The organism is Alteromonas sp. CH_MED4-4, from assembly GCF_037029575.1.
Taxonomy (GTDB): domain Bacteria; phylum Pseudomonadota; class Gammaproteobacteria; order Enterobacterales; family Alteromonadaceae; genus Alteromonas; species Alteromonas macleodii.
The window spans coordinates 57,672-115,342 of record NZ_JAYMEU010000007.1 but is presented as its reverse complement, the minus strand read 5'-3'; the positions used below and the strand labels follow the sequence as shown (position 1 = coordinate 115,342).

The 57,671-nt window shown below is 45.5% G+C and carries 53 protein-coding genes (2 of these 53 cut by a window edge); 35 read left to right on the top strand and 18 right to left on the bottom strand.

Going from position 1 to position 57,671, the window contains the following annotated elements; all coding sequences use genetic code 11:
- The 5 genes from glmS to WA381_RS07025 all read left to right on the top strand — a co-directional run.
- Positions 1-374, top strand: partial view of a glutamine--fructose-6-phosphate transaminase (isomerizing) gene (gene glmS / locus WA381_RS07045; protein WP_014951234.1) — the 3' end only. Its footprint begins 1,459 nt before the window's first position; the window shows 374 of its 1,833 coding nt (coding positions 1,460-1,833); the start codon falls outside the window, past its left edge; the stop codon is at positions 372-374.
- Positions 375-648: 274 nt separating this feature from the next.
- Positions 649-1,635 carry an LLM class flavin-dependent oxidoreductase gene (locus tag WA381_RS07040; RefSeq protein WP_156078991.1) on the top strand — a complete coding sequence of 329 codons (987 nt, stop codon included), beginning with the start codon at positions 649-651 and terminating at the stop codon, positions 1,633-1,635.
- Positions 1,636-1,759: 124 nt separating this feature from the next.
- Positions 1,760-2,782 (top strand): ABC transporter substrate-binding protein, encoded by a 1,023-nt coding sequence (locus WA381_RS07035; RefSeq protein ID WP_156078990.1) that lies wholly within the window; start codon positions 1,760-1,762, stop codon positions 2,780-2,782.
- 19 nt (positions 2,783-2,801) lie between these two features.
- The gene (locus tag WA381_RS07030) at positions 2,802-4,727 is read left to right on the top strand and encodes an ATP-binding protein (RefSeq protein ID WP_156078989.1); all 1,926 of its coding nucleotides are present in this window, start codon (positions 2,802-2,804) and stop codon (positions 4,725-4,727) included.
- 104 nt (positions 4,728-4,831) lie between these two features.
- A complete protein-coding gene (locus WA381_RS07025; RefSeq protein WP_156078988.1) occupies positions 4,832-5,908 on the top strand; it encodes a GGDEF domain-containing protein in 1,077 nt (358 codons plus the stop codon).
- Positions 5,909-5,934: 26 nt separating this feature from the next.
- On the opposite strand, the gene WA381_RS07020 is transcribed toward WA381_RS07025, so the two are convergent.
- Positions 5,935-6,933, bottom strand: coding sequence for an NADP-dependent oxidoreductase (locus tag WA381_RS07020; RefSeq protein WP_061096130.1), 999 nt, complete (start codon positions 6,931-6,933; stop codon positions 5,935-5,937).
- A 387-nt stretch (positions 6,934-7,320) separates the two neighbouring features.
- Here WA381_RS07020 and WA381_RS07015 point away from each other — a divergent pair, with 387 nt between their 5' ends.
- Positions 7,321-8,679, top strand: a complete 1,359-nt coding sequence (locus WA381_RS07015; RefSeq protein WP_014951198.1) for an OmpP1/FadL family transporter — start codon at positions 7,321-7,323, stop codon at positions 8,677-8,679.
- 127 nt (positions 8,680-8,806) lie between these two features.
- On the opposite strand, the gene WA381_RS07010 is transcribed toward WA381_RS07015, so the two are convergent.
- Positions 8,807-9,691, bottom strand: a complete 885-nt coding sequence (locus WA381_RS07010) for a LysR family transcriptional regulator (protein ID WP_156087186.1) — start codon at positions 9,689-9,691, stop codon at positions 8,807-8,809.
- A gap of 314 nt (positions 9,692-10,005) precedes the next feature.
- Here WA381_RS07010 and WA381_RS07005 point away from each other — a divergent pair, with 314 nt between their 5' ends.
- Positions 10,006-11,016, top strand: coding sequence for a 5'-methylthioadenosine/S-adenosylhomocysteine nucleosidase family protein (locus WA381_RS07005; RefSeq protein WP_156087184.1), 1,011 nt, complete (start codon positions 10,006-10,008; stop codon positions 11,014-11,016).
- 194 nt (positions 11,017-11,210) lie between these two features.
- On the opposite strand, the gene WA381_RS07000 is transcribed toward WA381_RS07005, so the two are convergent.
- A complete protein-coding gene (locus tag WA381_RS07000; RefSeq protein ID WP_014951195.1) occupies positions 11,211-11,654 on the bottom strand; it encodes a DUF2721 domain-containing protein in 444 nt (147 codons plus the stop codon).
- Positions 11,655-11,971: 317 nt separating this feature from the next.
- Here WA381_RS07000 and WA381_RS06995 point away from each other — a divergent pair, with 317 nt between their 5' ends.
- Together WA381_RS06995 and WA381_RS06990 are read left to right on the top strand one after the other, a co-directional pair.
- On the top strand, positions 11,972-14,041 hold the full coding sequence (locus WA381_RS06995) for a TonB-dependent receptor (RefSeq protein WP_156087181.1): 2,070 nt from the start codon (positions 11,972-11,974) through the stop codon (positions 14,039-14,041).
- Between the two features lie 185 nt (positions 14,042-14,226).
- Positions 14,227-15,519, top strand: a complete 1,293-nt coding sequence (locus tag WA381_RS06990; RefSeq protein WP_014951193.1) for an NAD(P)/FAD-dependent oxidoreductase — start codon at positions 14,227-14,229, stop codon at positions 15,517-15,519.
- A 75-nt stretch (positions 15,520-15,594) separates the two neighbouring features.
- Here WA381_RS06990 and WA381_RS06985 read toward each other — a convergent pair whose 3' ends face one another.
- Both WA381_RS06985 and WA381_RS06980 read right to left on the bottom strand, forming a co-directional pair.
- Positions 15,595-16,161 carry a YceI family protein gene (locus WA381_RS06985; protein WP_014951192.1) on the bottom strand — a complete coding sequence of 189 codons (567 nt, stop codon included), beginning with the start codon at positions 16,159-16,161 and terminating at the stop codon, positions 15,595-15,597.
- 22 nt (positions 16,162-16,183) lie between these two features.
- Entirely contained in the window at positions 16,184-16,711 is a 528-nt protein-coding gene (locus WA381_RS06980) for a cytochrome b (RefSeq protein WP_156087179.1), read from the bottom strand.
- 460 nt (positions 16,712-17,171) lie between these two features.
- Between WA381_RS06980 and WA381_RS06975 the strand changes: the two genes are divergently transcribed.
- The 4 genes from WA381_RS06975 (at position 17,172) to WA381_RS06960 (ending at position 19,097) form a co-directional block, all read left to right on the top strand.
- Positions 17,172-17,405, top strand: a complete 234-nt coding sequence (locus WA381_RS06975) for a hypothetical protein (RefSeq protein ID WP_039221646.1) — start codon at positions 17,172-17,174, stop codon at positions 17,403-17,405.
- Between the two features lie 43 nt (positions 17,406-17,448).
- Positions 17,449-18,012: a CBS domain-containing protein gene (locus WA381_RS06970; RefSeq protein WP_156087177.1), complete on the top strand. Its 564-nt coding sequence runs from the start codon at positions 17,449-17,451 to the stop codon at positions 18,010-18,012.
- Between the two features lie 130 nt (positions 18,013-18,142).
- Positions 18,143-18,589, top strand: coding sequence for a hypothetical protein (locus tag WA381_RS06965; protein ID WP_014951188.1), 447 nt, complete (start codon positions 18,143-18,145; stop codon positions 18,587-18,589).
- 73 nt (positions 18,590-18,662) lie between these two features.
- The gene (locus WA381_RS06960; RefSeq protein ID WP_061096125.1) at positions 18,663-19,097 is read left to right on the top strand and encodes a hypothetical protein; all 435 of its coding nucleotides are present in this window, start codon (positions 18,663-18,665) and stop codon (positions 19,095-19,097) included.
- 9 nt (positions 19,098-19,106) lie between these two features.
- Here the strand turns inward: WA381_RS06960 and WA381_RS06955 are convergent, their stop codons facing one another.
- On the bottom strand, positions 19,107-20,036 hold the full coding sequence (locus WA381_RS06955; RefSeq protein WP_061096124.1) for an alpha/beta fold hydrolase: 930 nt from the start codon (positions 20,034-20,036) through the stop codon (positions 19,107-19,109).
- 146 nt (positions 20,037-20,182) lie between these two features.
- Between WA381_RS06955 and arfB the strand changes: the two genes are divergently transcribed.
- The 4 genes from arfB (at position 20,183) to WA381_RS06935 (ending at position 23,839) form a co-directional block, all read left to right on the top strand.
- A complete protein-coding gene (arfB, locus tag WA381_RS06950; RefSeq protein ID WP_014951185.1) occupies positions 20,183-20,599 on the top strand; it encodes an alternative ribosome rescue aminoacyl-tRNA hydrolase ArfB in 417 nt (138 codons plus the stop codon).
- A gap of 126 nt (positions 20,600-20,725) precedes the next feature.
- Positions 20,726-21,403, top strand: a complete 678-nt coding sequence (locus tag WA381_RS06945) for a hypothetical protein (protein WP_039229119.1) — start codon at positions 20,726-20,728, stop codon at positions 21,401-21,403.
- Positions 21,404-21,526: 123 nt separating this feature from the next.
- The gene (locus WA381_RS06940; RefSeq protein WP_156087175.1) at positions 21,527-22,570 is read left to right on the top strand and encodes a hypothetical protein; all 1,044 of its coding nucleotides are present in this window, start codon (positions 21,527-21,529) and stop codon (positions 22,568-22,570) included.
- Between the two features lie 249 nt (positions 22,571-22,819).
- Positions 22,820-23,839, top strand: a complete 1,020-nt coding sequence (locus tag WA381_RS06935; RefSeq protein ID WP_156087173.1) for an outer membrane beta-barrel protein — start codon at positions 22,820-22,822, stop codon at positions 23,837-23,839.
- A gap of 41 nt (positions 23,840-23,880) precedes the next feature.
- On the opposite strand, the gene WA381_RS06930 is transcribed toward WA381_RS06935, so the two are convergent.
- Positions 23,881-25,257, bottom strand: coding sequence for a S8 family serine peptidase (locus WA381_RS06930; RefSeq protein ID WP_156087171.1), 1,377 nt, complete (start codon positions 25,255-25,257; stop codon positions 23,881-23,883).
- Between the two features lie 351 nt (positions 25,258-25,608).
- On the opposite strand from WA381_RS06930, the gene WA381_RS06925 reads away from it, so the two are divergent.
- From WA381_RS06925 to WA381_RS06915, 3 genes are read left to right on the top strand one after another with little or no spacing between them, the layout of a single operon-like run.
- On the top strand, positions 25,609-26,106 hold the full coding sequence (locus WA381_RS06925) for an RNA polymerase sigma factor (RefSeq protein WP_156087169.1): 498 nt from the start codon (positions 25,609-25,611) through the stop codon (positions 26,104-26,106).
- Complete coding sequence (locus tag WA381_RS06920; protein WP_156087167.1) at positions 26,103-26,957, top strand: DVU3141 family protein; 855 nt, start codon at positions 26,103-26,105, stop codon at positions 26,955-26,957. Before WA381_RS06925 ends, WA381_RS06920 begins: the two co-directional genes overlap by 4 nt.
- Complete coding sequence (locus WA381_RS06915; RefSeq protein ID WP_156087165.1) at positions 26,947-27,468, top strand: CC0125/CC1285 family lipoprotein; 522 nt, start codon at positions 26,947-26,949, stop codon at positions 27,466-27,468. The genes WA381_RS06920 and WA381_RS06915 overlap by 11 nt, the downstream gene beginning before the upstream one ends.
- 157 nt (positions 27,469-27,625) lie before the next feature.
- Here the strand turns inward: WA381_RS06915 and WA381_RS06910 are convergent, their stop codons facing one another.
- From WA381_RS06910 to WA381_RS06900, 3 genes are all read right to left on the bottom strand, one after another.
- Positions 27,626-27,817 (bottom strand): CsbD family protein, encoded by a 192-nt coding sequence (locus tag WA381_RS06910; protein ID WP_014951177.1) that lies wholly within the window; start codon positions 27,815-27,817, stop codon positions 27,626-27,628.
- Between the two features lie 201 nt (positions 27,818-28,018).
- On the bottom strand, positions 28,019-28,792 hold the full coding sequence (locus WA381_RS06905; RefSeq protein ID WP_156087163.1) for a siderophore-interacting protein: 774 nt from the start codon (positions 28,790-28,792) through the stop codon (positions 28,019-28,021).
- 489 nt (positions 28,793-29,281) lie between these two features.
- Positions 29,282-30,445, bottom strand: coding sequence for an MFS transporter (locus WA381_RS06900; RefSeq protein WP_377956570.1), 1,164 nt, complete (start codon positions 30,443-30,445; stop codon positions 29,282-29,284).
- Between the two features lie 1,089 nt (positions 30,446-31,534).
- Here WA381_RS06900 and WA381_RS06895 point away from each other — a divergent pair.
- From WA381_RS06895 to WA381_RS06865, 7 genes are all read left to right on the top strand, one after another.
- On the top strand, positions 31,535-34,138 hold the full coding sequence (locus tag WA381_RS06895) for an efflux RND transporter permease subunit (RefSeq protein WP_156087160.1): 2,604 nt from the start codon (positions 31,535-31,537) through the stop codon (positions 34,136-34,138).
- A gap of 1 nt (position 34,139) precedes the next feature.
- Positions 34,140-35,030: an outer membrane lipoprotein-sorting protein gene (locus tag WA381_RS06890; RefSeq protein WP_156087157.1), complete on the top strand. Its 891-nt coding sequence runs from the start codon at positions 34,140-34,142 to the stop codon at positions 35,028-35,030.
- Between the two features lie 28 nt (positions 35,031-35,058).
- On the top strand, positions 35,059-36,672 hold the full coding sequence (locus WA381_RS06885) for a hypothetical protein (RefSeq protein WP_156087155.1): 1,614 nt from the start codon (positions 35,059-35,061) through the stop codon (positions 36,670-36,672).
- Positions 36,673-36,699: 27 nt separating this feature from the next.
- A complete protein-coding gene (locus tag WA381_RS06880; RefSeq protein WP_110288880.1) occupies positions 36,700-36,906 on the top strand; it encodes a YgaP family membrane protein in 207 nt (68 codons plus the stop codon).
- A gap of 150 nt (positions 36,907-37,056) precedes the next feature.
- Positions 37,057-37,638 (top strand): DUF3299 domain-containing protein, encoded by a 582-nt coding sequence (locus WA381_RS06875; RefSeq protein WP_014951170.1) that lies wholly within the window; start codon positions 37,057-37,059, stop codon positions 37,636-37,638.
- A gap of 5 nt (positions 37,639-37,643) precedes the next feature.
- Positions 37,644-38,090, top strand: coding sequence for a hypothetical protein (locus WA381_RS06870; RefSeq protein ID WP_014951169.1), 447 nt, complete (start codon positions 37,644-37,646; stop codon positions 38,088-38,090).
- 15 nt (positions 38,091-38,105) lie between these two features.
- Positions 38,106-38,834, top strand: a complete 729-nt coding sequence (locus WA381_RS06865) for a DUF3299 domain-containing protein (RefSeq protein ID WP_156087153.1) — start codon at positions 38,106-38,108, stop codon at positions 38,832-38,834.
- An 18-nt stretch (positions 38,835-38,852) separates the two neighbouring features.
- Here the strand turns inward: WA381_RS06865 and WA381_RS06860 are convergent, their stop codons facing one another.
- From WA381_RS06860 to WA381_RS06845, 4 genes are all read right to left on the bottom strand, one after another.
- A complete protein-coding gene (locus WA381_RS06860) occupies positions 38,853-39,650 on the bottom strand; it encodes a 5'-nucleotidase, lipoprotein e(P4) family (protein WP_014977704.1) in 798 nt (265 codons plus the stop codon).
- Between the two features lie 62 nt (positions 39,651-39,712).
- Positions 39,713-40,639, bottom strand: coding sequence for a GTP cyclohydrolase FolE2 (gene folE2, locus WA381_RS06855; RefSeq protein WP_156087151.1), 927 nt, complete (start codon positions 40,637-40,639; stop codon positions 39,713-39,715).
- 95 nt (positions 40,640-40,734) lie between these two features.
- A complete protein-coding gene (locus tag WA381_RS06850) occupies positions 40,735-41,211 on the bottom strand; it encodes a MerC domain-containing protein (protein WP_262385693.1) in 477 nt (158 codons plus the stop codon).
- A gap of 71 nt (positions 41,212-41,282) precedes the next feature.
- The gene (locus tag WA381_RS06845; RefSeq protein ID WP_231506586.1) at positions 41,283-41,945 is read right to left on the bottom strand and encodes a ZrgA family zinc uptake protein; all 663 of its coding nucleotides are present in this window, start codon (positions 41,943-41,945) and stop codon (positions 41,283-41,285) included.
- A gap of 90 nt (positions 41,946-42,035) precedes the next feature.
- On the opposite strand from WA381_RS06845, the gene WA381_RS06840 reads away from it, so the two are divergent.
- Positions 42,036-44,438: a TonB-dependent receptor gene (locus WA381_RS06840; protein ID WP_231506585.1), complete on the top strand. Its 2,403-nt coding sequence runs from the start codon at positions 42,036-42,038 to the stop codon at positions 44,436-44,438.
- A gap of 40 nt (positions 44,439-44,478) precedes the next feature.
- Positions 44,479-45,876: a 5-methyltetrahydrofolate--homocysteine methyltransferase gene (locus WA381_RS06835; protein WP_156087147.1), complete on the top strand. Its 1,398-nt coding sequence runs from the start codon at positions 44,479-44,481 to the stop codon at positions 45,874-45,876.
- Positions 45,877-46,022: 146 nt separating this feature from the next.
- On the opposite strand, the gene WA381_RS06830 is transcribed toward WA381_RS06835, so the two are convergent.
- Positions 46,023-46,445: a YybH family protein gene (locus tag WA381_RS06830; protein WP_156087145.1), complete on the bottom strand. Its 423-nt coding sequence runs from the start codon at positions 46,443-46,445 to the stop codon at positions 46,023-46,025.
- A 626-nt stretch (positions 46,446-47,071) separates the two neighbouring features.
- Between WA381_RS06830 and WA381_RS06825 the strand changes: the two genes are divergently transcribed.
- Positions 47,072-47,854: a sulfite exporter TauE/SafE family protein gene (locus WA381_RS06825; protein ID WP_049585629.1), complete on the top strand. Its 783-nt coding sequence runs from the start codon at positions 47,072-47,074 to the stop codon at positions 47,852-47,854.
- A gap of 155 nt (positions 47,855-48,009) precedes the next feature.
- Here WA381_RS06825 and WA381_RS06820 read toward each other — a convergent pair whose 3' ends face one another.
- From WA381_RS06820 to WA381_RS06810, 3 genes are all read right to left on the bottom strand, one after another.
- Positions 48,010-50,127, bottom strand: coding sequence for a TonB-dependent receptor plug domain-containing protein (locus tag WA381_RS06820; RefSeq protein WP_156087143.1), 2,118 nt, complete (start codon positions 50,125-50,127; stop codon positions 48,010-48,012).
- A 71-nt stretch (positions 50,128-50,198) separates the two neighbouring features.
- Positions 50,199-50,609: a hypothetical protein gene (locus WA381_RS06815; protein WP_014951154.1), complete on the bottom strand. Its 411-nt coding sequence runs from the start codon at positions 50,607-50,609 to the stop codon at positions 50,199-50,201.
- Positions 50,610-50,676: 67 nt separating this feature from the next.
- Positions 50,677-51,957 carry a sigma-54 interaction domain-containing protein gene (locus WA381_RS06810; RefSeq protein ID WP_039233678.1) on the bottom strand — a complete coding sequence of 427 codons (1,281 nt, stop codon included), beginning with the start codon at positions 51,955-51,957 and terminating at the stop codon, positions 50,677-50,679.
- A 155-nt stretch (positions 51,958-52,112) separates the two neighbouring features.
- Between WA381_RS06810 and WA381_RS06805 the strand changes: the two genes are divergently transcribed.
- The 5 genes from WA381_RS06805 to WA381_RS06785 all read left to right on the top strand — a co-directional run.
- Complete coding sequence (locus WA381_RS06805; protein ID WP_101566263.1) at positions 52,113-52,718, top strand: Tll0287-like domain-containing protein; 606 nt, start codon at positions 52,113-52,115, stop codon at positions 52,716-52,718.
- A 327-nt stretch (positions 52,719-53,045) separates the two neighbouring features.
- A complete protein-coding gene (locus WA381_RS06800) occupies positions 53,046-54,626 on the top strand; it encodes a cytochrome ubiquinol oxidase subunit I (protein WP_156087141.1) in 1,581 nt (526 codons plus the stop codon).
- Positions 54,623-55,759 carry a cytochrome d ubiquinol oxidase subunit II gene (gene cydB / locus WA381_RS06795; protein WP_156087138.1) on the top strand — a complete coding sequence of 379 codons (1,137 nt, stop codon included), beginning with the start codon at positions 54,623-54,625 and terminating at the stop codon, positions 55,757-55,759. Before WA381_RS06800 ends, cydB begins: the two co-directional genes overlap by 4 nt.
- Before the next feature lie 10 nt (positions 55,760-55,769).
- Positions 55,770-55,877: a cytochrome bd-I oxidase subunit CydX gene (gene cydX / locus WA381_RS06790; RefSeq protein ID WP_061096111.1), complete on the top strand. Its 108-nt coding sequence runs from the start codon at positions 55,770-55,772 to the stop codon at positions 55,875-55,877.
- Between the two features lie 231 nt (positions 55,878-56,108).
- Positions 56,109-57,671, top strand: the 5' portion of a protein-coding gene (locus WA381_RS06785; protein ID WP_156087137.1) for an ATP-binding cassette domain-containing protein. It continues 327 nt past the right edge of the window; the window shows 1,563 of its 1,890 coding nt (coding positions 1-1,563); it begins with the start codon at positions 56,109-56,111; its stop codon lies beyond the right edge, outside the window.

The window sequence follows — 57,671 nt, the reverse complement described above, 5'->3', positions numbered from 1 at the left end:
AGCTTAAAGAGATTTCTTATATTCATGCGGAAGCGTATGCGTCTGGTGAATTGAAACACGGCCCACTTGCGCTTATTGATGACGAAATGCCCGTTATTGTGGTTGCACCGAACAACGAACTCCTCGAGAAGCTAAAGTCGAACGTTGAAGAAGTACGTGCCCGTGGCGGCATCATGTATGTATTTGCGGATAAAGATGCGGCGTTTGAAGGTGATGAAACCATGCGCGTTATCAACGTACCGCACTGCGACGAACCAATCGCACCTATCATTTATACCTTGCCACTACAGCTTTTGAGCTACTACGTAGCGCTAATTAAGGGCACCGACGTTGACCAGCCGCGTAACTTGGCGAAGTCGGTTACGGTGGAATAAAGCACACTGCTGAAGCACTTATTCGTGCTCACAAACAAAGCCTGCGGCTGACAAAAGCGCAGGCTTTTTTGTTTTCAATAGGCGATTATTGGCTGCTAATTAAGTGGCTTTCCTGCAAGCCCATGACTCACTATTATTTCACTTCTCTTTCCACCACTCTCACTTTATCGATAAACCTTCTCCATCCGTCTTACTTTGTCAGGTAAGGCAGTTGTAAAACGAGGAGTAAGGTCATACCTATAAGTCATACCAAGTTTCAACATTGCGAGGCAACATGGCTATCCCATACTCACTGCTAGATTTAGCGCCAATATCTGAAGGGTTTGGCGTAAAAGACGCGTTAAACAATTCAAAGTTAATGGCTGTGGAAGCTGAGCGCTGCGGCTATGAACGTGTGTGGTTAGCCGAGCATCACGGCATGCATGGTGTTGCCAGTTCTGCCACCTCAGTAGTGTTAACGCACATTGCTAACGCCACCGCTACCATTAAAGTTGGTGCGGGCGGTATTATGCTGCCTAACCATGCACCTTTGGTCATTGCTGAACAGTTTGGCACCTTGGCTGAATTATTTCCCAATCGCATAGAGCTTGGACTTGGCCGTGCACCAGGCACTGATATGGCAACCGCACGCGCGCTTCGTCGTAATTTGCAAAGCGATGTGGACAGTTACCCAGAAGATATTCAAGAACTTCAGCACTACTTGGGTACACCGCAAGACGGGCAGCCGATTGTTGCAGTACCTGGGGCAAATACACATGTCCCCCTGTGGTTGCTTGGCTCTAGCTTATACAGTGCCCAAGTGGCGGCAAAAATGGGGCTGCCATATTCGTTCGCCTCGCATTTTGCGCCCGATGCGCTATTCGATGCGCTTCATGTGTACCGCAATATGTTTAAACCGTCGCCTCAGTTATCAGCGCCGAAAGCGATGGCTGGTGTAATGGTGGTGATTGCTGAAACCGATGAAGAGGCTGAACTCCTATTCACGTCAGTGAAGCAGCAATTTATGAACATGCGACGCGGTCTTAATAGGCCTTTCGCTAAGCCTATGCCTAACTTTGAAGAATATTGTACGGCGACTGACGAAGCAATGTTATCGAATGTATTGAGGTATGCGTTGGTAGGGTCGAAAGAAACGGTGCAAAACAAGCTAGCTCAGTTTGTTGAAGCGACGGGGGTTGATGAAATTATCGTGTCGATGCCGATTTACGATATAGAAGCGCGCTTGTTTAGCGTTAACGCATTTGCGGAAATCGCATCTTAGTTTTTAGACAGCTATTCCCAGTATTGAATATTTGGTTATAACTTCCACTATGAATGACCTTCGAATAACTTTATGATACGTCTATATGTGCGTATTTTCAGTTAGTTGTGTTAGGTTCACAGTCATGACAAAGGTCTGGTTTTCCCTTCTTTTAGCTTTATCATCTTTGATGTGGGGCGCTAGTGCTGCTTTTGCGAAAGAAACCCTGGACCTAATTGTTCTTGAAACACTGCCTGTTCCCATTGTCGCTGATTCGCGGGCCGAGTTCGAAAAGGAACTTGCGCGGATTATGCCCGATCACGAGATTAACGTAACATCGTATAACGCCGAAGGCTCTGAAGTTCGTGCTAAGGAGATACTTACCGAGCTTGCACAAAACCCAGCGCCTGACCTTATTGTATCGGTGGCGACCCTTGCCACCAGAGCGCTGAATGCGTCTGAAGAGTTTGTTGATGTACCTAAGCTGTTTATGGCGGTCTCAGCACCGGTTGAAGAAGGAATAGTTTCTGCTATTGGTGCGGTTAGTGAACGCAACATGACGGGCGAGTCACACGTGCTAGACGCAAAGGTAAAGCTAGATATGTTAGAGGGCGTGCTCAGAGCGTCTAAGCCCTCATCGCTTTTTACCATCGGTCTAGTCCATTCTACATACCCATCGTCAAGCAACTTGGTTAATCAACTTCTGGCACTGAATGATGACTACGAGAACATAAATCTTGTTGCTGTTAGTACACCGTATATAGAAGGCGATGATGGACTGGTTGAAATGACTGACAGCATCATCAACAGCTTGCAGCAAAAAACAAACGAGCTGGATGGTTACTGGCTTTCATCTGGGCCGCTCGCGGAATCGAATGGCTTAGTAACAAAGGTAAAAGAAGCTACGGGACTGCTTCCTTTATTTGCAGAAAGCATTTCCTCTGTGAAAGAAGGTGCGCTTCTTGGCGTAGTATCTGAGCCAGCGAGTATTGGCAAATCAGCTGCAAGAAAAGCCAAGCTAATTCTTGAGAAAAAATCGGCGAGGGACATTCCCGTTGATAAAATGGATACGTACACTGTAGCGGTAAATGTGTCTACAGCAATCAAACTGCAGTTACCCATTCCTTCAAATTACTTGAAGCTGTCGAAAAAACATGTGTATCAATAAGGCCTAATTAGAAGTAAGTATGCGGATTAAATCGAAACTGCTGGTTATCTACATTCCAATTTTATTAATTGGTATGGCACTTACAGGGTATTGGGCTTATTTGACGGCGTACGATTCAGTACGCGAAAGAGAATATCAGCTCCTCACTCAGACGCTTACATTAAACGTTTTAGAGATCATTGACGAAAGACGTGAACTGCTTATTGAGTCGGGCCTAGAGAATGTGCCTGTGTTTCGCGAGGCCTATCAAAAGGAAGTGTTTGAAGAGCTAAAGTCGTTGCAGCAAGCCACCGACCGCCACTTTGCGATCAGTGACAAGAGTGCCGATACTGTGGTGTTTAGTACGATGGAGCACACTGTGGTTCCTAATGTCGAAGATGCGACAATCGCAACCATTGCCAGTCGTAAGGTCGCCTTTGGTGAGTCGAATATTAACGATGCTGACGTGTTATTTGCGTGTGCGGAATTTGCGCCATGGAATTGGAAAGTTACCGTATTACAGCCTGCTGACGCACTGCAATCTTTCCTATCTACTATTGCGTGGCTAACGTCATTAGTGACGCTATTTGCTGTCGTTATTGTCAGTTTGCTTATGGGAAGAGTCACACAGGTGTTTGTTGTTTCTCCTATCGAAAAAATAAAATCAGCAGCAAGTCGCATTGCGGTTGACCATAAGAAGGTCAGTATAGACTTACAGCAAAACGACGAGTTAGGTAGTTTAGCGCGAGACGTTGAGGCAATGTCTGGTGAAATAGAGCAATACGTTGCTCAAGCTCAGCAAGCAAACCGCGCAAAAACGGATTTTCTTGCAGTAATGAGTCATGAAATTCGCACCCCACTGAACGGTATTCAGGGATTAGCAACGCTACTTCTTGATACGCAACTGTCGGATAAACAGCATCAGTATGCCAGCGATTTGAAATCATCGGCGTCTATTCTAGCGACCGTTATCAACGATGTTCTGGATCTCTCAAAAATTGAATCAGGTATGTCAGAAGTTGACGTTACAGAGTTCGATCTTGACGCAATGCTGAATGATCTTATTACGCTACTGGGTACCAATGCTAGCGCCAATAGTACGCGTTTGGTTTACAAAAGTAAGAACATGGAATCGGTGGCAGTAACCAGTGATATTACGAAGTTACGCCAGATAATCATTAACTTGGTGAGTAACGCAATTAAGTTTACTCATAAGGGCACGGTGACTATTTCCGCCAAACTCAAACAGCCTTCACAGGATACCGTGAGCGAGAACCATTTGGTAATTGCGGTTAAAGATACCGGTATTGGTATTGAGCCAGACAGACTCGAGCATATTTTTGATAAGTTTACGCAGTCCGATTCATCAATTACGCGTAAATACGGTGGCACTGGGCTAGGTCTTGCTATTGCAAAGCAGCTTGCACAAATATTAGGTGGTGATATTAAGGTGGTGAGCAAAGTCGGTGAAGGTTCATGTTTCACCGTTACCGCCAAGGTGCAGAGTCGTCGCGTGGTGGAGTCGTCGGCCGATTCGGATTCCGTGCGACAAGCAGAGCGCGCTAGCTTACCAGAAGGTATTAAAGTTCTGTTGGCTGAAGATAATGCCATTAATGCTGTGGTAGCACAGGCACTCTTAGAACAGCTGAAATGTGATGTTGAGCACGTTGATAATGGACTGAAAGCCGCTGCACGAGTAGAAGAGGGCGGTATTGATGTTGTTTTCATGGATGTGCACATGCCAGTGATGGACGGCATTGAAGCGACAAAACGCATTCGAAAGCTTGATGGAGAGCTTAGCAAAACCCCAGTTATAGGACTTACCGCCGAAGCATTCAAAGAGCGGCACGTGTCATTTAAAGAAGCAGGGATGGACGACATCGTTACCAAACCTGTCACCGTTGAGGCACTGCAAGAAAGTTTGTCAAAACTGGCGCTTAATCAAGAAGTCACTGATAATAGTTAAAGTGATGCAGCCTCAGTAATTTGAAGTTGTAAGAGCCCGTGGGTGATTTCACCATGGGCTAATATATAAATGCTTTAACAGTAACTTATTGCTTAAGGTGGCGTGTGCAAATCAATAAACCCCGCGAGCTACTTCGGCTGAGAATTGCGCTGATCATTGGTGCTGTACTTGTGCTTGCCTTTATGGCTGCTGACTTGATGCTACTACCAAGCAGCATGTACGAGCTGTACATATTCGATCGCTTACTTCTTCAATTCCCTATTATACTCGTCGTTGTTGTACTCTCCTTCTGGCGCAGGTTCATTCAGCATCGAGCCTACATTTTCGCAGGGTTACTTATTGCGCTTTCTTACAGCAACTACTGGTTAATATGGGTTTGCTGGGAAGAGCACAGCTTCATTTTCCCCTACGAGGGCACAATTTTATATGCTTTCTTCTGTGTGTTTGCGCTGGGTATTGCCTTTAAATTAGCGCTAGCAGCCAACGTCATCAACATTCTGGGTTTTTTGGGGTTAATGTGGGTTGCGCCGGTTTATGGTGACAGAGTTCCAATTTCAATGGCATTTGTATCTGGGTCTTTGTTTATTTGTGTCTATGCCCGTTATCGGTTAGATCGCAGCGTACGCATGTTAAAAGAAACCAATGACAGGCTACTTAAACTTAGCAAATTTGACCCCTTATCTGATTTATTGAATCGGCGTGCGTTACGAGAGCAGAGTGAAAAACTGTTGGCGTTGAGTAAGCGTCATAAAGTGTCGATGGCTGTGATGATGCTCGACTTAGATGATTTTAAAAAATATAACGACTGTTTTGGTCATCAGCAGGGTGATGAAGCCATAAAAATACAAGCCCGCATTATGAAGCAGGTCTTTAAGCGAGAGACAGACATATTAGGTCGGTACGGTGGCGAAGAGTTTATTGTTGTATTGAGCGACATTCAGAAAGAACAAGTTGAGAAGCACTGTGATGCACTCTTGAATAAGTGGACAGAAGTCGCATTAGAACATGCTCAAGATGCAAAGCATCCTTTAATGAGTTGTTCCATTGGTGTGGTGTTTGCCAAGTCGGCCGAGAACATGTCAATCGATTGCCTTATTGACGAAGCAGATAAAGCACTTTACGAAGCAAAAGAAAAAGGCAAAGCCCAGTTTGTATTAAATCAGGCGCAGTGCTTAGCCTAACACTGCGCTTTTTTTTCACGATTGGCTTACAGCTTCACAATCATCTTGCCGGTGTTCTTGCCTTCAAATAACATATTTAGGCCTTTCTCGGCGTTCTCTAAGCCTTCCACAGTGTGTGCACGGTACTTGATTTTACCTTGTTGAACATAAGGCGAAAGCTTTTGCAGTAGTTGTGGGATTTCACCCCAGTGATCAGGCATAGCAAAACCGCGAATGTTAATTCGCTTTTTAATCAGCGGGATCCAGTTCGGGCCCGGTGACGGCTTTTCAGACTGGTAATCGGCAATCATTCCACATACCACAATTCGGCCATGGGCATTCATTCTGTTAAAAATGTGCTGCTGAATAGGACCGCCCGTATTTTCAAAGAAGACGTCTATTTTATTTGGTGTTAGTTCGGCTAACTTTTCTTCTAAATTGTCGGTTTTGTAGTTTATAGCGCCATCAAACCCAAGCTCGTTAACAATCCAATCGGCTTTGTCTTCGCTTCCTACTACGCCAATTACACGCAGCCCGTCTGCTTTAGCAAGCTGACCTACAATTGAGCCTACAGAACCTGCTGCACCCGTAACAATAAGTGTCTCACCTTCTTTGGGCTGGCCAAAATTATATAAACCTGTTGTGGCCGTTAGGCCTGGTAGTGCAAAAACACAAAGGGCCATTTCCTCAGTAATGCCAGGCTGAAGTTTGTTAAAACCAGAACCGTCACTGAGCACATATTCACTCCAGCCAGTCATTCCCATAACTTTGTCGCCTACCGAAAAATTAGGGTTGTTAGACTCAACCACTTCGCCCACACCGCTTGAGCGCATTACATCGCCAAGCTCCACAGGTGGAATATAACTCTCTCTGTCTTCACTCATCCAACCTAACATCGCAGGGTCTAAAGACATGTGAGTTTGCTTTATCAAAATTTGACCGTCTTTAGGCGTGGGAATTTCGAGCTCTTTGCTTTCAAATAAATGTGGCCCAATTTTTCTGTCATGGGGGCGATTAACGAGTGTAATTGCTTTGTATGTTGACATGGTGTCCTCCTGTTACAAGCACAAATGGTCGACGTCTTATCGAATGTAAAAGCGCATCGCTAAACACGGTTACATCTGCGCTGTTTAAAATAGGGTGGGGGTTATAGACATAAACACAACCTATAACACAGCTTGTTTATAAATTTGAGTGAAACCTTTTTGCATTTCCAATAGGTGTTAGTGATAGTTAATTAAAATGGCGTTAACAAGATTGAGATCTTTTGTTAACTTCGTTTTATCAAAGTTGTTTATAAATGCGTCGAAGTTGTAGCTATAATTGTAAAAAATGCGATAAAAGTGCGTAAATGGCGTTTACTTGCATTGAACAAAAGTACTCAGATCCGTAGAATGCCCGATGCAATTTTCCCCTTTTACAATGAGTATCTTATGAAGCAACAGTTTTCTTTACGTGCCTCAGTTTGCTTAGCGCTTGCTACCTTAGCCTCTTCTTCTGCGCTGGCAGCTGGTTTCCAAGTTAATGAACACAGTGCAAACGGTCTAGGCCGTGCCATGGCTGGTCAAGCAGCTAAGCCAGAGAATGCCTCCATTTTAGCAACTAACCCTGCAGCGATTGGTGTATTTAAAGAAGCTGAGTTCAGTGCATCAGTAAGCTTTATCGATCCGAACGTAGATATCGATGGTGATGTTAGCTATGCGTTAGGCGAAGCCCCAGTTGGCCAACCTATGCCAGCAGCAGAAGACAACATTGCAGATACTGCTTTTGTTCCAGGATTCTTTTATGTAAGCCCAATTAATGAAAAGCTATCTGCTGGTGTAGGTGTATTCACAACCTACGGTCTTCGTTCAGATTACTCTGATGATTTTGGTGCGCTGCATTTTGCTGACACAGCTGAAGTAAAAACGGTAACCCTAAACCCTGCTGTATCTTATAAAGTAAATAAGCAGCTTATGGTAGGTTTTGGTTTAAACATCACTTACGCTGAAGCTGAAATTGGTTCTGGTGTATCAAACACGCTAGCGGGCACTGTTGCAGGCCTAGCACCAACAGCAGAAGCATTAGGTATTACATTGCCTACGCTTACTCCTGGCAATTCACTGTTTAGCATGGAAGGTGACGATTGGGGCTATGGTTGGAACGCCGGTATTTTCTGGCAACCAACTGATATGACTAATGTTGCGCTTTCATACCGTGCAGAAACGAAACTAGAACTAGAAGGCGCGGTATCTTCAGAGACGCCAGTGTTTCCTATCAACTTAAACCAGCCTGGTAGTCTAGATTTGAACCTTGCTGCGATTACAGAGCTAGCGATTGATCAAAAAATTGACAATCAGTGGTCTGTACAAGCAAGTGTTACTTTCACTGACTGGAGTACGTTTGAGAAGCTTGAAGCTAACCTAGAAGACGGCATCGATTTCCTAATTAAAGAAGAGAATTTCGACGACTCATGGCGTGCAGCGCTTGGTGTAACTTACATCCTAAACGATGAAATTACCCTTCGTGCTGGCTATGCTTATGATGATGGTGTGGTATCGGTAGAAAATCGCTCACTAAGTATCCCAGATACAGACCGTCATTGGTTCTCTGGTGGTATGACTTACACGGTTAGCGAAGATACATCAATAGACGTGGCTTACGTATTCATTGATGGCCGTGAAGCGAATATCGACAAAGATAGAACGATTCTAAGCAATGTTCTTCCTGGTACTGACTTTACCACTAACTTCTCTGGTACACAGTCAGCTACTGCGCACATTCTAAGTGTTCAAATGAACACTCGCTTCTAATTTCAAAGAAGCCAAGTCAAATAAGAAAGGCAGCGTATTTACGCTGCCTTTTTGGTAATGACCTTTGCACACTGGTATAACGTCGCATTTTTTATGTGCGATGGGGTTCTTGTGCGCTGTTTAACGACTAAATTTGCGCAAATAAATCTTGAAGACATGTAATTGCTGCGCCGATTTTTGCAGGCATTAGCTCCCTTTTCGGTGTAACCGCATAAACCGTATAATCTGGTAACTCCCAGTCAGTGAAGAGCTGCTTCATTTCACCAGACTTTAATAGATGTCTCACTTCTGGTTCGGGAAGAACCGCATAGCCAACACTATCTTGAGTAAGTTTAATCAATGTCTGCATTGAGTTGACATCAATGCGTTGTGTATCCAATTCATACTCGCCTTCGCTTTCGTGCTTCATGACGTATTCTTCAATATGTCTGTGAGCAATGTATGTATGCGCGTTAAGCGCTTCAGGCGAAGTCAGAGTTTCGTTTGCAAGTGGATGGTCTGCAGAGACACATAAAATGCGCTTCCAGGTCGCGAGTACCAAACTGCTGAAATTTGTATCTGAGACTGGGGCGAAGCAAAGAACAAGATCGGCACTGGAAGCGATAATGTCTTTAGGCTCGTCAGTTACGGTTAAAGAAATAGTTATTTTAGGAAATTCTTCACAAAGCTTTTTCAGTGGCTCGCTTAACAGTCCTCCGCCAAAACCCTCCGGCGCGATGATGTTTATTTTACCTGTGGGATCATCCTGCAGACTTTCAATTTTTTGCTGGGCAAGTTCTGCGGTTTGCAGCATTTGCTTACTGGTTTCGTAATAGACGCGCCCTGCTTCCGTTAGGCTCAAGCTTCGGGTATTTCGGTTAAAAAGGCTAAGGCCGATATCGTGTTCTAGCTTTCTTAACTGCTGACTAATAGCAGAGACAGTCATGTGCAGCTCTCTAGCAGCTACACTCATGCTACCGCTATCTGTTACTGCAACAAAAACCTGAAGAGAGCGAAGTAATTTAGTATTCATGGCGCTTAGTTAATCCTTTTTATTGGCCGCAGTATCTTGACTGTTCATTTGTAGCAAATTAACGACGGAAATAGTCGAATTCTACCGTATTTTAACGTTGATGAACGCTTTTGAAGCAGGTCTTTACGCAATGCTTACATTGGAAAGTTATGCATTCTCTTCGCATTTGTAGCCAAAAGTAATTTTGGAGCTCACCTTGTTTTAAAGATGTTTTCTTTATGTTTTTAAATGGTAAATTATTGAAATCCAGCGTTTCTTTGCCCGATTAAAGTGCTAGTTTAACTATTCACTAACTATGCAGCTGAGAATCGCGAATGAAACAGTTTACTTTGATGATTATTGTTCTGCTCTCCACCTCGTGGATGGGCGGTTGTACTTCTACTAAAACGTCCGATGGCGCTTCATACGGGCCCGCCGCGTTCTCACAGCCTGCGTTTACTGCTGTTACCGTAGCCTACGCACCCGAAATGCAGGGTATCCTTAATCGTATTGAGCAAGATCCCAATGCATCCATTCACACAACCACAACCATCAAAGGCGTTACGTATCGCATAGGTACCTATCACGACGAGCCAATATTAATATTCGCTACGGGAATGAGCATTGCAAACGCTGCTATGACTATGCAGATGGCGTTGGATTACTTTCCGGTTAAGCAAGTGGTTTACATGGGGATTGCGGGAGCGGTTAACCCAAAATGGCAACCGGGTGACGTCATTGTTCCGGCGCGTTGGTACTACCATGATGAGAGTGTGTACACCAATGAAGATCCGAATGCTCCGGGGGAATACATACTGCCTGAATATTATGCAAGGTTCATTGAAGAGCAAGATGAACGCCGCGCTAAAGATCCTCACACACCAAAATATAAGCCCTTTCACTTCATTCATCCTGACGAAGTGCTTATTGTGAAAGAGGGGATGGATAAACCACAAGATACCGCCTATTTCAGCGCGACACCGCGTCTTTTAACTGCGGCGAAACAAGCTATGAGCACTATGCCAACGCAGCGCGTGCTTGGTGAGCGGGATGCCGAGCTCTTTGTAGGCGGAAATGGTATTACCGGGTCTGTCTTTATGGATAACCGCGAGTATCGAAAGTGGACAAGAGACGTGTTCAATGCCGAAGTAACTGAGATGGAGTCAGCCGCAATAGGTCAAGTATGTACCGTTAACGACGTTGACTGGATTATTGTTCGAGCTATTAGTGATTTGGCTGGCGGTCAAGAAGGCGTTAACGTAGAGAACAAGTACGACCAAGAAGTGTCGCGAATTGGCGCTAACGTTCTGTTTTCTGTATTAGATACACTCGCTGAGGACGAGTAGTCGATAGTATGGCAAACATTGAGGCAACGTTGCTTCTTTGCATATGAATGTTAGTTTCAAAACTAAGCCAATCGCGACACCCTAAAAATAAGTAGGCGGATAGAGAAGGTAAACATTACGCTCTATCCGCCTTTTTGGTGTGTCGCTGATGGGATCAATTGAACGCCAGCGAGCAAGCCGTTGTCGATACGTGGTTAGCGGATGGTTCTGACCATATTTATGGTATTTGTCGCAAGTTTTACTTCAACCAGAAAAACAATGAGCGCACTGATTAGAAACATCATAGCCAGTATGAATAGTACGATGACTGGTGTTTTTAAATCGACAACCCATAGAGACCCAGAAAACAGCGCCATAATGACGGTACACACCATCAGTCCAGCGGCGACACACAGCCCTATCGCCCAGTTAATCACTTTTACTCTGCGCCATAGCACCTTAATTTCTTTTTTTGAGCGATCGACAATATGCGGGTCTGATAGAGTATGAATCTGTCTTTCCGCCACCCTCACCCTGTCTGATATTCGGCCCAGCCGAGACGACATAACATTGAGGAAGCCCGCAATACCGGTAAGTAAAAATACGGGGGCAACAGCGAATTCGATAAGCTGTGAAAGACTAGGAATAAGTGTGTCCAATGGTTCCTCCAGCGAACAAAGTTTGGTGTTCTTACTTCAGGCAAAGAGTGATTAACCCATTGCTGCAATCTACTAACGTACTGCCAGTCTATATGCGTTAGATACACGTAAATTAGTATTAATGTATAAAACTAAGACTTGTGTTGTGACAGTTAAGTCTGCGAACTGCAAAGTCTACGCCAACGCTTAACTCAGAGATATGACGTAATTGTCAAAATGCCGCAACAGTTTAGCGAGTTTTAACCCATTTTTGCCTAAATTAACGATACACTAGCATCAGTTGCTAAAAAAACATTTTGTCATCATAAGGATAGATAATGCGCTTTGCCCCAAGCTTTCCTCTATCGTTGTTAGCTGTGTCTCTGCTATCGCATTCAGCCATCGCTCAACAAACCAATGAAATAGAAAGAATTGAAACCACGTCTTCTCGTATACAGGGAAATATGAATGCTTCCGGTTATGCAGTGTCGTCTATTTCAGAAGAAACGCTTTCGCTGCTTTCATTTCAACATATCCAAGAGTCGCTGAATTACATTGCGGGTGCAGGCGTACAGCGGGGCAATGGGCAAGAGTATTTACCAGCCCTTCGTTCGCCAGTGTTAACCGGCGCTGGCGCGTGCGGCGGAATTTTAGCAGCAGAAGACGGTATTGCGTTGCGCGCAGCAGGTTTTTGCAATATTAACGAGCTGTTTGAAGCACACGGTGAAATTGCACAGCGTATTGACGTGATAAAAGGCCCTGCGTCAGCGCTTTATGGCTCTAATGCGATACATGGTGTGATTAATGTGATTACCCCTGACACAACCCAAGGCGACGGAGAGGTTAGCGTTGATTACGGGTCTTATGGGTTTCATCGCGTAAAGCTTAAAGAAGGGAAATACTTTGGTCGCAGCGGCGTGGGTATTGCTGCCAGTGTTACCAGAGATACAGGATATCGAAATGAAGAGGGCGTTGACCAAGAGAAAGTCTCGCTTCGCCACAGGCTAGAGTGGGATAACTCGGTTATCACGAGCGGCCTTACCTATACCCATCTGGACCAAGAAACTGCCGGCTACATCGAAGGGTTTGAAAGCTACAAAAATACACAAATAGCCAAAAGCAACCCAAACCCCGAAGCGTTTCGAAAAGCAGAAAGTTTTAGGCTATGGAGCAAGTTCGATACAAGCTTTAGCGGTGGTCATGCACTGTCGATTACACCTTACGTACGCAACCAGAACATGCGTTTTAGAATGCATTTTCTTCCAGGCAAACCCCTTGAAACGAATGCCCAAAAAGGCGTGGGTGTGCTTTCTCAGTTCCATTACGTCATTAATGACAGCCTAAGTGCAGATATAGGATTAGACGTAGAATACACAGAAGGTGAATTAACCCAGTCACAAGACAGCGCCACAGAAGGGTCAGCCTTTTTGGTTGAAACCATTCCTGCAGGTAAACACTATGATTATGATGTAGATGCCACGCTATTTGCGCCTTTCTTTACCTTTAATTGGCAAGCTGAGCGTTGGGCTATTTCTGTCGGCGGGCGCTTTGAGTCTATGCAATACGACTACACCAACAATATGAATGTTGGTCGTGTACGCGAAGATGGCACACAGTGCGGTTTTGGCGGCTGCAGATATTCCAGACCAGCAGACAGCGAAAATGATTTTGATAACTTTAGTCCGAAGCTTTCACTTCGTTATCAACTTAATCCTCAAACACAGTTATTTGGCGGCATCGCAAGAGGCTATCGCGCGCCTCAGGCAACAGAGCTGTATCGTTTGCAGCGTGCACAGACTGTTACTGATCTTGACTCGGTAACGGCCGATAATATCGAGATGGGCGTTACAGGTACACTATTTGACGGCAGCTATACGCTTAGCCTTTACAGCCTACAAAAAGATAATGTGATTTACCGCGACAGCGACTTTTTCAACGTAAGCAACGGCGAAACGTGGCATAGAGGCGTAGAGCTTACTTTTGACCAACCGTTAAGCGATATACTGCGCTTAGATTTTGCTGGTACATACGCAAGGCATACCTACGAGCACAGTCAGCTCTCAGGTGAACAAGACATTAAAGGTAATGATATTGATACTGCGCCAAAGCTTCAGTTTAACGCTCGTTTAAGCTTTGAGATGTCGAGCAAGGTACAAACGCAGCTAGAGTGGCAGCATGTTTCGAGCTATTTCACCGACGCTGAAAATCTCAACGAGTACGAGGGGCATGACTTGGTACATGCGCGTGTACGCTACAGCGTGAACGAAGACGTTACATTGTATGTGCGGGTTAACAACGTATTTGATACGGAATACGCTGAACGCGCCGATTTTACTAGCTTCACAGGCCCTCGATATTTTCCTGGGCGGCCTCGAAACTTCATGATAACGGCATCGTTCACGTTATAGATTCAAATAAGCAACCGTAATAGATAATTATTAATCTTGAAAATACAGACTATTGCCGTGATTTGCTTGTACCCCAGCGGCATCAGGCGTAGTCTGTAGGCATCAGCATGGGTCTCAGTCACGCCATGTATAGCGCTTGGAAAGGTCAGGCGACATACGTGGAATGATTGTTAATAGGTATACCCATGCAAAAAATAGTAATTGTTGGTGGCGGTGCTGGTGGTCTTGAATTAGCCAGTCGCTTAAGCCGCACCCTCGGGAGAAAGAAACAAGCCGAAATTACCCTCGTCGACCGCAGTCGAACCCATATCTGGAAGCCGCTATTACACGAAGTGGCCGCCGGTGTAATTGATAAGCATTCAGACGGTGTGGACTACGCCATCCACGCTGCAGCTCACCACTACCGCTTTCAATTAGGTGAAATGTGCTCGCTTAACGCGCAAGCGCAAACCATAACTTTGTCGCCTTTAATTGACGAAGAAGGGACTCAGGTTTTGCCTGAACGCGAGATTCATTATGACCAGTTAGTGCTGGCGGTTGGCAGCGTGAGTAACGACTTTGGCACACCTGGCGTTGCTGAGCATTGCTACTTTCTTGACTCGTTAAAGCAAGCTGAACGTTTTCACAGAGCGCTTCTTAATCAACTAATCCGCATCAATCAGCAAGAAGATAAAGACGCCAGAATTGATGTCGCTATTGTCGGGGCAGGAGCAACAGGTACTGAGCTAGCCGCTCAACTTCACCATGTGGCGAATTTGTCCAAGGCGTACGGAATGCCAGACATGTCAGCTTCTCGTCTTAAGATTACGATCGTAGAAGCGGGAGAGCGTATATTGCCTGCGCTACCTGAGCGTATAGCAAACTCTGCAAGAAAAGCGCTGCATAAGTTGGGCGTAGATATTAAAGAGCAAACCATGGTGGCAGAAGCCGACGCGAAAGGGCTGATCACAAAAGACGGTGGTCGGATTGACGCTGATTTAATGGTGTGGGCTGCGGGGGTGAAAGCACCGGACTTCATAACAAAGCTTGCGCTTTTTGAAACGAACAGAGCCAATCAAATTCTTGTTGATAAGCAGCTTCGCAGTTCATCTCATAAGAATATTTGGGTGCTAGGCGATTGCTGCGGTTTCCAGCAGGAAAATGGGAAGTGGGTGCCGCCTCGAGCGCAGTCTGCCCACCAAATGGCGGATATTGTTGCGCATAATATAACGTCGTTATTTAATCAAAAAGACACGAAAGATTTTACTTACAAGGACTATGGATCCTTGGTTCACTTAAGTAAATACAGCACTGTTGGAAGCTTAATGGGCTCACTGTCAAACAGCAGTATGTTCATTGAAGGGCGTCTAGCTAAGTTGGTTTACGTTTCTTTGTATAATATGCACCAGTTTGCAGTACACGGAAAAATTAAAGGTGCTCTAAAGCTCCTTGTGAAGAAGTTAAGTCAGGCCATCAGCCCTAAGCTGAAGCTTCACTAACCACATGTAAAAAAGCCCCATGTTTGGGGCTTTCTTAAATCATAAATTTAGTTCGCTGGGACTAAATGTAAATAGCTATTGTTTCACGCCTTCAACGTGAAGCTCTAATTCTACCGTTTGCGACGCTGGGCCTAAATCATAGTCGATGCCATAATCTTTAAGTGCAATCGTCGTTGTGCCCATAAAGCCTGCACGATAGCCGCCCCATGGGTCTTTGCCTTCGCCAATCTTTTTGGCTTCAATTGTAATAGGCTTTGTTACACCATGAAGCGTGAAGTCACCCATTACATCCATCATGCCATTGCCTTTATCGACAATTTTTGTGCTGACAAACTTCGCCTCTGGAAAGTCGTCAACGTTTAAGAAATCGTCGCTCTTAAGGTGCTTGTCACGCTCTGCGTGGTTTGAGTCGATACTGTCGGTATCGATAGTCACCATAATTTTTGCTGCACTAGGTGCTGCGTCGTCGTAACTAAAAGTACCTTTAAAATCGTTGAAGCGACCAGTAAGCCACGAGTAGCCCAAGTGTTGAATTTTAAAGTTGATAGACGCGTGGGCGCCTTTGCTATCAATCACATAATCTGCGGCGTTAGCGGTGCTTAAAGACAGCGCAGCGGCCAAGGCAAGTGTTAACTTCTTCATCATTTCTCCTTTTTCCTCAATATCATCGAAGCCGTAACATCTGCTTCAGTGTGTCATCGTTACTAATAAAGTGGTGTTTCAGCGCAGCCAGCGCGTGAATGATCGCCAATACAATCACTGACCACGCAATATAAAAATGGGCCTCTCCTGCAATGTCTTCTTGATTTTCAAAGAATTCGCCCATTGCAGGTACAGAAAACCAATTAAATACGTCGATGCTTCTTCCATCGGCCGTTGAAATTAAATAGCCGCTCGCGAATAGCATGATAATCAAGGTGTACAGAAGCCCATGACCTATGCGACTTAACCTTTTTTCTAACGGGGTGCCATGTGACGGCGGCCGTGAAGTAACAACGCGCGTGACTAAGCGAATAACAGTGATGGCAAGCAAAATTAATCCAACACTCTTGTACCAATGCGGTGCCGTCTTATACCAGTCGCTGTAATATGTGAGGTCGACCATCCACAGCCCTGAAGCAAACATGCCGACAATGGCAATGGCAGATATCCAATGCAAAATAACTATAGGTCTGGACCATCTTGATTTCATATCACTTCCGTTATTACTTACTTGCAATCAGGTTGTTTAGACCTTCAGTTAATGCGTTATCTCAAACGCTAAATGACCGCTGAAAAAACACCTCATGCATCAATTGAATCTAGTGTATTTCTAATTACGTTGGCTAAACATCACATTTAATGGGAGTGTTCGTTCTTGTTTTTAGAACGAATGTACAGCAAACAACCCACCAAACCTGAGTCGCGACACGATTAGTTTTCGAAGACGCGTCGTTTAATGGTCGATAAAATGCGCTAAACACCTCTATTAAACGCGCTAAATACTCTTATAGTTTAAATAGGCAGTAACAAAAGTGGCTGCTTTGCTTCAATGTTGTTTAGTTCAGTAGAGGTTGTACGCTTTGCGCGTTTCGTACGTTTTGTTGGCCGTTATTCTGCCAGCGTTATTTTCATCACTAGTATCCGTCTCCGCATTGGGAGAGGGAAGAAGTGTGCAAAATATTGCGGGGCAGTCGAACAGTGCAAATACGCTCTCACCCCTCATTAGCGACTGGGAAAGCTCCGCTTTTGAAGTGTCTGACGACGACATTGATGATGGCATTTCGCTTGTCGACATCACCAGCGGCTTGGAAAAATACCGGTTTTCGGCTGGTAAAACGATTGATGCAAAAGCCTTTACTAGGCAGCGCGATAATATCATTCGAGGACCACCTTCTTTCACTTAATCATTAAAAAACTGAATTTTTTATTTTTGATTAGGAGAAAGGTATGCACGCCTTAAATCTATATAAAACCGAAGCTATCGATACTTTGGCATGGCCGGTTGTTGAAAATACCATTACTGTAAATTCATCTGCTATGGCGGTTTTCACTGACTTCAAGCAGCACTTACCACACGTTATTGATGCGCGAACGCCGGCTACGAAAGTAGAGTCGATTATGCGTCAGTCTCATGTTCGTATGATGCTGGTGGTAAACAGTGAGAACCGTTTTATTGGTATTGTGACCAGTCACGATGTCGGTGAACAGCAAATCATTCAGCGTGTGAGCGAGCTTAAGATTAAGCGAGAAGAGCTCACTGTTCATGATTTCATGCGTCCTAAAACCTCGCTCATGTCGTTTGATTTCAGTGAGCTAATACGTTCATCAGTGGGCGACGTGATAGAAACACTCAAAGACTACGGGCAGCACCATTGCCTTGTCATGGACAGAGACAGCCATGAAATTCGTGGCGTAATCAGCGTGAGTGACATTGCTAGAGAGCTGCGTTTGCCGCTTGATATACAGGGCCGCCCTACGTTTGCTGAGCTGATCAACATTCTTGCCGCTTAATTTTCAATTTTCTCAATACTGAACCATACTTTGACTACGTGTTGTTTCAAAACAACTCGTAGTCAAAGGCATATATCGCCTTAACGGTATTTGCTAGCTTAATATTTTATCGAAGTAGTTAGGTGGTTATATGCAGTATGCTCATGGTGAATTTATTATTACACGCTGTGGTGATGCGGTGCTAACGCAAGCTTATGGGCCGTGGAACAGAGAGTGTGTAAATAGCTTTGCCAGTGAGTATCGCACGCTTTCCGAGTGCTTACATGGGAAAGCTTGGTGCGATATTGTTAGTGTTGTTGGCGAATCACTACTCATTCCTGATGCTGAAGCGCTGCTTCACGAACGTGTGGCTTCGGTAAATCCCATAGGGCTCACTCATGTGGCATTAGTGATGGGAGAGTCAAGCGTTCGAGCAACCACGCAGGCGCAACTTAAACGCGTGTATCGCGATACCAATATTGATTATATTTTTGTGGATTCCATAGAAGATGCTGTTGATTGGTTGTCTTCAAAAGGATTTTCCGTCGATAAAGATGGCATCGATTTGCATCGTGAGAAAGTAGCAATGAAGCTGTAGATAAAACTTGGTACGCATTTCGCAACGTTTCATAACATCTGTATAACATTGTTCGATGAAACGAGGCGATATTATGAATAGATCACTATTTCCTACCAGCGTTGTTACGAAAGCCTTCACTTGGGCATACCAGGAACTCGGTTTAAATATCAAGCAAGCTTCTGAAATATTGGGTATTTCTCCATCTTCTTTGGCGCAGACTACGCTACTTGGGTTTGAGAGTGGCACATCAGAGTACAGAAAGCAGCTCGCTTTTATTCGTATGTATCATTTACTCATTTCATTGTCAGATGGGGACAGTGAGCAAATGAAGGCGTGGTTTAGCAGTTACAATATAACGCTGGGCGCGACCCCTTTTGAAATGTGCAAAGCGTATGACGGCATTGAGAGAGTCGCCGATCAGCTTCGCAAACTGAAGCAGTCGACTTGTGGTCGAGAGCGCACACTCGCCGTTGTTGAGTTTTCTCATAAAGAGCACGTTGAAAAGACAGGTGCAAGGCTTCACTAAGCCACTTACTTAAGCGCTTTCGTCAATCGATATTATAAAGTCTGCGCACGCTTGCACCTGAGTAACGGGGATCATGTGGCCAGCGCCAGAAATAATTTTGTGTACCGCACTTCCTATTGCCTTTGTTACCGCGGTGATGTGCTCGTCGGGCCTCAAGATAGTATCTTTTTCACCATACAATACCCCAACAGGGCATTGAATATCTTCATAACGAGTTTGCTGACGGTGCAGACTGCCCTGCGCAGATACTGTATCTCTGCTACCTTCATAAAAGCTTCGAGAGTGAAGCGCTAATAAACCACCGCCTTCAGTTGAAAAGGACGGGGGGACAGGTTCGGGGTGAAAAATTTGTGCGACTTGTTTTCGACCTAACTTTGCACGCAGTGGACTGGCAATGGTTTTTGCAACACTGCTGCGTACCCATTCATTGGGTATGTAAAGCACCGAAAGAGGCCCGGCACCACCTTTTAGTGGTGTAGTTAACGGGCATAGAAGCGAAACCGATTTTATTTTGTCAGGTGCATCGATTGCCATCCTCAGTGCAATTCCTCCTCCCATTGAATGCCCAGCGATGCTCGCACTACCTATTCCCTCTTTTTGCATCCACTCGAGTATCATTTTACTTTGCTGTTCGAAGCTGGCGGATGTGCTTTTATAGCGGCTCGAAAATCCGCTGCCTGGACGATCAATGGTATAGACCGTGTAGCGGGAAGCGAGGGTTTTTGCTAATTCGCTAAAATTGTTACTATTGCCAAGTAAACCATGAATCAGCACAAGCGCCGGACCGTTTCCTTGCTTTTGCCAGTGAATAATTCCACCATCAACAGGCGTAAGTTTTCCTGATGGTGTGAATGAAGCTTCGATATTGCTGTCCATTTTGGCGGTAAACCAAATAAGCGCTACAACGATACAAATAATGATGAGCAATGCGATGATCATGTTTTATGTCCAAAATAAGGATAAAAAACAACCTATCGGTTAACGCAAAAATGGTCAAGTAAGCAGTAGTGATAGTGACCTATAGATGTAGAGCCGCTAGTGCTGCAACGTTAACGTGGTTACGCCATGACGTATTAGGATTTGAGATGGAATTAATAATAACCCCTTCTATCGCGATAGATGAAAGCGAAGCTGAATTGCAAGCTATTCGAGCACAAGGTAGCGGTGGGCAGAATGTGAACAAAGTAAGTAGCGCCATACATTTACGCTTCGACATAAATGGATCATCGCTGCCTGAAAAGCTGAAAGAAAAGCTACTTCAGCTTAAAGATAGTCGCGTAACCAACGACGGTGTTTTTGTGCTTAAAGCGCAAAATTATCGAACGCAAGAACAAAACAGAGAAGATGCGCTAGCGCGACTTGTTGCGTGGATAAAGGCTGCGACAATTGAACAAAAACCGCGCATAAAAACAAAGGTGAGCCGTGCGGCAAAAGCACGTCGTGTAGATGTAAAAAAACAACAAGGTGCTAAAAAATCTATGCGTAAGAAAGTGGAATTTTAAACAAAACTAATCTAAAGTATAAAGCCTTATAGATGTCATTTCGCAAGACAACGGAAAATTCTTACAATAATAAATGAATGTGTCTTGTGCTTATGCTAATTATTGGAACTTAGGGAAGCATACAAAGTGACGCGTTCGAACGTTATTCCTATGGTGTTATTTGCAGCCATAGTGGTTTCGCTTGGGATTAATACACCGCAAGCCGCAAACGAGATTATTGCTCGTTTGTTCAACAAATCTATTTCTAATACTGAACTACAGCCTTCACAGGCTGATGTTGACCGTTTTCAGTCTATTTTAACTGACAAGTCTGAGAAAGAAGTACGAGCTATTTTAGCTCAGCGTGCACTTGGTAATAAAATTACCGAGTCTGTTCTTTCAGATTTTGCCGATAAAAATGCGATAGAGCCAAATGAAAGCGAAATTCAATCTGCGTATTCTGTAATAAAATTATGGACCGTTGATTTGGACAGCGATGGCGCCTATCAAGATGAAGAGCTAGAGCGTTATCGTTTGGCAATGGCGGAAGGCATGGCAAAAAGCTGGAAAGTATCGAAAGCCCTTTACGAAGCGTACGGCGGAGATGTGGTTTTTCAACAGGATAACCCGTTAACACCAGTAGGAGCTTATCAAAAACTGTTTGAACAGTATCGCGAAAAGGGTGAGTTTGTTATTTACGACCCTGCTTTCAAAGCTGCGTTTTGGAGTTCAGTTAAAATGAAATATGCCAAAACTTACGACCCAGATAATATAGATTTTTCACTTCCCTGGTGGGAAAAGAGCATGACTGCTTCAGAAAAATAGTTCGAAAAGCCCTGTTTTTACAGGGCTTTTTTAATTCTTTTAAAAAAATCAAACTCAGTGCGGAATAAAAACTTTTCTTCAATCGTTATCTCAGTGTCCTTTATGAAAAACGGAGATAAACGGATGAAAAAGTTAAATACTGCAATTGCACTGGCTTTAGGTATCGCGTCAACGTCTGTGTTGGCTCAAGAAACCACGTTCTCTGCTAACACATCAGCTAATGCGTCGACTTCTACATCACTTTCACTAACAAGCGGTGCAACTACACAGTCTGCAAATCAGGTTAATACGCAGACTTCTGCCGAAGGCGAAGCATCTACGCAGAGCCAAATGTCCACCGAGAGCTCAGCCGATACCGGTTTACAATTATCCGCAAACCAAACAAGCAACGATCTATCTGCCGATCAGGGAGTGAGTCAAGTTTCTGCAACATCAGATATGGCGAACTCGATAACTTCGCCAGTGGCAGGCGCACTGACAAGTAGTGTATCTGGGTCATTATCTGTACTGTCATCAGCGTCTGGAAATGCAGAACAAGTCGATGGAGCAGAAAGTGAAGCAGAAAGTACAGCGCAGACAGCGCCAAGCTTGGCATTGAACCAAATCGGTTCACTAGCAAACAATGGCGCGGAAAATACCGCAGGAGGTTCGCTAGCTGGCAGTGTAAGTGGTGCACTAAACAATACTGCAGAAACAGCAGCAGGTAGTACCTTATCGAACACGGCTGCAGGCACCATCGAAAGTGCGGTAAACGGCGGCGTAGCCAATACAGCAGCCAGCACCGTAGCAAGCTCAGTGACCAGTTCTGTAACCGGAATGGTTGGCACCGCTGTCGAAGGAACAATTATTGACACGGTAGGAAATACGGTAGAAGGCACGGTAGAAAGCACGGTAGCAAGTACGGTGGATAGCTCTGTAGAAGGCGCAGTTTCAAATACAGTCGAGCAAACTGTGTCAGCAACAGTCGCAAATACGGTAGGAAATACGGTAGGAAATACGGTAGGAAATACGGTAGAAGGTACGGTAGAAGGCACGGTAGCAAATACGGTGGATAGCACCGTAGCAAGCACCGTAAATAATACCGTGGCGAGTTCGGTTGAAAGCGCCGTAACAAGCACTGTAAACGACAACGTAGCTTCAAGTATTTCAGGTGCGCTTGGCCTTTAATATAAAGGCCTAAACCATTAGGTGGGCGTAGAGCAATCTTGAGCTAGCACGTTAAATAGCCACCTTAAAGTCTGAGTGCGGCTTGTCTAAATAGAAAGGCAAGCCGCTATTTAAGGTCTAGGCTGCAGGTGCGAATACACTGCCTCGCTATCGTGCATTCCTTAAAGCGAGCACCTCAAGTCAAATCTCACGTCTCTCCTTAAAAACAGCAATCGCTAAGTTTCACTTTCTCTGTGGTAGGTAACAACAATGAATACGCAAATACTTCAACACTCATCAACAACAAACAACCTTATTCGTGGCGGCCGCAAATGCCTATTGCCGTCCGTGGCAGCTGTTTTACTCGGTAGTAGCGCTGCTAATGCGGGCTCTGACAGTCACTCGCACAATGATGAAGATGCGAATCATACAAACGCAAAACACCAAACGATTTCATTCTCAGGGTCTGGCTATTTAGGGTACCGCTCTGATAGCAATGTGAGCGTTAGCGAGCTCGATACGAATTCAGATGTGGCCGACGACGCGGTACAGTCAGAAGCTCAGCTAAAGGTGCTGGTGAAGCCCACAGCGAAATGGGAAAATGTACTGTCGGTAAGTCAGGCGAATACCAACTATCAAACGCTAAGCGAGTTCGATCTTGGCCTTACCACACTGTCCGCTAGCACCAGCTATGCGTTTGACTTCGCCAAACTAGGAGCGCACTACTATCACGCTAGCGCTGAGCTAGACGGGCGTGACTTCCTCACCTATCAACAGTCTGGATTATCTGTCGGAAAATTGTTGGGGCAGCGCACTTACTTGCGTGTTAGTAGCGACCTTATCGATAAACAATTCGAGAACACGCCTGAAGGTGCGCCAATTCGAGATAGTGAAGCAGCTGCTGTGCGCAGTGACCTATTTTACTTCTTCGAAGGGGAAGACTTCTTCCAAATCGCACTTAAGTATCAAAATGAAGATGCCCAAAATAATGTGTTCGATTACACCAGTATTGGGATGGATCTAGCGTACACCTATCCTCTAGCGGTGTTTAGTAAACCCTTGAAGCTTACGGTTGCCTATCAATTAGATGTAAGAGATTACGCCTCAGAACAAGATGGAGGTATAGGCAGGGAAGACGACAGACACGTTGTTGAGATGAGTGCCGATTACGCCATTCACAACAATGTTGATATTAAACTGTCTACGCAATATGGAGACTTTGCTTCTAGTGTCGATGGCGCAAATTATCAAGAAACCATTGCTGAGTTAGGCATTAACGTTCATTTTTAGTGGGCGTTAATATAAATTCTATAATGAACAGCACGCTTAATTTAAGGCAGCACACCAAAACCGAATACGCTGTCTCGTCCGGGAGCCCCTGCATCTAAAGCTAGCTGCTGAAGTTTCAACAAGGCAGCGTTCCTTTCTTGTTTTTCGCGCAAAAAGCATGCATACAAAGCGGTGGCGCGCGGTGAAGCCATAGAGGTTCCCGTTTGCCTGATCGTTTTTCCATTAGGATGTGCGGCATTTACCGACACGCCAAACGCAGCAAAATCAACGTAATCCCCTTGGTTTGCCCACCGGTAAATTACATTAGATTTATCAACGGCCGTAATGCCCAATGTTTCTGTATAAGCCGCGGGGTACAAGGGTAAAGAGGCTGGCCCCTCGTTGCCCACCGCAGCAATGATTTGAATACCGCTCTTATCCAATTGATTTATAACCCGCGCTAAAATAGGGTTGTCGGGACCTGCAAGACTCATGTTTATGGCGTCTACCTGCTGTGATGCAAGATAGTTTAAACCTTCAATTAACGACATCAGCGTAGCGCCTTGGCTAACACTATTACGCGAATAAAACACACTGGCGTTAAACACCTGGCTAGACTTTGGCAACGACGCCGCCAATAGGCTGGCTACTGCGGTACCGTGGTCTGACGAAAAGGCAACGTCAGTTTCGCTGCCCGCATTGCCATCTTGCTCCTGATTCCTATCTTGATTATGACCAACAATAAAAGACGCTTGCGTTAGATTAACGTGTGAGAGCAGTGGGTGATTGGACGCTACATGAGTATCAACCATTCCAATGCGCAGTGGGGTTGGACAGGTTTCCAGCTTTTCACTGCTTATCTCTTGAAAAGACCCGTTCGAAGTGGGCTTGGTCTGTGATAAATAAATATGATTTCGACCAATTTGAGACTGCAAATTATGGGGCAAACTGTTGCGAATAGACGACACATCATCCTCATCTCCTGTGACTTTAACTTTAAAAAGCCACTGAGAGAGCGCGGGCAAAAACTGAGCTTTTTGTATTTCAATATTGGCACCTTGAAAGTGTACTTTGTCGGCTTCTTCTCCTAGGAATAGCCACTCTTTTTCGACAGCCAGAAAGCCACTTTCAACCGCTACTTCATTAACAACTACCTGGCCTGAAGTCGATAAAATAGTGGTTGCTGCAGGAGCGATAAATTGGGGGGCAGGAATGTCGCTTAGTACGCCCGACGCCACTGTTGATAAGTCTCTGGTGCCTTCGATAGATGATTGTGCTTTTCGTCTTGCTTCCTCGCGAATGGCCTTTAGGTCGGAGGAGGTTCTATCAATTATCGGACGCACAGGAGACACCACTTGATTCAATGTTCCTGCTAGTTGGGCTTGTGATATTGGTGCCGCAATCAAACTCAAAATCGCCACAATGAGTGTGTACTTCATTTTACTACCTTTACGTTAACGTTGGGGCAGATCGGTGCCTAAAGAAGGAATGGCATAAATTGTGCCATAGCCTCTATTAGAAGCCTGTGGTTCATTGTGCACAAACGTTGTTCTAAATGTGCGTTAAGGGCGAACAGGCATTTACCACTACCTTACAGTGTAGTGACGATTAGACAGAAGAAAAATTCCAATGCGACCCTTTAGACTGTTAAACATTCGCCTTGTCTAGATGGCTCATAGACCGGTGCAATACAGTGCAGCAAAAAAATAGGTCGTAGTACGTGGAATAAAAACAAAAGTGGCTCGTTAACAGGGTAGAGATAACGGGAAACCTCACAAAGGTACATGAAAATGAAAGATGAGTTGACTGAACTCGTCCCGTCATTGCGAAAGTTTGCATATTCGTTGACGGGTAACATGCATGATGCTGATGATTTACTTCAGAACACGCTTGAACGGCTATTGAGTAAACCGCTTCCTGAGCAAGTTACATTAATGGCTTGGGCATTTAGAGTGTGCCGCAACTGTTGGATAGACGATTACAGAGCGAAGAAAGTTAGAACCAATGCGACTGATGCCCTTTCCTATGAAGCGCAATCGGCGAATAGCTGCAATGACATAGATGACGCTATAACGCAGACAATTACGCTTAAACAAGTCTCAAGCGCTATGGATGAGTTACCCTGTGAGCAAAGAGAAACCCTTTCTTTGGTTGCTGTACAAGGGATGAGTTACGCGGATGCTTCTGAAGTGTTGCAGGTACCGACGGGCACTATTATGAGCCGTCTTGCCAGAGCGAGAGCAAAAATATCAAACTTACTAAATGGTCAAAACGAGGTGCTATCGTGATCTTAACTGACGAAAAACTCTCAGCATTTTTAGATGGAGAGTTAGATACCGCTGAGATGGATCTGGTTCGTGAAGCGATAGCGCACGATGTTACCGTTTCTGACCGACTCGCCGCACTTGCAGAAGTGGATAGAGTTGTGAAGGTGGCTGCAGAAAAAGCGACAGCAGTGGCGCTGCCTAAAGAAATCGTGGCACTTTTGAGTGATGAAAAACCGTTAAGCCAGGCAAACGGCGTACAGGCATCTGATGCAAGCTTAGCCAGCGCAAGCGCTGCAAATCAAAGCTCCGTAAATCAAAGCTCTGCGGAAAACGTTAAGCCGTTTCCAAAGAAAGCGAATTCAACTAATAGTGCGCCACATAAACAAACGAAGTGGAAGGGGCCTTTTGCAATAGCTGCGAGTGTGGCGGTATTAGCGGGCTTAGTGTTCTTTAATCAACAGGGCGCTGAAACAACGCAGCCTTCTCATTGGGCGAGAGTATCATCGGTACTCGACAGTAACCTAACTGGCGAAGCAACAACCTTTGATTCAGGCGTGACGGTTACGCCACAGTTGTCTTTCGTAAATACGGAGTTTAACTACTGTAGACAGGCTGAAGTCGCATCGAAAGATGAACTAAATGTAATGATTGCTTGTAAAGATAAGCAAGGTGCGTGGCAGCTTGCCGCTAGCAAATTGGACGAGCTAGGTGAGAATGCAGGTCAATATCAAACCGCCACTAGCGCTAAAGTAATGGAAGAAGAGTTAGACAAGATGATGGCGTCTGCGCCATTAAACCGAGAGCAAGAGAAAAACGCAATTGAAGCAACTTGGCTAGCTGATAAGGCCGAAGGAGTAAATGATGAAAACTAAAATTATGTTAGTACTTGCGGTATTAATTATGGCGGGCTGCGCCAGTCAACCCGATTATAGACAGGCCAAAAAAGGCGGCTTTGGCTACACGGAAAGTAAGTTGAGTGATACCCAATATCGCGTGCATTTCAAAGCGAAGGGGTCTGATAAAGGCAAGGCGATGGATTACGCCATGCTCCGTGCTGCCGAGCTTACGTTATTAGAAGGTTACGACTGGTTTGTAGTGACTGGCCGAGAGACCTTAGTAGATAAAGAGACCGTGCAAACCACACCTACCGCAGGCTTTAGCCAGCGATATGCACGGGTTACCGAATGCGGTGTGCTCACTTGCAGAACGTCCTACCACCCTACTACCCAATTCGAAACGGGTGTATTTGTAGGGGGCTCTCAGCAAAGTGAGATCGAAAGTATCTTGAGCATTGAGATAGGCAAAGGTACGCGTCCAACGTCGGCAACGAGCTTTGACGCAAGGGAAGTTCGCGATAACTTACAGCCTAAGACGGAAGAGTGATAAAAAATCAAAGGGCATAACCTCCCTTGACTTTGACACAAATAAAAAGGGCCGCTGCATTATGCAGCGGCCCTTTTAGTTGCAGTAAAGATTAACAATACAGTGATACCAGATTGTTATACTGCCAGTGTCTTAATTCATATATTGAAGACGGCGATTAATTAAAATAACCATCGACCTCTTTTTCAGCTTCGTCACGGCTTTTGCCATAAGCTTGTTGAATCTTACCTACTAGTTCTTCACGTCGACCGTCAATTACATCTAGGTCGTCATCGGTAAGTTTGCCCCACTTTTGCTGCACCTTACCTTTCATTTCTTTCCAATTACCTTCAATACGATCACTGTTCATAACTTGCTCTCCTTATCCAAACAATTGGTTGAAAAAACTGGCGGAATAATTGGCCAGTTATTTTCTTAGCAGCAAATGCTGTTCCATTTTGTAGGTGTATGAAAGTATTGAATTTATTGTTTATGAAAATTCTACCGTACAGTTGGTTTTTATGCAGAATTTACAAGTTCTTGCAAAGCCTACAGGAAGCATAATCATCAACTAAGCCAATGTTTTAGCATACGCTTCACTGTCCTGCCTTTTTTCTATTTTATGTTGATCTTCGCTGCGGCCTTTCTTCCAGTAGCTACTAATATAAATATTCTCGTGCGCCACGGATTTTTCGTCCTTGAGCCATGCCCGAATCGCCCGCATATCAGAAAATTCACACGCCACCCAAACTGTGGGGGTTCCGTCGAGCCAAGTTAACTGGTCAAGGCGGGAAGGTAAAGATTGCTCATGTTCCCATATCACCGTTACTCCTTCGGGCTTCTTAAGTGTAACCGCATCCTTTTCGTCTTCAATTTTAATCACGGCGTAGCCTTTGGTTTGCACAGGAAGCTCGGCGAGGTGATTTCTAATACTAGGAAGCGCTGTCATGTCGCCAGCCAACAGTATCCAATCATATTGCTCGCTGAGTCCCTTACTAGAACCGGGCCCTGCGAGCGTGATGATGTCGCCAGGCTTTGTACTTGTCGCCCATGCCGACGCAGGGCCAGTTTTACCACCATCGGCATGGATAACCATATCCAGAATCATTTCAGGCTTCTCTGCGTCAAAGTGCGCAACCGTATAGGTGCGCATTGCCACTTGGCTCGTATCTGTGGGGCGTTTCAGCGGGTTTCCTTCTAGGTCGAACATAAGTTTGATGTACGCACCTGCAGTAACCGAGGGAAAGGTAAGAAGGTCTTCCCCACTAAGGTGTACACGCTGCATATTTGGGGTAATTCGGACTGATTGGGTGACAATAGCTCTGCGAGGTTGCGGTTTAGACATTAGCTTACTCCTGTGATCTTGAGTAGTCATTCTATTTGGAAATAATTCTCATTTCTATTTCTAAAGGTGAAATGATCAGGATTGTTTAGTTCTATTTTTTAGATTAACTGACCGGTCTTGAGAGAAACTAATACAAATAAAATAGATAGGTGTACGTTGGATTAGTACTATAACAATAAGCGAGGAATACGCACTGGAAAAGGAAAGATTAGAGCAAAAGAAAAGGGGCTAAAAAGCCCCTTAAAAAACCACAACATAACTTGGAAAACACATTTACACACCACAAAGACGCACACTCAACGACTTCATGTATAAGTTAAGATAGCCTAATTATAGAAAGGTTCCGCTTTTTTAAAAATAAAAGGTAAAAAAATAGATACCTTTGAAATAGGCGTATTCCTGTCACCTGTCAGGCTGACATTAATTCGCTAAGGCCTGTTTAGCTTTGATGACGAATTGGGCCAAATGTATAGCAACGGTTAACAGGCCCTAGCCAACGTGTCTAATTCTTTTCAATGTTATGTAGACGACGCACGTGGTTGCTGCGATTAGCACTGACGCTATAGCGAACGGAAGCGCGATATCCAGTTGGTAAATGAAAGCTGCCAGTGGCGGACCTATTACGTAGCCCATGGCAGTAGTCGCTGTAATTAACCCAGTGATAGTGGCTTGTTGAGAGGGGGCGCAGTAGGTCGTTGCTGCAGCTGCCAAAGATGGGTAGGCCATTCCCATACCTAAACCCATTAATGTCATGGCCGCATAAAGCATAAATAACGAATGTTGAAGAAAGAGCAGCAAGTAGGCTAAGCCCAATAGCGGAAGCGCGATAGTGATCATCGCTTCTTTGCTTATTCGGCCTTTTTGTACCCACCCAAATTGGGCTGTAAGAGACGCGGCAGCACTGACCATCATCGCGAAACCCACTTGCCGAGCAGCGTCTACGGGTGAATAGTCGTAAAAATCGATAAAAAAGAAACCCAGTGATTGCTGCATCATAGCCATTGCGCAAAATACACAAATACATGCAGCGACGAATACATAAGGTACTTTGCTAGGCGCTTGGTTATTGTCGCTAGTCTGCTGAGCGTTTTTTTGCTGAGACATAGGCGGCAGAACAGGTAGCTTAAAATATACCAATGTAAGCGCCAGCAAGGTTAGCAAAACGATGCTGTACAACGGTGCTAATAAGCCAAAACCGACTAAAAGCCCAGCGTAGGCGGGCCCCACAATTTGCCCTACGTTGCTTGCAGAGGTGACTTTGCTGATTGCACTTACTCGACTTTGGGGCGTACTGATGGCGACGGCGTAACCTACCGCAGAAGGCGGAGTTGCAGACATAATGGTTGATTGCAGACTTCGGCTTATCAACAATGCCAAAAACAAATTGGTGCCGCTTATAATGCCAGAAAATCCTGCCATCCATGCACTAGCGAAGGCAAATGTGCCCAAGCTATAACCCGACAGACCAACCATTAAAATACGTTTAAAGCCCGCACGCTTAGCGACTTTGCTCCACACATTCGTACCGAACGCAAAGATAAGTGCAGAGCTAGACATAATAGTGGCAATGTGGAATTCAGAAAGGTTCGCCTGTCGCCCCATAGAAGGGAGTGTGGTAAGCATTACGCTTTGGCCAACAGACGTAGCGAGCAACGCACAAAAAAGAACTCTAAAAACGATAGTAGATGCAGACGGCGAAAGCACGCAGGTAGCCCTTTTGTTAGGCGATAAAGAATCAACGCAATTTTATCACAAATGAAGATAAAAAAATGCCCGCCAAAGGCGGGCCAAAATCAGAGGTATGTAAAGGCCGGGATGGGCCTTTGAGGGGAGAGGGTAGTCGTCGGATGACAACTCACTAATAACATCGACGACATTACCAGTGTCCTCACTATGGTCTCGCTGAAGCAACACACACGTACATTCAACGAATCCAAATTGGGTCAACAATCCCTTGCTGCACGAGACATCACTGTCGGTGCTTGCGATGTAGGTACTCAGAGCTTGTTTGCAATCCTTATGAAACAAGTGCCTTGCATCCTGCGAGTTTAATTAGGTTGTCTTTTACCTAACCTCATCATCGACCAGCAATTTAACGAATCTTCTACAGGCATCCATTAGCTACAATACTGACACATCCGTTTTTCCTTGGTGACACACTCCATGCACTTCCCATGTCGTCACCTTCAGTATTTGTCATCTACGCAATTTGGCCTCTCCGTCGCTAAAGCTATCCTAGCTACAAACTGCGTTCTGTATTTATCCGTTAGTCTAATGTATGCGTGATCTGTGCCAAACCTTAAATTCAATTTAGAATAATTTTAACTTACTGATTTTTAAAGATTATTTTTATTTTTGGACAGCGGGTAGCTCGTATTTGAAAAACTAAGGTTGAGTAGGTATGTAGTTTTTTCTCGGTGGTGTGTAGCGTTTTACAAACACTTTTCTTTTCTCTGTGTTACTCGTCGCATTGCTCTTGATCTTTTCTAAAAATACATTAGATTATTTATATATTAGAGTAATCTAATTTAATACTGTGTCCCATAAACGCTGTGGCCCATAAATGTACCCATTGTTTTTGCTAACGCAGGTAGGCGTTGTGAAATGTTCTGCAGATCAAAGGTCATGGTTTGTGAAAGTGGAGCGCCACTCAACACGCCAAGGAAACACAGTGGATGGAGTTAACCCAGTCGTATCACGATTAGAGGGAATCAATGTATTTCCTAGTAGGAGTTCATAGCTATGTTCACGGCAGTTATTGAAAAATTACTGTTCCTCTCTACCCGGAAAGGTAAGTGGGTTTATGCCGCTTTACTGTTGGCTGTTGTCTTTTGCGCTTATCAAATGCGGCTAATTACGATAGACACCGACCCAGAGAATATGCTTGAAGCCAATCATCCTGCCCGCGTCTTTCATAACGATGTGAAGCATACTTTTGCTATGCACGACGCGATAGTGGTGGGGGTTATAGCATCACCAGCCAATGACACAGCCACTCATAATGCTGCTTTAAGTACCAATAAAGGCATCTACACACCAAACAACCTGCAAGCAATAGACGGTGTTACCCAGCAAATATTAAACACTGAGGGGGTTATTGCTAGAGATGTCATGTCGTTCTCAACAGTGGACAATATTACTCAAGGTGACGACGGTGAGCTCAAGTTCTCTTGGATGATGTCACAAGCCCCATCATCGCAAGAGGAAGCAGATTACATTGCCAATGCTATTGCACGCCTTCCAATGTTACAGGGGAGCCTGGCTTCCTCATCACACAATGCTGCGGCTATCTATGTGCCCATTAAAGATAAAAATGAGAGCTTCCGTATTGCGGAAGACATTCGTGCCTATATTGGCGCGAATACAACAAACGAAACATTGCAGTGGCACATAACAGGACTCCCTGTTGCTGAAGATCAATTCGGCGTTGAAATGTTTATTCAAATGGCAATTTCAGCGCCAGCTGCGGGACTAATGATTTTTATCCTCCTCTTTGTCTTTTTCCGCAATTTTACGCTGATTACCGCCCCGATGGTGGTGGCAATGGCAACGGTAATTATCACAATGGGGGCGCTAATCGGCTTAGGTTTCACTGTGCACATCATGTCATCCATGATTGCCATATTTTTGATGCCTATCGCTGTTGTTGACTCGGTGCATATATTGTCTGAGTTTTCAGACCGCTATAAACCAGGTCAAAAGGCCGATCAAGTGATTACCACAGTGGTTGAACACCTATTTCAGCCGATGCTGTTTACGTCGCTGACCTCTGCGGCAGGGTTCTATTCACTTATGCTAACTCCCATTCCACCCGTACAGATTTTCGGTGCTTTCATTGGCTCAGGTATTCTGTTGGCTTTCGCTATTACGCTTACCTTTATACCTGCTTATATATCAAGAATGTCGCCAGAGGCGCTCGCAAAATTGCAGTCTGCACTGCACGCCGATGCCAATACCTCATCAATGAAAACAACATACTTACAGCGATTTGTGTACGGTATTCGCACCTTGGCGCTAAATTATAAAGGGGCATTACTCGTTGCGTTTATGGTGATTTCAGCGGTATCAGTGTGGGGTATTTTCCAAATACAAATTAACGATAATCCTGTGCGCTGGTTTAAAGAAAATCATGAAATTCGTGTAGCCGATAATGCGCTTAATAGGGAGTTTGCGGGTACGTATAACGCGTACATTGTTATTGAAGATACCCGCAAGCTGAAAAGTGCAGGTGAAATACTGCTAAGTGCAGAGTTGCCCCCTTCATTAGATGAATGGCGTGAAACAACCCTCGATACACTAAACAATGAAAATGCCGGCAATAATTTTGAGACTCTCGCATTTGCCGTCGATGATGCATTATTTGGTGATCTTGAGAGCGACGAATATGACGCTTTAAATCGATTGCTTTCAAGCATTGATGAAATTAAAGGCACAAGCAAAACGTTTCAACAGCCCGATAATGTAGCGCTGCTTTCAGACCTGCAAAATTACCTAAGCACTCAAACGCTGGTGGGTAAAACTCAGTCCCTCAGTGATGTGATTAAAGTGGTTAACCGAGAGCTGCATTCGGGCAATGACAGCGACTACGAGTTACCTAATACTCAGCCGGCGATAGCACAGACGCTCTTGCAATATCAGTCCTCTCATAGGCCTCAAGACTTGTGGCATTTCGTGACACCAGACTATCGTAAAACCTTGGTGTGGCTACAACTATCCAGTGGTGACAACCAAGATATGACCGAGGTAATTGAGTTAGTCGATAACTACTTCGCTCAACACACACTGCCTGATGGCCTGACATATCAATGGGCAGGTAAGGCATACCTAAATGTGGTGTGGCAGGACAACATGGTTGCAGGCATGTTAGACAGCTTACTTAGCGCCTTCATTATTGTTTTTGTGATGATGGTATTGCTGCTGCGCTCACTGATATTCGGTGTATTAGCCATGCTGCCCCTTACCATAACTATCACCTTTATTTACGGTGCTATTGGCATTGTAGGTAAAGATTACGATATGCCTATTGCCGTGCTTTCAGCCCTGACATTGGGTTTGTCGGTAGACTTTGCCATTCACTTTCTGGCTAGAGCCAAAGAGATTTACAAGCAAACGGGTAGCGTGAGTAAAACGTTTGATGCCATGTTTGAAGAGCCTGCTAGCGCTATTACTCGTAATGCGCTGGTCATCGCGCTTGGCTTTACGCCGCTGCTTTTAGCACCACTTGTGCCTTACATCACCGTGGGCATTTTTCTGGCAAGTATTATGTTTATTTCAGCACTCGTTACGCTGCTGGTGTTGCCAGCTGCTATGACGTTGCTTAAACGTTGGGTTTTCAAGGAGGCCTAAAATGCGTATTTCCATATTATCAGTGTTCATGTGGCGTCGACCAAAAATACGAAACCTTCGAAGCATGTTCAGGGGCCTTGTTGCGCTATTACTTATATCGGGTAATGGATTCGCTCAAGCCTTGGCAACCCAAAGCGACGAAAGCAGCAGTAGTATCGATGTTGCTGAAATCGTCAATAAGGCCGAGCAAGCAGCGTATTACGCAGGCAATGACGGGCGTTCAATGGCGAGAATGCTGATTGTAGATGAGCAAGGTCGAAAGCAAATGCGTCAGTTTACTATTCTGCGCAAAGATGTGCTGAATGAGACAGGCGCCGACACCGGCGATCAACGAATGCTGGTTTTCTTTAGCCGTCCTACTGAAGTTGAAGGTACGGTATTTCGCGTTGAAAAGCATGCGGCGCTTAATTCTGATGACGACCGTTGGTTATATTTGCCGGCTTTAGATTTAGTAAAGCGAATCGCCGCAGGCGATAAACGTACATCGTTTGTTGGTTCTCATTTCTTCTATGAAGATGTTTCAGGCCGCGCAACGGCGCAAGACAGTTTTGAGCTGCTTGAACAAACCCAAACTCATTATCGCTTAAAAGCGACGCCTAAGGACACAGCGCTCGTAGAGTTCAGCCACTATGTAGTAGAGATAGACAAAGACACTTACTTGCCCACCTTAATTAACTTTTATAAGGGTGACAATAACTACCGTCGTGTTGAAGCTGTGACCATTGAGACTATACAGGGCAACCCTACTGTGGTGAGAAGTAAAGTGACGGACCTTGCATCAGGTGGCTATACCCTTATGGAATTCAGAGGGATTGAATACGACATAGGTCTTCCAGATAGCATATTTAGTGAGCGTAGCCTACGTGTGCCACCGCAACGCTATATTAAATAACACTATTTTGAAAAAGGAATTTAGCACGGTGCGCTTGCCTAAATTACTAGCTCCATCCATATGGATAACGCTGCCTAGCCAAGCCTATGGTCTTTCTGAGCGGGTTAAAAAGCAATGGAGGGCGCACGCTTTGCTCGCGCCTGTTATTTTCACTTTTGCATTTACGGCTGTAGTTAGTCTACCGCTAAACGCCCAGACGGTGGGGGTTGAAAGCCAAAATCAGAAAGACCCGGTGAAAAGCGGTGAACAAGAACAGGAAGCTAACGCAAACGACGAGTGGGACAGCGTGTGGCCTGGGGACGACAATGTCGAATCAGGTGATGATTGGAATGACGAGTGGGATGACGAATGGGGCACTGAGAGCAAAAGTAAACTTCGTATTTCTGGCTTTGCCGAGCTCGCCGTTGGAAACCGTTTTTTCCGTGACATGGCTACCGCGTTTGGCAGTCAGAATTCACAAATGAACGAGAGTTTCCAAGCAGCTAACGCGCCATCCGTGTTAAATAACAGCACATTGCGCGACGCCAGAGTTCAACTTCGCGCAGACTATGCATTAGATAGTTCCTCCATTTCCAGTAAAGCAGACGTTTGGTATGACGGCGTAACGTCGTCGTGGGGATCACAACTTCGCGAACTGGCATGGCAAGGTAGCTTAAGCAGTATTCTACCCAGCGCTTTAGTCGGCACGGGGGACTGGGCAAATGCATTTGACATTAAAGTCGGTAAGCAAGTGCTGACCTGGGGGACAGGGGATTACTTGTTCTTAAATGATCTCTTCCCTAAAGATTATCAGTCGTTCTTTGCAGGAAGAGAAGACGAATACCTTAAAGCGCCGAGTAATGCATTAAAGGTGTCGGGCTACACGGATTTTGCCAATGTAGATTTAGTCGTCACACCTGAATTTGAGCCTGATATTGGTATTACAGGCGAAATATTTTCTTTTTACAGCCCGCAATTGGATGAAAACATTGCCCCTTCGTTTTCTGTTGAACGTGATAATCGCCCACGAGGAAGTGAGCTTGCCTTAAGGGTGTATAAATCTGTTAAGGGGATGGAGATTGCAGGCTATGGTTACACCGGTTATACAAGGCAGCCCACCGCGACAGATTCTCTTGGAAGACCGCGCTACAGTAAAATAAATGCCTATGGCGCAAGTGTTGTCGCGCCTCTGGGGCGGGGGATAGCAAATGCGGAATATGTTTTCTACAACAGCCTTGAAGACATAGATGGACGTAACGGGCAAATAGCGAATGATCAAAGTCGTTTCTTACTAGGCTATAGCCAAGAAATTGCCGCAAATCTTACCGGTGGTTTCCAGTGGTACACCGAGTACTTACACAATGCGGATGGCCTAGATAGAACAGTCTCGTCTTCTGAGCGAGTTCAAGAAAAATACCGCCATTGGGTGACGACCCGTTTAACGTGGTTAGCACTTCGTCAAACACTGACGTTAAATACTTTTCTGTTTTATTCACCCAGCGATAGCGACGGATACCTAAAGACTACAGTGGCTTATTCGCCCACCGACAAGTGGCAAGTGAGAGCGGGGGTGAATGTCTTTTCAGGTAAGGATAACTATACGTTTTGGGGGCAGTTTGAAGACGCAAGTAATGCGTTTATTGCCTATCGATTTTATTTTTAATCTCTTCCAATATCTAAGGATTACGTTATGTCTCAGGAAAAAGCATTAACCGCCTTCGCAGGGCTCATGGTGTTGTTGTCTGTATTACTAACCCATTTTGTTCATGCAAACTTTATGTGGTTTACCGTGTTTATTGGCGCAAACTTGTTCCAACAGAGCTTCACTGGCTTTTGCCCAGCAACGCTATTTTTTAAACACGTGCTTGGGCTTAAAAGTGAACGGGAGCTAGCGTAATTAACTGATGCTTCACAAATGCGCTAGCAAAGCATTTTCTATTGAGTAATTGGCGCTAAGTAACATTTTGCAAAGATAAACGCTTATTGCAATTTACTACGTTGTGATATGTTATAACGTGATTGTTAAATAGTATGTTAGGTCATCTTTGTGAAATTTTCTGTCACGCTTTCTAGCGTTAAATTCGGTTTAATTGCGGCACTATTGGTTTTATTTAGCACGTTAAACCCAACCCAAGCCGCCAATTACGAGGAAATTGACTGGGTAGCTCTTATGCCCGAGGACGATTTGAGCGCGCTTTTAAATAGGCCTGAGTTTTTAAACGATATTGCCGATGGCTCTGCCGCCGACTCTGTCGATGATTTTGCTTCAAAGCAGCTAGAAGATGAACAAGCACAGCGATACCAACAAGCGTTAGTGTCGACGCGAGTGATAGAGGCATTTGACGGGAAGGCTATCCGCATCCCTGGATTTATTGTGCCTTTAGAGCAAAACGATGAGCAAAAAGCGACGGCTTTTTTCGTCGTTCCTTATTTTGGGGCTTGCTTGCACATGCCACCACCGCCGCCAAATCAAATTTTGTATGTTGAATACAAAGAAGGCATTGCAGTTGAGAACTTGTACGACCCTTATTGGTTTGAAGGCACGGTAAAAATAGACAACCACGAAAGCGCACTAGGTACATCTGCTTATTCGTTAGTGCTAGACAGCTTCGCGCTTTACGAGGAGTAACTGATATGAAAAAAACAGTCGTTGCAGCTACCGTTTTATCAAGTCTTATAGCATTTCATAGTACTGCGTGTGAACTACACGCAGGTATGGGAAACATGCAGTTTGGCTTTCAGCACCCCATGATGCAACAGCATTTAGCGGCAGCTAAGGAGCCGCTCATTTCGCTCAATATCGACAGAAAGCGAGAAGTGGCTAAGCTTGAGGCGTCAGCCGTTCCGCTGCGATTTACCATTCCTTCGAACTACAAAGAAGTTAGCGTAGATGTGATGGCAAGTGATGGCGTAACGCTACTGTCGCCGCAGCGCTTTTCTCTGCCGTCTACAAAGGGCGAACAAGCCATTAGCTTTCAGGCACAAGAAGAAGGCACGCACGAACTTGTTCTAAAAGTCTATGCGCTTAAAAAGAATGTGCCGGTAACTTACACCCGCAAAGTCAAAATTTTAGCAAGTTAAAAGCTAGGATAATGTATGAAGCGCGCCACGTACGTTTTACTGGCTTCTCTTATTGCTTTCACTGCATTGGGCGCGCTGGTGGGGCTCGGCCTGAGGGGTAAGCTTGATAGCGTAATTGAGCGCTTTTTCGAGAATAACACGGCGATTTATCAAGACAGCCACAGGTTAACTACCATTCAACAGTTCCAACCCTTATCGTGGGACGCGCTGTTACCTGACGCAGAAAAGGCGCTGTTGGGCAAGACCCAATCGACTCAAAATCCTCAGCAGAATTTACCCCTTCATGAACAGGTATTTCAGTCTATTCAACGCACGTTTGACGATGAATACCAGCAAGCGCTTATCTCAGTGAATACGGTTGATACATTTAACGGCAAGTACGTCGAGCTCAGCGGGTTTATTGTGCCTGTAGAGGCCAATGCACAGCGAGAAATAACGGCGTTCTTCATTGTGCCTTATTTCGGCGCGTGTATTCATTACCCACCACCGCCACCGAATCAAATTGTGTTTGTTTCGTTGAATAATACCCACGAGCGAGGCGGTATTAGAGGAATAGACATCCAGCAGGCGTATACGTTCTCGGGTGAGTTTTCTACCGGGTTGTATGAAGACCCTCAGGGCACATCCGCTTACTTACTGGACGTGGTAGAAATTAAGCCCTATTCAGGGCTGGGAAATGGCATTAACGATGACAACGCTAATTTAACGAACGGCGCTTTCCATATAGAAAGCGACATTCGTTGATTTTACTTTGTCAATGCTCTACCAAGAACCGTACATGGGGTTTGGCAGAATAAAAATCTCTGTGCCCACTCGTGGCATGAGCAACTCAACGTTGGCAGATTCTTGGGTTACGCCGCCCACATCTTCAATGTTGTCGCCAATTTGCATGATAATAGTGTGAGGCACAGCCCACGTAGACGACACGTCTTTAGACGTATTCGAACATGCGATCTTGCCCTGGGTAAGCTGCATTCTGCGCAAGTCTTTGTCATTAACCATACCTTCTTGGCCTACCGCTTCTTTGTCTTCAGCAGTGCGGCCAACAACACAGGTATTACTCGTGGTAAGCGGCAAACCTTGCGCCAAAAGGTTATTCCAGGTGTGACTATCAAGCGCTTTATTGCGATTCGTAATAAGCGCCACCTTGCCATTTCGTGCAACTACTTCATCGATGAAAGCGGCTACACCAGGCACCAGTGTGGCCTCTTCACGTCTTACCCATTCGGCCCAGCTTTGTGAAGAATATCCCAAGCCAGCACTTTCCCGTTCTTTTTGATAGGTGCTATTGTCTAGCACGGTTTCATCAACATCCATCACCACAACATCGCCATTAGCAAAACGCGTAGGTAGCGCTGAAATAGCTTGGCCATACACAAAACTTGAAAGAACAGGGTACTCTTTGCTGCTGGTTTGGTATATCACGGCATTTGACAGAGTGTGTGATTTTACACCAGCAAGCGGGGTTGATGGCGCAGACGAGCACGCCGCAATAGCTGATACTGCAGCGCCTATGCACGCCGCTTTGCTGATGTAAGAGAGCTTGTTAAGAGATAACAATGTTATTTTCCTTTTATTGTTTCTTCTGCCTACCGGTTTCAACACCCAAATTATGTCTGAATTTATCGATGAACTGGGCCTGATAATTCAGCAATGGCGTCGTGTGCATGCAGACTTTCTTGATGTTCTACTTTTACACGAAAATAGGTAGCTTGGTAATACGTACTTAACGCTTCATGCAGTCGCCTTACCGAATCTTCTACAAACATTAGGTTTTCAGCATTACGCTTGGCAAACGCCTGTTCATCTTCACGCTTAACTGCGGTTTGAAGCGGTGTGCCTAACGCGTTTTCTATCAGGTCAATAATACCAATAAAATCGGGGATCTCGTTGTCGCTTAAATCTAGGGTTATATCGGCAAAAGAACGCTGTGCATGCGCCGTGGCGATGCTGGCTTGTTTAGAAGCGAGCCAAGCGCCCATTTCTTCTACGGATAAACCTTTTCCTTCGAACTGCTGCACAAATACTTCTGATAACGCCTTGCGAGAGAGGGAGGCCGAACAAGGACAAGTACTAGAGTACGGTACTCTTAACTTAAGCTGTGCCTCATAACGTTCAGGTGAACGCCTTACGCAAAGTGAAGCAGGGTACGATTGATATCCTGACATCCTACTTATGAGCGCCGGACGCGACACGGTGAGGTCAAAGTGTAAATTAAGCTGGGCGCTGTTGCTCAGCCCATCTTGAGACTCGATAAGCGCGTTCATCAACGACACAAGTGCCGACTTATGTAAGTCTTGGTTGCTCAAATATCGCTGCAGCAAGCTGTACAATCGAGACATGTGAATGCCTTTAGCATTGGGGTGATCTAAACTCACTGTTACATCAACCGTAGCCTTACTGGCTAAGCGCTCACCGCGTTTACCTAGCACGTGCAGAGGGATAGCAATGCCCTGCATGCCTACACTATCAATAACAGGAAGTTGCGCAGTGGAATGCTCTGTAGTGACATCGGGAAGTACCGTGTCGGAATGATTAAAACTAGACAAAATAACCTCTGAATGAGACCTCAAAAACGGCTTACATCATTAATATTGCGAGCGTCGCTCGATAAGAATTACCCGCTTTTGAGATTATGATGAAACTAATAGGGTTGTGATTGAGTGGTCTCGCGCTCTTCGCAAATAGGCTCCTGCACGGTCGACCTAAGCCTATAGTTAATCAGGTGCGCACCAACGATAATAAACGACGCGATTACCGTGATTGTTACTTCACCATATTCACCAAGCACTTCGTGTCCTAAGCCTATCCACTCAACGAGCAGCGGACTACTTAAAAGCGTTAGTCCAAAAACGCCAGCAAATACTACCCACTTATTTTTGTGATGTAGGTAGCCTAGTGAGAGCGCAAAAACACCGATGGGCAACACAAAGAACAGCAATATTTGATGGAAGGTTTCATCATTGAGAATTGACACACCTGCCAATGCAGGTATGGAAATTAATAAAATAGGCGTTAATAAACAATGTATTACGCAAAGGGATGAAAGGAGCATAGCGAGCTTGTCTGAAATAAACTGCACTTTTGGCATTGCGCTGCTTCCTTGATATATCGAATTCATAGTATGTCCGAAAATTGCTATGGCGCACGCATAATTGGTGAAGCTTGCGCCTGAGAGAGTAAAAAATCTAACTAGCTGCTTATCAGTAAGGTTGGCTGACTTGGCGTTATCTCTAGTGCGCCTTGTCCTTTGTTGGTTACCCAAATTGCATTAACGTGCTGCAGGCTTGGCCAATGGGGAAACCCTGTCATCTCAATACGCTTTACGGGGCCTTGGCAACTAAGCAAATATGCGACACGAAAATCAGAATGCGTGTTGCGATGGGCATGGTCTTCGTGTTCACTTTCATGCTCGTCATGCTCGTCATGCTCGTCATGCTCGTCATGCTCGTCATGCTCGTCATGCTCGTCATGCTCGTCATGCTCGTTAGCTACCTCCCATGGGCTTTCAAGTGTGGTATCGAGTAATTCACACGTATTGCTCAGGGTAAAAATATCGTCAAAGCGCTGAAAAACCTTTTGCGTTTCTTTATAACGTTTTTTCTCGCTAGACGTGGATGGCGCGTATTCAAACCCCAGAACATCAGCAGCAGGCAGCTGCAGCACAAACTGCCACTCACTTCCCGCTTGTAGGATTTGTAGTTTGCCTTCGCCGTGAGTATGAGGCGCAGCATGAACAGCGTTGATACCAATCCCAGCCAAATTCAATCCGACAAAAGTACCTACCTTAAGAAAAGTTGAAGAGGCGCGTAGCGCTTTTTGTGAATTCTTCCACGTAATAGAAATAGTTTTCATTTTTACCTCTTGCGTAAACGTTACAATATAACATACCATAAAAATAAATATGATACATTATCACATTACACAAATTCAGAGGTTAGAATAATGAAACTGTCTCGATTGGCGTTAGGCTTATCGCTTTCAGCGCCTGCGTTGCTATTAGCATCTCCGTCAGCGCTGGCACAAACACTTTCTGGCACGGTAACTAATGCAGCCGGAAAGCCGCTCGCCAATGCCACTGTTGAAATTGAGGCGCTAAAGCGCGTTACCAGCACTAACGAGCTGGGCGAGTTTACTTTCTCTAACGTAAAGGAAGGCGACTATACGCTTCACATATTCGCCTCTGGCTTCGCTCACTTACATGAGCATGCGCAAGTTCAATCTGACAACGCAGAAGGCGCTAACTTTGTCTTGGCGCGCAGTGCTATCGAAGTGATTGACGTGCACGCCACGCCTATGCATTTATCGGTGATGGAATCGGCCACACCAGTGAGCGTGTTATCTGGCGAAACCTTACGTCGGCAACAAGCGGCCACGCTGGGCGATACGCTAGAAAAATTACCCGGCGTACAGTCTAACTTCCATGGCAATGTTGCGAGCACGCCAATTATTCGTGGCCTTAGCGGACCACGGGTACTGATTACTCAAAATGGCTTGGATGTGAGCGACGTTTCCCGTGTTGGCCCCGACCACGCAGTAGCAAGTGAAGCCTCAACCGCTAAACAAATTGAAGTGCTGCGTGGGCCAGCAACCCTGTTCTTCGGAAGCGGTGCGATAGGCGGTGTGGTGAACGTAGTTGACCAACGTGTGCCCACGTCCACTGAAACGCGCGGTGAATTTGTATTAGAAACGCAAACCGTTAACGACCAGAAACTTGGAACGTTTAACGTGACTACTGGGGTGGACAACATAGCCTTTTACGCTGACGGTTTTTATCGCGATTCAAATGATTATGAAACACCTGTTGCCCCTGACATTGATGACCCAGATGGCGCCCATGTGGTTGAAAACAGTAACGAAGAATCGAATGGGTTTACGTTAGGGACCAGCTATTTATTCGACCAAGGCTATGTTGGCGTAGCGGTAGAGCGATTTGAGCGAGAGTATGGCGTGCCTGGGCACAGCCATGGCGGAGATACTTCGGTATTCGCTGATCTTGAGCAAACTAAGTATCAGCTTTTAGGTGAGTACAACTTTACCAATGACTTTTTGCAAAGTGTTCACTTTAGAGCGGGCTATACCGATTATGAACATGCTGAAGTTGAGGGCGGTTTACTAGGTACCACTTTTAGTAATGAAACCGAAGAACTTCGCGTAGAGTTATTGCATAAACCCATGGCTGGCTGGCGCGGTGGTATCAGCCTTCATTACAAAGGGAGCGATGTATTTGCTCAAGGCGAAGAAGCCTTTACACCGCCTTCAGAAATGGAGATGTTTGCTGTAGCACTCATGGAAGAGCGTCACTTTGGTGATTTTCTGGTTCAATTAGGGGCGCGAGCGGAAAGCGTAACATTAGACGCATCAAGTGTGCTGCTGCCTGAGCTTGACGCTCACGAGCACGACGATGAACATGATCATGATGAGCATGCTCACGACGAACATGAAGGCAGCGAGTTCGTACGACAGTTCGCGGTGGATCAAGAGTTTACACCTATATCGCTATCAGCGGGTGTGGTTTATACCATTAATGAAAGCTATAACGTGGGCGTTTCACTTTCCCGTTCAGAGCGCGCCCCTTCTGCCTCTGAGCTTCTTTCTTTTGGCCCGCATATTGGCACCCGTACCTATGAAATTGGCGCCCTGTTTGATTTGTCAGAGGAAGGCGAGTTTGTGCTTTCTCAAACGGCAATCGATCTTGAGACAGCAAATAACATCGACCTAACGTTCAGAAAAACACAGGGTGACGTTGGCTTTGTATTTAATGCCTTTTATAACCAAGTAGATAACTACTACTTCCAAGAAGAAACCGGCTTATTCGCTGAAAGTGGTCATGACCACGATCACGATGAAGAAGGCCACGGTGAAGAAGAGCATAGCGAAGATGAACACAGCGATGAATTACCTGTTTACCTGTTTGGTTCAGCTGACGCCGTTCTTCATGGTTTTGAGTTACAAGTTGCCTGGCAAACCACTGACAACCTAAAACTCGATTTCTTCGCCGACTACGTTAAAGCCCGCCTTAAAGATGGTGGCGCACTGCCTCGCACTTCGCCCATGCGAGTGGGCTCACACGTTGCCTACACGTTAGATAACATTCGCGCAGATTTAGACATCACATATTTTGCAAAACAAGACGATATCTCGACGTTCGAGACTGAAACGGACGGCTACACCCTTGTTGATGCTTCAATCACGTACGACATTCCTTTGGGAGATATTGATTTATCGGTTTACCTGAGCGGTGAAAACCTAACCGACGAAGAAGCGCGCGTTCACACCTCATTTCTGAAAGATATTGCACCACGTCCGGGTAGAAACTTTGCTTTCGGCGTACGCGGTTATTTCTAAGATCAGCTTATAAAAAAGAATTATTGATAGGGATACACACATGAAAAATAGACTAGTACTAAGCGCCATAGCCAGCGCACTTTTGCTCGCAGGCTGTGGTGATGCAGAAACCAATATTGTAGAGCTGGATCCTATTGAGGTGCCAGAGGATGATCACGACCACGACGGCCATGATCACGATGACGACCACGACTCAGACTATGATATTGAAAGTGAAGGCAGATTGGTTGTTGCCGATGCTGCATCAAATACGCTCACTGTCTTTGATCTAGATGATAATTCAGTACTTGATACGTTTTCTGCAACCTTTGATGGAAGTAGTGTAAGCGCCTCTGCAGACTATCGCTTTGCAGTCATCAACAGCCGAGCAAACGGATTAACTGAGTTTCTTGATGGTGGATTATGGCGAGAAGATCACGTAGAGCACCTGCACGACTATGAAGAAGCCCCAAGTCTGTCTGGTTTCACACTTGAAGGTAGTCAACCGACTCACGTAGTAACACACGACGGTCAGCTTGCTGTGTTTTACGATGGAAATGCGGACACCAGCATGCCGGCAGCGGTAAAAGTGGTAACCGATACCCAAATTGCCAGTGAAATTACAGCAGTTCCTACTTTGGAATTTACTGTAAATATGCACGGTGTCGCGGAACCGCGTGGAGACATACTAATTAGTACTGTACGTCGTGATGATGCAGAGTCTCGTTCTGCTAATCCAATCTTGCCAGACAGCGTTGCGGTATATCACTGGCATGATGGCGAGTACGAAGAAGAGCAACGCTTTGATGGCGAGTGTGCTGATTTACATGGCGCCGCTCAAAACGAAATCGCTGTGGCATTTGGCTGTAGCGACGGCGTATTAATTCTCAACGAAGATGATGAGGTATTTACCAGCGCGTTTATTGACAACATTGATGGGCTTGGCGCTCTGCGCATTGGCACAATGTATGGACATGAACACGCAGAAGCGTTTATTGGTATTGCTTCACAGCACGGCGGTGGCAGCGCCATCTTGGCCAATGTGTCGCCTGTAACTAGCACAATGAGCGTGATTGACTGGCAGCCAGAGACTGACGCTCATGCAGTGTCATACGGCTTCTCAATGGGCGGTGAATTCTTTGTTATTTTAGATGACAAAGGTTTTGTAACACTGCTAGAAGCGCATGAAGAAGACGGTGACACGCACTGGGAATTTGCGCACAAAATTGATGTGGCCAGTGCCAGCGCCGCAAACCTAGCAGAAGGTCAGTCATCTAGCATGGCGGCATCGCAACACGAAGAAGTCTTGTTTGTTGTTGACCCTGTTGCGCAAGCTATCCTCGCTGTTGATTTGGAAGCCGAGACCACGGAAACCTTGCTTGAATTGGATTTTGAGCCTGCAGGAGCAGTTTGGCTAGGTATTGCTGAACAACACGAGCACGACGATCACGACCACTAATTAGATGTAGTGCTCTGCAAAATGCTAACAAGCATTTAGATCGTAGATGAAGACTAGGGGCATAGCAATATGCCCCTATTTAAGAAATCGTCTGACCCAACTTACCTACTTCCGCTTTTGACTCTGATCTTGTGGATAAAAGAGAATCACGCAAAATCTAACAAATCAGTACCGAAGAAGTTATCGATGACACAGCGCCATTCACCCCTTGCATCCCTTTGCAGAACGTAAACGGCGCGCTTACCCTCGCAGGGTAGGGCGTTGGGTGTTGCTTTAGGAACAAGGTAAAGCTTAGCGACGACTAGCGCTACGTCACCGGCTTGTATAACCCGTTCATCTCCGGTTGTAACAAAATGATCGGGCATGAATTTCTTTTGAAATTTAAGCAGGGCATCAACGCAGTCTCGCTGCGTGGCATGTTCTTCAGCGGCTTGGTTTTGCGTTGAGCTGGACATAGGGGTCGCGACCACTGTTGCATCGCTAGCATAACATAGGGATAAGGCGTCTTGATCGCCGCGGTTTACTGCGTCATGCAACTGTTGTAACACGTGAGATATTGGATTGTTCATGGCTGTCGTTCCGTTATTTTTACCGCAAGACGAGCCAATAAAAAACCCGCCTTTGCGGCGGGTTTAGTGAATTTTATTTACGCACTAGCTAACCCGCCCATTCCTTAGAATAGCGAGAATAATAATCAGCGCAGACGCTGAGTAAGCAGTATGTATATTCGTGTTTTTAGGCATAGTATTTAAAAACAATGCTGCTAGTGAGTATTTAATGACCCGAGTATCCTGTGCATAATGAAGAAAGTCAATGGGTTTTTAGGTGTAGAAATTAGACCCATGCGAGTGGGTGGGCAAGCGGTAAGTGTAAGGTATAAGATGTAAGGTGTAACGCTACCCTAGGCTTCAAATATGGTAATGCGAATAATCGAGCCCTGCTTTAAACAATTATAAATATCTCTATCAGTGAACCCGCTATTGCGGAGAAGTTGCCTGGCAACTAGCTTAGCGCCTTTTGTACACTGCTTGTCACGTATTACTCGAAGTGCTTTGTTTAAATAACTTATAGAAGGCATGATAAATAACCTTACGCGCTAGGCGTGAATTTTGTATGATATTTGAACGATATGTTTTGGTGTAATGATCACACAAACCATACAAACTGTGTTACGAATTAAGGTGGAATTTGACCCTTGGAGTTACTTTATAGCTGGTTAACGGCCAATGATGCGATGTCGATGTCATCATCAGTAGTACTTGTTGTTACCTCCTTCTTTACGTCGATGATGACAGCAACGCTGGGTATTGGTGGCGGGGTCTTATTACTGGCAGTAATGGCCGGTACTATGCCAGTCAGTGCGCTGATCCCGGTTCACGGTTTAGTACAGCTTGGTTCAAACGGCAACCGTGCACTGATGACGGCAAGGCATATCGACTGGAATATGCTGAAGTATTTTTCTTTAGGCGCAATCGTTGGCGCTTTTTTGGCCTCGTTTGTTGTGGTTCAGCTGCCGTTGGTTATTATTCAATTTGCGGTTGCCGCATTTATTTTATTTCTGGTGTGGGGGAGTAAACCCAAAGCACAAGAAATGAACCCCGCGGGTAGAACATTGGCAGGGTTGGTAACCACGCTGGTTTCAATGTTTGTAGGTGCCACAGGGCCTCTGGTGGCGGCATTTGTACACAGAAATAATTACAGCAAAATGCAGATAACCGGCACGTTTGCCAGCTGTATGACACTGCAACACGGCCTTAAAGCGTTTGTTTTTACCTTTGTAGGATTTTCTTTTGCCCAGTGGGCCGGGCTAATCATTATTATGATCGCCAGTGGTGCGCTCGGCACATTCATCGGCTTGAAAGTATTAAAGCGTGTCCCAGCTGAAAAATTTATGCTGGCGTTCAAGATAGTGGTGACACTGTTGGCCCTGCGGCTCTTGTGGCAGGCATTCTCAACCTTATTTCCCGCTGTAATCTGACACAGTTCTTTACCTTCAAAATACTTACGTTAGTGCGCAAGTTTTCATTTCTAGCGTTTAAAACGGCATGTGTATCAGACATTACGAGTAGATAAACCAGCGAAGGAGAATCACTGGTTTATCTTTATGCCTTTTGGAGTTTGAGTTTTAAACGGTTAGAACCTGTAGCTCAGCGATAAATGCCACTCTCGTCCCGCAGCGGGTACTCGCTCACCTACTGCAACATCAGTATTCATCACGCGGTTAATTCCTGCTGTGTGTGGGGCGTAGTGTTTATCAAACAGGTTATGAACGGTTGCCGTTACCTGAAGGTTTGACTGTGCATTATCTATAAGGGTGAAAAGCCCCGTAATATGCACCAATCCATATCCAGCGGTAGTGTTTTCACTTTGTAGCGCTGAAACGTGGTTTTGTGCTCCTGCCAATTCTGACGTTAATTGGAGTGCCATTGGCGTATCAAGCAGCTGTGTGTCCCATTGAATGGTGGTGATCAGCTGTTCGGGGGCAATACGAAACAACGCATCGTCGATATCGTCGCGATTACCGTGCTGAACACTTGCTACTGCGTTAAGCTTCACGTTATCAAACACATTACCCGAAACAGTCAGATCTGCCCCTTTGATTACGGCGTCTGTATTAGTCCACTGAAATGGTGTTGTGCCTGCCATCATGGTGGAGACCATATTGGCAGCCATATTCGTGCTGGGAGAACCAGTAATATAGTCTTCAATATCTTGATAAAAGAGGCGAGGAGAAACTGACCAGTTTTTGAAACGGTAATCAATACCCACATCTATTTGGCGTGCAGTTTCGTTGTCTAGAGCCAAGTTACCAATGTAGTTAAATCCGTCTGCCATTCCCCCAGAAATACCAAGAGGTAGCCACGTATAGCGCTCGAAGTAAGTAGGGGCACGGTTTTTCTGCGATACGCCAAGGACAACATCGACATTGTCGCTGGCGTGATATCGCGTGCTAGCGGCAATATCTAACATGTTATAGCTCTTACTGCGTTCTGCCGCGTTGAAATCATCAACGAGTGAAGCAATGGCTGGGTTCATCATAACCATATTAGAACCGGCTAGCCCGGCATCCATGTCAACACGTGTATATCGGGTACCAATTGTTGTTGAAAAAGATGCTTTATCTCGCTGCCATTCTGCGTATACGCTGGCTGTGTCTTTTTCTACGTTGGTAAAGTTATCAACGAAGAACATGCCGTTATTAGGGTTGGTGATGGTCGAGTTATTCCTGCTGTGGTGCAGATAGGCACCCAGTTTGAGGTCACCTTCATAAAATGGCATTACATAGGTGGCATCTACACCTTGAGCAATAGCATCAGCGTTATTCTCTCTCGCCATGTCGGCAGACATCACCATGCGCTGTGAGAAGTTGTCCATGGCATGTTGGTTGCTGTTGCCAAACCAGCTTAACGTGAAGAACTCCCTATCGTTTGCGTTATAGCGATAGCCCAGTCGATACCAAGCGGCATCAATAAAACCAATGTCCATGGCTAAAGCAGGCGTGCCGCTTTCGTTAGTATTAAGTTGCTGATAACTCACATCGATTTGGTGATTGCCCCACTCGACGCCCGCCCTAAACTTACCGCCATTTCTTTGGTAATGGCTGTTTGGTATAACGCTGTTATCTCCCGACTTTTGTTCGTCGCGCTGCTGATGAGTGAAGGCGCCGCTAACAAAAGCCTGCTCACTCTTATAAAACAGATTGCCTTGGTATTGCTGACCGCTTCCCGGAGATATTGCGCTGGCACTTACGCTACCGCTAAAGCCTGTATTCAAGTCAAAAAGTGCTGAGGCATCAGAGTGAATGCGAAGCTTTCCGCCTAGCGTCTGCACACCTGCACTTACTGGCACAATCCCCCGGTAAAGGGTGGCAGTCAGTCCTGGTTCTGGCAGCACATGAGAAAGGGGCGAGTCCATGGCGTTTGGTCCTGCTCCAGCAATATCAACGCCATCAATGCTTACGCCAACTCTGTCACCATAAAGTCCTCTATACTGAATAAGCCCGGTGACTGGGCCGTTTCGAGATATCGACACGCCAGGTAATGTGGCAAGCTGATCGCCGAAGTCAGCGTCAATATTGCTGGTAGCACTAACAGACTCTTGCTCGATATTTTGCGTGCTAAGGGAAAGCGGTGTGCCAATAACGGTGACCACTTCTGTCGAAGTGTTATCGGCCAAGTCGATGGTGTTTGCGTAAATGTGTACGGGCGCGCACGCAGTGAATACGGCAAGCGCAATGATAGATTGCTTCATAACAATTCCATTTTAAAAAACGAGTGTTGTGCATGGTGAAGGCATGCATGCTCAGTGTGTTTTGGAGGTTGTTATGCGTGTGGTGGGGCGCGGCTTAGCGGCGCCGCGTAAGCAAAATCTGTAAAGGGCTTAGCCGCTAAACGCGCGACTAAGGCGCGATAGCGAACCAGCGATAGTAAAGGTAATGTGGCATGTAGTGGCTCGTCAACCTGAGGTAAGTCGGCTAGCGTGCCATTGGTACAGTCAACGTGCTCGGCGGGTGCTTTGAGCAGTTCGGGGCTAACAAAAACGAACTCACCTTCAAACTCAGTGGCGCTAATTGAAATGTAGCGCATGGTCTTGCCAGTACAAATAAGTTCAATATCTTCACCTACAAACGCACGTGCTTGCTGCATAGTATGGGCAGCAAGGCCAAGTGCTAATGCATTTTGCAAAAGCATACAAAGGCAAAGTGTTAGTGTAAGTAGGCGTCTTAAAGTCATTTTTCTTTATCTGGTTAGCGCCTTTTTATCATAGCCTGCGTTTTGGTAATTTTTCTACCTATTATTTTTAAGTATCTCCAACCCCCGCTTTTTTCAGCTTTCTGTAAAGTGTACGGGTACTCACTCCTAGCGCTTGCGCAAGTTGCTGGGTATCGCCTTCAAAAGACGTGTAAACCTGACGTAAGTATTGGCGTTCCAATTCGTCTAAGGTCACAACGTTACTGTGAGATGAAGAGGCATCATTGATAGCATCAGAGCTTATGTTATCGAGCTCGGGTAAGTCTGTATCGTAAATAACGGTTTCATCAGCCAGTAAAATAGCTTGGTCTACAATGTTTTTGAGTTCGCGAATATTGCCTGGGAACGGGTAGTTGGTTAGTTTTTCTAGCGCGTTTTTATGAAACCGTTTTTTCTCTTTAGACATTGCCAAAAAATGAGCGGCTATCAGTGCTATATCTGATTTTCTTTGTCTTAAAGAAGGGAGGTTGATAGGAAAACCGGCAATGCGGTAGTAGAGGTCCTGTCTGAATTCGCCCGTTTCCACCATATGCTTTAGATTCTTGTGTGATGCACACACTAAACGAAAATCAGCCTTTTTAGACACTGTGCTTCCTACAGGCCGATAAGTTTGAGACTCGAACAGCCGCAGAAGCTTTACTTGTGTGGAAAGTGGGATATCGCCGACTTCATCAAAAAACAATGTGCCGCCTTCCGCTGCTTCTACGAGCCCTTTCTTATTTGTGGTTGCGCCTGTAAATGCCCCTTTTTCATAACCGAATAGTTCGCTTTCAAGCAGCGTGTCAGACATGCCGGTACACTCGATGACAACAAATGGTTTGCCAGCACGGTGACTACTCGAGTGAAGTGCTTGGGACACCAGCTCTTTACCCGTGCCGGTTTCGCCAAACAGTAGTACTGAAATATCTGAGTTAGCGGCGCGATTTATTTTGTTTAGCATTGCTTTAAATGCCTCTGATTCGCCGACCATCTTTCCTGCTGAAGGTCGGTTTGAGGCAAACGAAAGCTTATCAAGTATTTCCAAGAAACCTAATAATTCTCCGCTACCGTCGAAGATCGGGCGCATGAGGATGTCGCAGTAGCTTTGACCCTCACTGGTGGTATGAACGTGTACTACGCTAGCCGCTCGTCCTGTGGCTTTACTCTCTTGCATGGGGCAATGCTCGCCGCACTTATCGCAAGGTTTGTTGTTGCGGTGAGAGACTTGATAGCAGGTACTAAAGCCAAGCTTTATATCCACAGGGTAGGTGTCTCTGTAGGGCTGGTTGACAGCTTCAATAACGTAGCTTGGGTTAATGAAGATTGCGGGTTTATCTATCGCATCTATCATCGCTTGTACTATGGATATATTCATGGGTGGCTGAATATTAGTTTGTTCTAATTTAATTTTGGCAATTTATCATATTGGCATAGAGCTTGTTCATTGTTTGAGACAAACGACAATACTTCGGTAGCAACTCATTCAGTTCCAAAGAGAGTTTTATAATGAAAAATAGCGTAATGCTGGTGGCGATAAGCTTATTGGCAAGTAGTGCTCATTCATTGGCAGATACAGTGACTGCCAATGAGAAAAAAAGTGAAAACAGTGTACAGGAAAAAGTCAAAGAAGCGCGATTACACGCAAAAGCACTGGGAGGCGCGCTAAAGTCACGACTACAGCAAGCTATTCAATCCGGAGGGCTAGAGGCTGGCGTTAACGAATGCCAGATTGCAGCGGCTCCTATTGCTCTGGCGCTTAGTCAAAACGGGTGGGAGGTTGGGCGTACCGCGCTGAAAGTAAGGAACCCAAACAATGCGGCAGATCAATGGGAGCGTGAGCAGTTAGCGTGGTTTTCACAATTACTGACCAAAGCTAAGCAAGACAATTTGGCCCCTAAAAGACCTATTGAAACTTATCAATACGATAGCGAAAGCGGTGAGTTTAGGTACATGATGGCGATTGAGCAAGGTCAGGTGTGCATGGCATGCCACGGAGCTAATGTGGCGCCTTCAGTAAAACAATCCATTCTAAAGCACTATCCCAACGATCAAGCTACAGGGTTCGAATTGGGAGAATTACGAGGCGCGTTCACACTCTCATATACCCCTTAACTTTTCCTTATACTCCACTTTTTGACAATCTGCTAAGCAGCCTTTCTCTTGTGCCATATTTGTCACCTAAATGACAAATATGGCGAATGCATCGCCATCAATTGTTGCGTTGGATCAATAAGCCACACGCTCGGTCGTGGAATAATTTATCTGCACAGTACGAAAATACCGCCGTTTATCGGTAATTGCGCTTAAGCAGCCAAATTACTGATGTATGGCATAAACCGTGCTCTTGCCATGCGGCATATTCACGTGTTCATCACTGAATTTTAAACCACTTTTCTGCTAAGCGTTTAACGCGCAAACGAAATACAAGGGAGATAACCCATGAGCGATACGTTAATAGAACTATCGCGGTGGCAATTTGCATTAACTGCAATGTTCCACTTTATATTTGTACCCTTAACTTTGGGGCTTAGTTTCCTACTTGCCATTATGGAATCGGTATACGTAATGACGGGTAAAGAAATTTATAAGCAGATGACCCAATTCTGGGGAAAGCTGTTTGGAATTAACTTTGCCATTGGTGTAGCCACAGGCTTAACCATGGAATTCCAGTTCGGAATGAATTGGTCTTACTATTCTCACTATGTAGGCGATATCTTCGGTGCGCCACTTGCCATCGAAGGCCTAATGGCCTTTTTCCTAGAATCTACCTTCGTGGGGTTGTTCTTTTTTGGCTGGGACAAAATGTCAAAGGTGAAGCATCTGATGGCGACTTGGCTGGTGGCCATTGGTTCAAACTTCTCTGCACTGTGGATCTTGATTGCTAACGGATGGATGCAATACCCAGTAGGGGCTGAATTTAATTTTGAAGCCATGCGTATGGAAATGACCAGCTTTGCTGAGGTTATTTTTAACCCCGTAGCACAGGTCAAATTTGTTCACACTGTATCAGCAGGTTACGTGACCGGCGCAATGTTTGTGTTGGCAATTTCAAGTTACTACCTGCTTAATCATAAGCATATCGCCTTTGCGCGCCGTTCGTTCGCCATAGCTGCTAGCTTTGGCCTAGCCTCAACGCTTTCTGTGATCGTGCTAGGAGATGAAAGTGGTTATGAGCTTGGTGATGTACAAAAAGTGAAGCTGGCAGCAGTTGAAGCTGAGTACGAAACCCATCCTGCACCTGCGCCGTTTACTGTGTTTGGTATTCCAAACGACGAGAAGCAGGAAACCGAGTACGCCCTTCAAATTCCTTGGGCAATGGGCATTATTGCTACCCGTTCGTTAACCGAAGAAGTAAAAGGTATTAAGGATCTTAAAGAAGAGAATCGCGAGCGTATTCTGAGCGGAATTAAAGCCTATGAAGTGCTTGATGATGTAAGAAACGGCACCGCGACAGCTGAGCAACGTACTGCCTTCGACCAAAATAAAGACAGTTTAGGCTACGCTATGTTGCTAGAGCCTTTCACTGAGAACGTTTCAAATCCTTCTGATGCCGCGCTTCAACAGGCAGTAGATTACAGCATTCCGCCGGTTGCCCCATTGTTTTGGAGTTTCCGCCTTATGGTTGTGGCTGGCTTTATTATGCTTGCGCTATTTATGTGCGCCTTTTACTACAGCACTAAACACAAGATTACAAAGCCACGCTGGTTATTAAAAAGCGCGCTCTACGGCTTGCCGCTTCCTTGGATTGCCTGTGAGGCTGGCTGGTTTGTCGCTGAATATGGCCGCCAACCATGGTCAATTGCAGAGGTGCTTCCGGTGCATACGTCGGTATCTAATCTCGCCGTAAGCGACGTGGTAATAACCCTTGTAGCCTACAGTGCTTTCTACACCGGCATGTTCATTATTGGTTTTTACCTAATGAAGAAGTTTGCCAAGAAAGGGCCAGTTCCACCTGAAGATAAGCAGCCTGACACTGAATTTGATCTTATTGACCTTGATGAGCAAGGAGCAAAAGCATGATTGATTATGAACTACTGAGAGTCATTTGGTGGTGCTTGGTTGGCGTTCTGCTAATTGGCTTCGCGGTTACTGATGGCTTCGATTTGGGCGTTGGAGCACTGCTCACGCTTATTGGTAAAAATGACAAAGAGCGCCGCGTAATGATAAATACAGTAGGGCCGCACTGGGATGGCAACCAAGTTTGGTTTATCACCGCAGGTGGCGCTATTTTCGCCGCGTGGCCTATGATTTACGCCACTGCGTTTTCTGGGTTTTACCTCGCGCTGGCCCTTACCTTAATTGCCCTTTGGATGCGCCCGATAGGCTTTGATTACCGCAGTAAATTACCTAACCCGCAGTGGCGTAAAGCGTGGGATTGGGCGTTATTTGCTGGCGGTATTATCCCAGCCCTTATCTTTGGTGTGGCGTTTGGTAACCTGCTGTTAGGCGTACCGTTTGAAATGGATAGCACGCTTAAATCAACCTACACAGGCTCGTTCTTTGGCCTTTTAACACCGTTTGCGCTGGTGGCAGGACTGCTATCTGTGGCTATGTTGCTGAATCACGGTGCAACCTGGCTACAAATGAAAACCGATGGCTTTATTGAAGTTCGCGCACGTGCAGTATCGGTTGTGTTAAGCCTGGCTGGTGTCACGCTATTTGTACTTGCAGGTCTTTGGGTAGCATTTGGATTAGATGGCTTCGTGATTACGTCGGCAGTCGATACCATTGCTACGTCGAATCCACTTAAGAAAGAGGTTGCCATTGAAGCTGGAGCTTGGGTGAGCAACTACAGCAAATACCCCCTTATGATGGCAGCACCTGTGCTGGGTATTATTGCGGGTCTGGCCTGTGCGCTTTTCTCTAAGAAAGGTAATGCAGGCATGGCGTTTGTATCGAGTGCGCTATTTATAGCAGGCGTTATCTTAACAGCTGGCTTTTCAATGTTCCCATTCCTAATGCCAAGCATCACTATGCCAGAGGCGAGCTTAACCGTATGGGACGCTACGTCTAGCCATATGACGCTAAACGTAATGTTTATCGTTGCCTGTATCTTTGTGCCTATTGTACTTAGCTACACGGCCTATAGCTTTTACGTAATGCGCGGGCGCATTAAACACGAAGACCTCGACCAGTCTCACACCATTTATTAAGGAGAACGCTATGTGGTATTTCGCTTGGATTTTAGGAGTTTTGCTGGCGTGCTCTTTTGGCATTATCAACGCCATGTGGTTGGAGTCGACGGAAAATATGGATAGACCCGAAGACTAGGTGTTTTAAATAGCGCGGAGTTCATCTGTTTTCAAACACGCCGTAAACCCATCCATGGGGGCTCTTCAGCAGCGTCCCTGCTGCTGAAGGTTTGAAAACGGATGAACACCGCGCTATCAGTTTAATTGGCAGGTTCTTGCAGCCAGCCCACCACCACTTCGAAAAGAATGAAAAAGAAATGCGAGATTTGCTCTCGTTACTAAGTAACGAAAAAGATGAGTCAAAACCACAGTGATCAAAGAAAAAGTTCCCAACCGGCAAACGCTCAACGCGTGGTCCAATAAGATAGATAAGGCGCAGTCGCTTGGCTTACGTACCTCTCTTACGGCCCAAGTAATGGTTAAGTGTTTGTCGCTTTTTTCTTTGACTATTGGGTTCTATTATTTTTCTCATATTGCTCATGACTGGGTAGTAAACCAGTCTCCTGCAACAGCGAGTGATGTCACAGGACTTGCCGTTTCTCTGGGGCTTAGCTGGCTGCTACAAGGCGCATTCAATGCCTTATCTAGTAGTGCAAGAATGCAGGTGTTAAACAAGCTCGAACAGCACCTACAACACGTATTCATTGAGCGTCAACATGCGCTTATTCGACAGCACTCGGTTTACTATTGGCAAACGGTGTGGCTGCAGCATTTACAGGCTTTTGCTGACTGGGCACTTGAATATCGAGTGCAGCAATTGATTGCAGTTGTTGTCCCATTATTTGCTTTAGCCGTTATCTTTTATGTGAACCCCGTTATAGGGATTGGCCTATTACTGACATTGCCGGTAGTGCCGCTTTTTATGATCATTGTGGGCAAGGGAGCCGCTGCCCTACATCGAAAGCATTTTATCGCCCTTGAACGTTTGGGAAGTTTATTTACTGATAGGTTAGCCGCGCTGCCGATGCTGGCAAATTATCAGGCGCATCAAAAACAAACAGCCCTGCTTAAAGATGCCAGTGAAAATTTGAATGCGCGTACTATGAAAGTAGTGAGCGTAGCGTTTTTGTCCAACAGCGTGCTCGACTTCTTCGCAACACTCGCGGTTGCACTTACGGCAGTATTTATTGGTTTTTCACTGTTAGGTGAATTGAGTATTGGGCCGGAAATAACGCTCCAGCAAGGCTTATGGATATTGCTGACTGTGCCATTGTTACTCAGTGAAATGAAAAAGTTGGGGCAGGTATACCATCAGAAGGCGCAAGCAGAAGCCGCCAAAGCTGAACTCGCGCCGTTATTCTCGCGCTTCACGCAAAATCTTGCTTGTAGTGCAGTGAATCCGGTCAACGCTGACACAACCCACCATTATTCATCAGAACACGAGGTATTGCTTGCGGCTAAAAACCTTAAGGTTTTTGACATAAACGCCCCGCAACCTCGCTTGCCGAGCGGTAAGGATAAATCGGCTGTTGATGATACTCCTGCACTATTGCACGCTGAATCTCTAGAAGTATCAAAGGGCGATAAAATACTCATTAGCGGGCGCTCTGGTTCAGGTAAAACACTATTATTAGAAGCCTTAGGCGGTCAAAGACCTAGCACACATACATTCAGTGAACCGGTAATTTGGATTACCCAGCACCCCGTGATCACGCCAGGTACCGTACGTGAAAATTTGTGCTTAAACGACACCTATACAGACGACGCGCTTATGAAAGCACTAGAAACAGTAGAACTTGACGCGTGGCTATCGTTATTGCCTTGCGGGCTTGATACGGTAATGACTGATTATCCGCTGCTTTCAGGTGGAGAAGCGCAACGGCTGTCGCTAGCGAGAGCGCTGTTGCGCAAAGACGATATATGGTTACTAGAC

Coding starts and splice junctions, on each gene's coding strand:
- WA381_RS07040 (WP_156078991.1), top strand. CDS start 649: ATGGCTATCCCATACTCACTGCTAGATTTAGCGCCAATATCTGAAGGG.
- WA381_RS07035 (WP_156078990.1), top strand. CDS start 1,760: ATGACAAAGGTCTGGTTTTCCCTTCTTTTAGCTTTATCATCTTTGATG.
- WA381_RS07030 (WP_156078989.1), top strand. CDS start 2,802: ATGCGGATTAAATCGAAACTGCTGGTTATCTACATTCCAATTTTATTA.
- WA381_RS07020 (WP_061096130.1), bottom strand. CDS start 6,933: ATGTCAACATACAAAGCAATTACACTCGTTAATCGCCCCCATGACAGA.
- WA381_RS07015 (WP_014951198.1), top strand. CDS start 7,321: ATGAAGCAACAGTTTTCTTTACGTGCCTCAGTTTGCTTAGCGCTTGCT.
- WA381_RS07010 (WP_156087186.1), bottom strand. CDS start 9,691: ATGAATACTAAATTACTTCGCTCTCTTCAGGTTTTTGTTGCAGTAACA.
- WA381_RS07005 (WP_156087184.1), top strand. CDS start 10,006: ATGAAACAGTTTACTTTGATGATTATTGTTCTGCTCTCCACCTCGTGG.
- WA381_RS06995 (WP_156087181.1), top strand. CDS start 11,972: ATGCGCTTTGCCCCAAGCTTTCCTCTATCGTTGTTAGCTGTGTCTCTG.
- WA381_RS06990 (WP_014951193.1), top strand. CDS start 14,227: ATGCAAAAAATAGTAATTGTTGGTGGCGGTGCTGGTGGTCTTGAATTA.
- WA381_RS06985 (WP_014951192.1), bottom strand. CDS start 16,161: ATGAAGAAGTTAACACTTGCCTTGGCCGCTGCGCTGTCTTTAAGCACC.
- WA381_RS06980 (WP_156087179.1), bottom strand. CDS start 16,711: ATGAAATCAAGATGGTCCAGACCTATAGTTATTTTGCATTGGATATCT.
- WA381_RS06970 (WP_156087177.1), top strand. CDS start 17,449: ATGCACGCCTTAAATCTATATAAAACCGAAGCTATCGATACTTTGGCA.
- WA381_RS06965 (WP_014951188.1), top strand. CDS start 18,143: ATGCAGTATGCTCATGGTGAATTTATTATTACACGCTGTGGTGATGCG.
- WA381_RS06960 (WP_061096125.1), top strand. CDS start 18,663: ATGAATAGATCACTATTTCCTACCAGCGTTGTTACGAAAGCCTTCACT.
- WA381_RS06955 (WP_061096124.1), bottom strand. CDS start 20,036: ATGATCATCGCATTGCTCATCATTATTTGTATCGTTGTAGCGCTTATT.
- arfB (WP_014951185.1), top strand. CDS start 20,183: ATGGAATTAATAATAACCCCTTCTATCGCGATAGATGAAAGCGAAGCT.
- WA381_RS06940 (WP_156087175.1), top strand. CDS start 21,527: ATGAAAAAGTTAAATACTGCAATTGCACTGGCTTTAGGTATCGCGTCA.
- WA381_RS06935 (WP_156087173.1), top strand. CDS start 22,820: ATGAATACGCAAATACTTCAACACTCATCAACAACAAACAACCTTATT.
- WA381_RS06930 (WP_156087171.1), bottom strand. CDS start 25,257: ATGAAGTACACACTCATTGTGGCGATTTTGAGTTTGATTGCGGCACCA.
- WA381_RS06925 (WP_156087169.1), top strand. CDS start 25,609: ATGAAAGATGAGTTGACTGAACTCGTCCCGTCATTGCGAAAGTTTGCA.
- WA381_RS06915 (WP_156087165.1), top strand. CDS start 26,947: ATGAAAACTAAAATTATGTTAGTACTTGCGGTATTAATTATGGCGGGC.
- WA381_RS06910 (WP_014951177.1), bottom strand. CDS start 27,817: ATGAACAGTGATCGTATTGAAGGTAATTGGAAAGAAATGAAAGGTAAG.
- WA381_RS06905 (WP_156087163.1), bottom strand. CDS start 28,792: ATGTCTAAACCGCAACCTCGCAGAGCTATTGTCACCCAATCAGTCCGA.
- WA381_RS06895 (WP_156087160.1), top strand. CDS start 31,535: ATGTTCACGGCAGTTATTGAAAAATTACTGTTCCTCTCTACCCGGAAA.
- WA381_RS06890 (WP_156087157.1), top strand. CDS start 34,140: ATGCGTATTTCCATATTATCAGTGTTCATGTGGCGTCGACCAAAAATA.
- WA381_RS06880 (WP_110288880.1), top strand. CDS start 36,700: ATGTCTCAGGAAAAAGCATTAACCGCCTTCGCAGGGCTCATGGTGTTG.
- WA381_RS06870 (WP_014951169.1), top strand. CDS start 37,644: ATGAAAAAAACAGTCGTTGCAGCTACCGTTTTATCAAGTCTTATAGCA.
- WA381_RS06865 (WP_156087153.1), top strand. CDS start 38,106: ATGAAGCGCGCCACGTACGTTTTACTGGCTTCTCTTATTGCTTTCACT.
- WA381_RS06850 (WP_262385693.1), bottom strand. CDS start 41,211: ATGAATTCGATATATCAAGGAAGCAGCGCAATGCCAAAAGTGCAGTTT.
- WA381_RS06845 (WP_231506586.1), bottom strand. CDS start 41,945: ATGAAAACTATTTCTATTACGTGGAAGAATTCACAAAAAGCGCTACGC.
- WA381_RS06840 (WP_231506585.1), top strand. CDS start 42,036: ATGAAACTGTCTCGATTGGCGTTAGGCTTATCGCTTTCAGCGCCTGCG.
- WA381_RS06835 (WP_156087147.1), top strand. CDS start 44,479: ATGAAAAATAGACTAGTACTAAGCGCCATAGCCAGCGCACTTTTGCTC.
- WA381_RS06830 (WP_156087145.1), bottom strand. CDS start 46,445: ATGAACAATCCAATATCTCACGTGTTACAACAGTTGCATGACGCAGTA.
- WA381_RS06820 (WP_156087143.1), bottom strand. CDS start 50,127: ATGAAGCAATCTATCATTGCGCTTGCCGTATTCACTGCGTGCGCGCCC.
- WA381_RS06815 (WP_014951154.1), bottom strand. CDS start 50,609: ATGACTTTAAGACGCCTACTTACACTAACACTTTGCCTTTGTATGCTT.
- WA381_RS06810 (WP_039233678.1), bottom strand. CDS start 51,957: ATGATAGATGCGATAGATAAACCCGCAATCTTCATTAACCCAAGCTAC.
- WA381_RS06805 (WP_101566263.1), top strand. CDS start 52,113: ATGAAAAATAGCGTAATGCTGGTGGCGATAAGCTTATTGGCAAGTAGT.
- WA381_RS06800 (WP_156087141.1), top strand. CDS start 53,046: ATGAGCGATACGTTAATAGAACTATCGCGGTGGCAATTTGCATTAACT.
- cydB (WP_156087138.1), top strand. CDS start 54,623: ATGATTGATTATGAACTACTGAGAGTCATTTGGTGGTGCTTGGTTGGC.
- cydX (WP_061096111.1), top strand. CDS start 55,770: ATGTGGTATTTCGCTTGGATTTTAGGAGTTTTGCTGGCGTGCTCTTTT.